The organism is Streptomyces sp. G-G2 (genome assembly GCF_030063135.1).
Taxonomy (GTDB): domain Bacteria; phylum Actinomycetota; class Actinomycetes; order Streptomycetales; family Streptomycetaceae; genus Streptomyces.
Window position 1 is genome coordinate 1,204 of the sequence record NZ_JASISO010000027.1, and the last position, 57,671, is coordinate 58,874.

Sequence of the window (57,671 nt, forward strand, 5' to 3'; positions counted from 1 at the left end):
GCCCGCCGCATGAGGAGGATGGGCAGTCCCAGCAGCAGCAGGGGCGTGACCCCCACCGGCGCCGGTACCCCGGACAAGGTGTCGTACCTGATCAGCTCGGTCCCGTGGGCGAGCAGCCACAGCCCGGCCGCCACGTGCAGGGCCCCGCCGGGGCCGCTGTCGGGGTACGGCGAACTGATCCACAGCACGATGACGAGGACGGCGACGCAGCCGAGCCCCAGTCCGGCGGCCACGGCGCCACTCAGCACACATGCGGCGGCGGCCGGGGAACGGCGCCGTCCGCCGGACCGCGGCGCTGTCGGCAACGACGTCCCGCGTTCGGTCACTTGGGTCACCCCGCCATGGTGCCAACGACACGCGCAATGGGCGGGTAACAGGCGAATGCCCGTGGTGTCGCTCAATATACGCTTATGTACTTTTTCGCCCAGGACTGCCAGGTCGCGGGGAGTGTGGCATGACACAAAGCATCGAGAAGACCTCGGAGCTGCGCCTTCCCTCCCCCAAGGAGCGCCGCAGACTGCGCGAGGCGGCCGATCTGACGCACGATGAGATCGCCACCTCGGTCGGCGTGACCCCGTCCACGGTCCGCTCCTGGGAGACCGGGCGCACGACACCCCGGGGTCGCAAGCGCGAGGCGTACGTCAAGCTCCTGACCGCTCCGGTCGCCAAGCCCCCCGCCGAGCCGCCGGTGACCGGCGCCGCGGGCGATCCGGTGCACAACTCCACCGCCCTCCGGGTCGCCGGGGCGGTACGCGCCTTCGCCAAGGCCGGACCGGTACGCGCGACCGCCTCGCCCCAGACCCGGCCCAAGCCCGCGACCAAGCGGGCCGCGAAGCCGCCCTCCGGAACACCCCGGCACGCGGCGCCCGCGCCGCCGGAGCCCCTCGCCGAGCAGGAACCGGCCCCGGCCCCGGCCCCCGAGCACAAGAACGACCACGCCCGGGACCACGGCCGAGAGCCGGAACAACGGCGGGACCAGGAACAGGAACAGCAGCGGGAGCGGGAGCGGGAGCCGCAACGAGCACCGGACCGGGAGGAGGCGCACGAGCCGGAGGTCGCCGAGCCGGGTCCCGCCCCACAGGCCCCGCCCCGCACCCCCACCGAGGCCTTCGACGCGCTCTACGCCTATGCCGCCCCCGCCCTCGTCCGGCAGACGTACCTGCTCACCGGCCGCCGCACCCTCGCGCGCGCTTCCGTCGAGCGGGCCTTCCGCCACGCCTGGGAGCACTGGCCGGAGGTCGCCACCGACCGAGATCCGGTCGGGTGGGTGCGCGCGGCGGCGTACGAGCGCGCGCTCTCGCCCTGGCAACAGCTGCGGCGCTCGCCCCGCGACTCCGGCAAACCCCCGGCCGACCCCGCCGACCGGATCCTGCTGGGCGCGATGCTCACGCTGCCCCCGGCCCACCGGCGTACCGTGCTGCTCTACGACGGGGTCGGGCTCGATCTCCCGGACACCGCCGCCGAGACCGAGGCGAGCACCCCGACGGCGGGGAACCGGCTGGTCAACGCGCATGCCGAGCTGGCGGACCGGTTGCCCGAGCTGGTCGACGTACCGCCCGAGAAGCAGTCGGCGCTGCTGCGCGAGCGGCTCGGCTCGCTGACGCCCGCCGTCTCCCTGGAGCCGCGCCCGGGCACGCTCGTCCGGCAGTCCGCCGACCACCGCGCCCGGTTCTGGACCCGCGCGGTGACCGGGCTGACGGTCGCGATCGCGGTGGCCACCGCCTATACGGTCGTCACGGCGCCCACCCGCTACGAGCCTCCGCACCCTCCCGGCGCCAGTGTCAGCGGGGTGCCCCCGCACGGCGGCCCGCCGCGGCTCACCGACGAGAGCAGGCAGCTGCACGACAAGCTGCGCTCGGAACCGGCCGCCGGACCCCACCGCCTGCACCCGAAGGTCGAGTAGGCACGGAAAACGGGCGTGGCCCGCGCCCCCGAGGGGGTGCGGGCCACGCCCGTACGCACGTCAGCCGTCAACGGCGTCCGTGCGACTGCGCCAGGGCAGAGATCAGGCGCCCGCGGCGCTCAGGATCTCGCGCGCCAGCTTCGCCGTCTCGGTCGGCGTCTTGCCGACCTTGACGCCGGCGGCCTCGAGGGCCTCCTTCTTCGCCTGGGCGGTGCCCGAGGAACCGGAGACGATGGCACCGGCGTGGCCCATGGTCTTGCCCTCGGGGGCGGTGAAGCCCGCGACGTAACCGACGACCGGCTTGGTGACGTTCTTCGCGATGAAGTCCGCCGCACGCTCCTCGGCGTCGCCGCCGATCTCACCGATCATGACGATCAGGTCGGTGTCCGGGTCGGCCTCGAAGGCCGCCAGGGCGTCGATGTGCGTGGTGCCGATGACCGGGTCGCCACCGATGCCGACGGCGGACGAGAAGCCGAGGTCGCGCAGCTCGTACATCATCTGGTAGGTCAGCGTGCCGGACTTGGACACGAGACCGATGCGACCGGGCTTGGTGATGTCGCCCGGGATGATGCCCGCGTTGGACTGGCCCGGGGTGATCAGACCGGGGCAGTTCGGACCGATGATCCGGGTCTTGTTGCCCTTGGACGACGCGTACGACCAGAAGGCGGCGGAGTCGTGCACCGCGATGCCCTCGGTGATGACGACGGCCAGCGGGATCTCGGCGTCGATCGCCTCGACCACGGCGGCCTTGGCGAAGGCCGGGGGCACGAAGAGGACGGAGACGTTGGCGCCCGTCTTCTCCATCGCCTCGGCGACGGAGCCGAAGACCGGGATCTCGGTGCCGTCGAAGTCCACGCTGGTGCCCGCCTTGCGCGGGTTCACGCCACCGACGATGTTGCTGCCGTCAGCCAGCATCAGCTTGGTGTGCTTCATGCCCGTGGCACCGGTCATGCCCTGGACAATGACCTTGCTGTCCTTGTTGAGGAAGATAGCCATGTGAGTCTGTGACCTCTGCCCTTACTTCGCAGCCGCGAGCTCGGCGGCCTTGTCGGCCGCGCCGTCCATGGTGTCCACGCGCTGGACCAGCGGGTGGTTGGCGTCCGAGAGGATCTTGCGACCCAGCTCGGCGTTGTTGCCGTCGAGGCGGACGACCAGCGGCTTGGTGACCGCCTCGCCCTTGCTCTCCAGCAGGGCCAGGGCCTGGACGATGCCGTTGGCGACCTCGTCGCAGGCGGTGATGCCACCGAAGACGTTGACGAAGACGGACTTGACGTCCGGGTCGCCGAGGATGATCTCGAGGCCGTTCGCCATCACCTCGGCGGACGCGCCGCCGCCGATGTCGAGGAAGTTGGCGGGCTTGACGCCGCCATGGTTCTCACCGGCGTACGCGACCACGTCGAGGGTGCTCATGACGAGACCCGCGCCGTTGCCGATGATGCCGACCTCGCCGTCGAGCTTGACGTAGTTGAGGTTCTTGGCCTTGGCGGCCGCCTCGAGCGGGTTCGCGGCAGCGTGGTCCACGAACTCCTCGTGGCCCGGCTGACGGAACTCGGCGTTCTCGTCGAGCGAGACCTTGCCGTCGAGCGCGATGACGCGGCCGTCGGCCACCTTCGCCAGCGGGTTGACCTCGACGAGGAGCGCGTCCTCGGCGATGAAGGTCGCCCACAGGGTCACCAGGATCTCGGCGACCTGCTCGGCCACGGCCTCGGGGAACTTCGCCTGGGCGACGATCTCGCGGGCCTTCTCGATGGTGACGCCCTCATTGGCGTTGACCGGGACCTTCGCGAGGGCCTCGGGGGTCTTCTCCGCGACCTCCTCGATGTCCATGCCGCCCTGCACCGAGGCCATGGCCAGGAAGGTGCGGTTGGTCCGGTCGAGGAGGTACGAAACGTAGTACTCCTCGGCGATCTCGGGAGCGGTCTCGGCGATCATCACCTTGTGGACCGTGTGGCCCTTGATGTCCATGCCGAGGATGTCCGTCGCTCGGGCGACGGCCTCGTCCGGGGTCGCGGCCAGCTTGACGCCGCCGGCCTTGCCGCGGCCGCCGACCTTCACCTGTGCCTTGACGACAGACTTGCCGCCCATGCGCTCGGTCGCCTCGCGGGCTGCCTCAGGCGTGTCGATCACTTCACCGGCCAGCACCGGTACACCGTGCTTGGCGAAGAGGTCCCTCGCCTGGTACTCGAACAGGTCCACGCGCGTCCGTCCCTTGTCGTAAAGATTCGCAGTGATTCGCGTTGTCTGCTATCTGCGTGGGCGTGCCGCGGAGGGCAACGTGACGGCGCTGTCACAAGGGGAGCGCACACGGTGACCGTGGACGCGGCATGTCCGTCCCGCAGGTTATCCCCGTGGGCCGTAGGTCCCTAAATCGCAGATCACACCTGAGCGGTGATACCTGTCACAGATCGCCTCACCGTTGATCTGCATATTCGTGTGATCTGCCTCTTCCGAGGCGTACGGGACCGGCTCCAGGCACCCCCACCCGCGCTCCCGTGTCCCTACCCGGCCGCGGGGACCGGCAGCGGCTTCTTCTCGATCGCGGCCGCCATCACCTCCGGGAAAAGGTCGGGGGTGCAGGCGAACGCCGGGGCGCCGAGGGCCGCGAGCGCCGCCGCGTGTTCGCGGTCGTAGGCGGGCGCCCCTTCGTCGGAAAGTGCGAGCAGGGTGACGAACTGGACGCCCGCCGCCTTCATCGCCGAGACGCGGCGCAGCATCTCGTTGCGGATGCCGCCCTCGTAGAGGTCGCTGATCAGGACGACGACGGTGTCGGCCGGACGGGTGATCTTCGACTGGCAGTAGGCGAGGGCGCGGTTGATGTCCGTGCCGCCGCCGAGCTGGGTGCCGAAGAGGACGTCCACCGGGTCGTCGAGCTGGTCGGTCAGGTCCACGACGGCGGTGTCGAAGACGACGAGCCGGGTGGCGATCGAGCGCATCGAGGCGAGGACCGCGCCGAAGACGGAGGCGTAGACGACGGAGGCCGCCATCGAACCCGACTGGTCGACGCAGAGGATCACCTCCTTCTTCACGGACCGCGCCGCCCGGCCGTAGCCGATCAGCCGTTCGGGGACGACCGTGCGGTATTCGGGCAGGTAGTTCTTGAGGTTGGCCCGAAGGGTGCGGTCCCAGTCGATGTCCCGGTGCCGGGGGCGGCTGATCCGGGCCGACCGGTCGAGCGCGCCGCTCAGGGTGGCGCGGGTGCGGCCGGAGAGCTTCTTCTCCAGCTGCTCGACCACCGTGCGGACCACGGCCCGGGCGGTCTCCCGGGTGGTGTCGGGCATCGCCTTGTTGAGCGAGAGCAGGGTGCCGACAAGGTGCACGTCGGGTTCGACGGCCTCCAGCATCTCCGGCTCCAGGAGCAGGGCGGCCAGTCCGAGCCGCTCGATGGCGTCGCGCTGCATGACCTGGACGACCGGTGCGGGGAAGTACGTACGGATGTCGCCGAGCCAGCGGGCCACCGCTGGGGCGGAGGCGCCGAGTCCGGCGGACCGCGGCCCCGACCGGCTGCGGGCCTTGGCGCTCCCGGCGCCGTTCCCGGCGTCGGCGTAGAGCGCGACGAGGGTCCCGTCCATCGCCGCGTCCCGGCCGGTCAGCGCGTGGCCGGTGCCGTCGGCCTCGCCTCCGCCGAGCACCAGGCGCCACCGCCGCAGCCGCTCCCCCGCCGCGTCCGACGCGCGTTCCACCGCCGTGTCCGCCGTGTCCGCCGTGTCCGCCGTGTCCGCCGTGTCCATCAGGCCACCCCCGCCGCGTCGTTGTCCCCGCCACCGGCACCCGCCAGCAGCATCCGGACGAGCGCCACCACCGCGTCCGCCCGCTCCGTGTCCAGTTCCGGGCCGAAGCCCTCGGGCGCGGTCCCGCCCGTGCCCGCGCGGCCGCCCGGAGCACCGGGTCCGCGCCGCACCAGCTCGCCCAGGGTCCGCTTCACGCCCTGTTCGTACGCGCCGAACGTCCGCCGCAGCAGGGGCAGTACGTCGATGAACGCGCCCTCCGGCACCCCGGTCAGCCAGGTGTCGATCAGGCCGAGCAGTCGCTCGTCGTGGACCAGCAGCGTGCCACCGCCGGAGGCGCCGCCCGCGAAGCCCTCGATCCACCCCGCCGCGTCGGCCGGACCGGCCGCCGGGGACAGCGCGAGGCCCATCAGCCGGGCGCTCTCCCCGGCCGCCAGAGCCCCCTCGTCGAGCAGCAGCCGGACCGCCCGGCCGCGGATCAGGCCCGGCACGGTGTCCCGGCCCGCCAGCGCCCGCAGCACCCCCGACCAGCGTCCGCGCAGCCCCCCGTCGGTGCCGGGGTCGGCGTCGGGCCCGGTGCGGGTGCCCCCGTCGGCGTCGGTGCCGGTGTCGGGGTCGGCTAGCAGGGCGACAGCGCCGTGCACCGCGTCCACGTGCCCGCGCAGTTCCGCGGCGGCGTCCGCGGCGAGCCCGGTGGCGCAGGCGGGCGGGAGCGCCACGCAGATCCGCTCGGCGAGCCCGGCGGCGACCGTGCCCAGCGCGGCCGTGTCCGTGCCCCGTACGTCGCCGTAGCGCAGGGAGCGGGCCAGGGCGGGCAGCGCCCGGGCGAGCCGGGCGACATCGGTGTCCAGCGCGGCCCGGTCGGCGAGCGCCCGCAGCACGGCGGGCAGCGCCCGCGACAGCCCGGCCAGCAGGCACCGCTCGGCCAGGGCGGTCACCTCCCCCAGCTCCCCGGCGGCGGCCGCGTCGGCCTCGGCCTTGGCGGTGGCCGCGGCGAGCACGGTGGTGCCCCAGATCCCGGCCTCGGCGACCCGCACCGACAGCTCCGGTTCCCAGCGCAGGCGCCAGCTCTCCCGGAAGGTGCCGGTGCTGCCCCGGGAGGCGGTGGGCGTGCCCCAGCCGATGCCCAGCAGCCGCAGCCGGTGCAGGAGCAGGCTCTTGGCCGCGTCGGTGTCCTTGCGCAGGTCCAGCTCCAGCTCGCGGTCCTGTGCCTCGGCCTTGAGCCGCAGGGAGCGCTGGAGCCGGGTCAGGTCACGCTGGAGGGGCACGACGGGCGCCGCGTCCGGGACTTCACCGAGTACGTCGCCCACGACGAGGCGGTCCTGGATGAGCGCGAGCGGTATGTCGGAGCCCTCGCACATCACCGCCTTGGCCGCTTCGAGGGTCTCGCCGAGGCCGGGCAGCGGGCGGCCGCGCATCGCGGCGAGGGTCTCGGCGAGCCGGACCGCCTCGATGACGTGGGCCGAGGACACCTGCCGGTCCGCCGCGCGGAGCAGCCCGGCGACCTTGGTGAGCCAGCGCTCCACGGGCCGGTCGCGGGCCTCGAAGAGGTGGCCGTACCAGCCGGGCGAGGTGATGCCCGCGCCGTACCCCCCGGCCCGGGCGAGCCTGCGGTGGGTCCAGGGCACCCAGGTGGTCTCCACCTTGACCTTGGGCAGGCCGGTCAGCAGCGCCTTGTCGGCGGCCGCCGTGGTCCTCGCGCGCAGTGCGGGCACGTGCCAGGCCCCGCACACCACCGCGTAGTCCTCGCCGAACTCCCGGCGGGCGGCCCGCATCCGCTGACGCATGCAGGCCTCGCGCACCGGGTCGTGGGGGTGGCCGCCGTCGCCGTAGACCTCGCGCAGGGCGGTCATCGCCTCGGCGAGCGCCTCGAACGCGGCCAGCGGGTCGGTCCGGCCGTCGCTGCCCCGGTGCTCGACCACGTCCTCCCACCAGCGCTCGGGGTCCTCGTACCCGGCGGTCTCGGCGAGCACCCCGAGCGGATCGAGCCGGACGGCCCCCGCCGCGTGGCCGGCCCGCGCGTCGTCGTTGTCGTCGCTGCCCGGCGCGGCGGCGAGGGAGTGGGCGGCCGGGAGGTCGATGAAGCGGACCGGGACCTCCCGGCGCTGCGCCCAGCGCAGGGCGACCCACTCCGGGGAGAAGGCGGCCAGCGGCCAGAACGCGGCCCGCCCGGGATCGTCGGCGGCGTGCGCCAGCAGCGCCACCGGCGGCCGCATCCCGGGGTCGGCGGCCAGCGGCAGCAGCGCGTCCCCCTCGGGCGGCCCCTCGATCAGTACGGCCCGCGGCTGCGCGGCGTCGAGGGCGGCCCGTACCGCCCTGGCCGAGCCGGGCCCGTGGTGCCGTACGCCCAGCAGCAGCGGCCCCCCGGCGCCCGGGCTCATGCCGTCACCTCACGGCAGGCGCGGTAGAAGTCCTTCCAGCCGTCGCGCTCACGGACCACGGCCTCCAGGTACTCCTGCCAGACCACGGTGTCGGCGGCCGGGTCCCGGACGACCGCGCCGAGGATGCCCGCCGCCACGTCCGAGGGGCGCAGGACGCCGTCCCCGAAGTGGGTGGCGAGGGCGAGGCCGTTGGTGACCACGGAGATCGCCTCGGCGGTGGACAGGGTGCCGCTCGGCACCTTCACCTTCGTGCGCCCGTCGTCGGTGATGCCGCCGCGCAGCTCGCGGAAGACGGTGACGACGCGGCGGATCTCCGCCAGGCCCTCGGGCGCGGCGGGCAGGTCCAGGGCGCGGCCCATCTGGTCGACGCGGCGGGCGACGATGTCCACCTCGTCGTCGGCGGTCGCGGGCAGCGGCAGGACGACGGTGTTGAAGCGGCGGCGCAGGGCGCTGGAGAGTTCGTTGACGCCGCGGTCGCGGTCGTTGGCGGTGGCGATGAGGTTGAAGCCGCGCACGGCCTGCGCCTCGTCGCCCAGCTCGGGTATGGGCAGGGTCTTCTCGGACAGCACCGTGATCAGGGAGTCCTGGACGTCCGCGGGGATCCGGGTCAGTTCCTCGACGCGGGCGGTCATGCCCTGGGTCATGGCCCGCATGACGGGGCTGGGGACGAGGGCTTCGCGGCTGGGGCCGTGGGCGAGCAGCCGGGCGTAGTTCCAGCCGTAGCGCATGGCTTCTTCCGGGGTGCCCGCCGTGCCCTGGACGAGCAGGGTGGAGTCGCCGCTGACGGCGGCGGCGAGGTGTTCGGACACCCAGGTCTTCGCGGTGCCCGGGACGCCGAGCAGGAGCAGGGCGCGGTCGGTGGCCAGGGTGGTGACGGCGACCTCGACGATGCGGCGGGGGCCCACGTACTTGGGCGTGATGACGGTGCCGTCGGGGAGTTCACCGCCGAGCAGGTAGGTGGCGACGGCCCACGGCGAGAGCTTCCAACGGACCGGGCGGGGCCGGTCGTCGGCCGCCGCGAGGGCTTTCAGTTCGTGCGCGAAGGCGTCTTCGGCGTGCGGGCGCAGCACCTCGGTACCGGCGCCGTTCTCGGGCGTGGTCATGGTCCCCCTCCAATGCTCGGCAGCCGTTCCCGACTGCTGTGACCACGGTGCACCACGCCACTGACAACGACCCTTGTTCGAGATGTTGTTGCAGGTCAGAGCGATTGTCAGTGGGGGTCTCTACGGTGGGACACATGACTGAGCAGGGGGTCCGCTGGACGGCGGAACAGGTACTGGCTCTGGCTCCTGACGTCGCGTCACGAAAGGCGGGGGCCACGCTGGGTGGGGCAGGTCCATGGTCGAATACCGGAGGTTCCGCTTCCGGTTCAGTGTGGGGGTGGTGCAAGGGAAGTGGCGGTACGCCGTACCGGACGGTCGTGGACCTGAAGGGCCCGGCGTACACGTGCACCTGCCCGAGCCGGAAGTTCCCGTGCAAGCACGCGCTGGGGCTGTTGCTGCTCTGGTCGGCGGAGGGCTTCGGACCGCCGGCGCAGGCTCCGCGATGGGCGGCGGCATGGCTGGCCCGGCGGGCCGACCCGGCCGACCGGCCCGCCGCCACGGCGGGTCCGGGAGCGCCCGCCGACCCGGCGGCCGCACGGCGGCGCGCAGAGCGCCGGGCGGCCCGGATCGGCGCGGGAGTCACCGAACTGGAGCAGCGGCTGGCCGATCTGCTGCGCGGCGGACTGGCTGGTCAGGAGCACGCCGGATATTCCCTGTGGGAGGAGACGGCGGCCCGTATGGTCGACGCACAAGCACCCGGACTGGCCGCACGGGTACGGGAGTTGGGGACCATCCCGGCTTCCGGTACGGGCTGGCCGGGACGGCTGCTGGAGGAGTGCGCGCTGCTCCATCTGCTGGACCGGGCGTGGCTCGGGGTGGGGGGCCTGCCCGAGCCGCTGGCCGCGACGGTACGGGCCCGGGTGGGCGTGTCGGGGGCCGCGGAGGGGGACGCGGTCCGGGACCGGTGGCTGGTCCTGGCCCAGTACGACACCGTCTCGCCGGACGGCCGGCTCACCACGCGCCGGATCTGGCTGCGCGGGGTGGCGACCGGGCGGGCCGCGCTGGTCCTGGACTTCGGTCCGCCCGGGCGGCCGCCGGGGCTCGCGCTGCCGGTAGGCCTCGCCCTGGACGCGCAGGCCCGGTTCCGGCCGGGATCGGCGGGGCTCCGGGCGGATTTCGGGGAGCGGTTCGCCGCGCCCGAGCCCTGGCCGCGGACCCCGGAGGCGATATCGACGGGGGCGGCGCTCGACGCGTACGGAGCGGCGCTGCGCGATGACCCCTGGCTGGACTCCTGGCCGGTGGTCCTCGGCCCGGTGATCCCGGTACCAGGGGAACGGGGATGGCAGCTCGCGGACGTGGAGGGGACGTCCGCGCTGCCGGTGACGGTGGCCGCGGGGCGGTCCCGGTCGGGGCTGTGGCAGTTGGCAGCCCTGTCCGGGGGCGGCCCGGTGACGGTGTTCGGCGAGTGCGGACACCGCGGGTTCACCCCACTGACGGCCTGGGCCGAGGGCTCTTCGGAGCCCCTCGCCCTGGGCTGAGCACAGCGGGACCGACGGCGCGGGGGCGCCGCCGGAAGCACGAACGAGCAAGCCGGGGGGCTGCTGTGAACGACAACCACGCCAGCTGAGGACACACCGAAGCCATACGACAACACACCGACAACACACCGACGACACACGGACGATGACGTGAAGAGCTGCTCCGGTCCCGCGGAGGGGGCGGGACCGGAGCGCACGACCCGGACGTACCGATCAGCCGGAAAAACCGACGAGGGAGGGGCACATGAACGGGGACGGGGACACGGACGGCCGGAAGGGGGACCGGGCGGCGGACGGCCCGGACTGCGGGGTCACGGACTGGGAGGAGCTGGTCGGCGCCGCGCTGCTCGGCACCGATCGGCGGCGGGGCGGCGGGGCGACCGGCTCGCCCGGGGCGCTGCTGGACGCGGCGGCGGTGGCGGCGGTCCGCCGCCGCGCGGGGCTCCGCCCGGCCGAGGCGGGCCCACGGCCCCGGCCCGCGGCGCCGGATCCGCGGCCCGCTCCGCCGGATCCCGCGCGGCGGCGGCGCGCACAGCTGCTGGCGGGCCGGTCCGCCGCGGGGAGCGGCGGCAGGCGCGGGGCGGCCCCGGATCTGACGGAGCTGCTGCCGCAGTGGCTGGCCGCGGCCGTGCGGCACGGGTACCGCGCGCCCGCCGCGCTGGTGCCCGCGCTGCTGGCCGCGGCCCGGGCCCGTACGGACCTGCGTCCGCAGGCACTGGCCCTCGCCGGGGGGCGGGGACGGTGGCTGGCCGGGCTCAATCCGGAGTGGCGCTTCGCGCTGCGGGGCGGAGCGGGGGGCGGCGAACTGCCCGCCCCCGACGACCGGTCGGCGGTGGAACGGCTGTGGCAGGAAGGGCTGTTCGCGGAGCGGGTGGCGCTGCTGGGCGCCGTCCGGGCGCACGAGGCGGCGGCCGCACCGCTGCTGCTGTCGACGACCTGGGCCACGGAACGGGCCGAGGACCGGCTGATGTTCCTCGATTCCCTACGGGTGAGCCTCTCGGACGGTGACGAGCCGTTCCTGGAACAGGCCCTCGGCGACCGCAGCCGCAATGTCCGGGCGACGGCTGCCGAACTGCTCTCCGCGCTGCCCGGATCGGCGCTGGCCGCCCGGATGGCCGAGCGGGCGCTGGCCTGCGTGGGCCCGGAGGGTGTGAACCCGCCGGTGGAGTGCGACGAGGGGATGCGGCGGGACGGGGTGGTCGAGCGGCCGCCCGCCGGGCGCGGGGAGCGGGCCTGGTGGCTGGGCCAGCTGGTGGAGGCGGCTCCGCTGTCCTGCTGGCGGGAGCGGTTCGGCGGCCGGGATCCGGCCGGGATCCTGGCCGTACCGGTGGCCGAGGGGTGGGCCGAGGAGCTGCACGCGGCCTGGTGCCGTGCGGCGGTCCGCCAGCGGAACCCGGGGTGGGCGAAGGCCCTGCTCGGGTCGGCGTCCGCGTCGCCCGCCGCGGGGCCCGCCACGGCCTCGCTCGCGGAACGGGCGAAGCTGCTGGAGACCATGCCGCAGGCCCAACAGGCGCTCTGGGTGGCCCAGTTCGTCCGGGCGCACGGATTGTCCGAGGCATTCCAGCTGCTCGGGGTGTGCATGGTGCCGTGGGCGGGCGAGCTGGGTGAGGCGGTGGTGGACGCGCTGGCCACGGCCCGGGACACGGGCGGTTACCCGTGGAGCTTCAGCGGGGTGATGGGCCTGGCGGAACGCTGCCTGGATCCGGCGGCGGCCGACCGGCTGGAGTCCTTGCTGGCGTCGGATCCGGACCCGGAGATATCCGCCGAGGCCGGGATGGCCACGCCGGGGGCCGAGGCGTACTGGGCCGAGGCCTTCCTGCGGCTGGTGTCCACGCTGCGGCTGCGCGCGGCGATGCTCGCGGAGCTGGCCCCGGCGGCCTGACCCGCGGCGGTGCGGCGGGCCGGGCCGCCCGGGGCAGCGGCATCGGCGGGGGCGAAAGGAGCGGGGGACGGGGGACGGGGGAAAGGAAAGGGGTCAGCTCTGGCGCACGTTCGCGCGGACCCATTCCACGATGGCGGTGGTGGTCGCGCCCGGGGTGAAGATCTCGGCCACGCCCTTCTCCTTGAGCGGGGCGATGTCGTCCTCCGGGATGATCCCGCCGCCGAAGACCTTGATGTCCGCCGCCTCGCGCTCCCGCAGGAGCTCCAGGACACGCGCGAACAGCGTGTTGTGGGCGCCGGAGAGGATCGAGAGACCGATCGCGTCGGCGTCCTCCTGGATCGCGGTGTCGACGATCTGCTCCGGGGTCTGGTGGAGCCCGGTGTAGATGACCTCCATGCCCGCGTCCCGCAGAGCCCGCGCGATCACCTTGGCACCCCGGTCATGGCCGTCGAGGCCCGGCTTGGCCACCACCACACGGATCGGACCGGTCACACCCATCGCACTGCCTCCCGAGTGAACGAACGTTAAGTACAGCATCGCGCACCGCGCCGTTTCGCGGTCAACCAGGAGGGGGAAATCACACGTGGGACAGCATTGATTCACTCGGGACACCAGCACAGTCGGTCGCAAGGGGAGCCGCAACGAGTCGCCTCGTCACCGCGCCGTCAGCCGCACGGCACGGTGGCGAGGCACGTTGACCACGCCGCGGGCACGGGGAGTCGCCGCGGGCAGCGGGAGCCGCACCCCCCGCACCGACAGCCGCACCCGGAAGCCGCCAGGGGGAGGCCGTCGATGGGGCTGCCATTCGTCTTCACATCCATACCCGCGTCGGGCGCCGCGCTGCGCGCCGCCGCGCTCGAACTCATCGTCCTCGCCGGGCACCTGGTCCTCTACCCGACCGGGATCCTGCCGGAGCGACCGGCCCGGGCGGCCGCCGCGGCTCCCGGGGCGCGTCCGCCGGTGCTGCTGCTGCACGGCTTCACCGACAACCGGTCCGTGTTCGTGCTGCTGCGCCGCGCCCTGGGCGGGGGCGGCCGGCGCCGGGTGGAGACCTACAACTACTCGCCCTTCACCCTCGATCTGCCGACGGCCGCGCACCGGCTCGCCGACCACGTCGAGGAGATGTGCGCGCGCACCGGAGCGCGGCGGGTGGACATGGTCGGGCACAGCCTCGGCGGGCTGGTCGCCCGCTACTACGTCCAGCGCCTAGGCGGCGACGCGCGGGTGCGCACCCTCGTCACTCTCGGTACACCTCACGCGGGCACCCGGGCAGCCCCCTGCGGGGATCTGCACCCGCTGGTCCGCCAGATCCGTCCCGGCTCCGCCGTGATGGAAGAGCTGGCCGCGCCCGCGCCCGGCTGCCGGACCCGGTTCGTGGCCTTCTGGAGCGAGTTCGACGCGCTGATGGCTCCGGTGGAGGCGGCCCGAATCGACCATCCCGACCTGCGCGCGGAGAACGTACAGGTCACAGGCATCGGCCACCTCGCGCTGCCGAAGCACCCGACGGTCATCGCCGCGGTCCACCGCGCCCTCGACGGTCCGGCGCGCGCCGTCGCCTCCGCCCCCGGAACCGCCTCCGTCGCCTGAACCGACGACGACCGCCGATCGAACGCATTTCGAACCCAGGGCCAAGGCTGCGCCTATGCGCGACCGAAAGACGGCTGAATGCCCGGTTCCGGAAACTCGGGCACCCCTGGAAGATTGTCGTTGCCTGTAACCGACGGGTACAGTCACGCCACTGCTCTCCTCCGGGGTCCTCGCACCCCCCGGCCACCCAGGCTCCCACCGCCGAGGCGAAAGAGAAGTTGGTGAACGACAGCCCCACGTCGGGCCAGTATCCGGAAAACGGTTACGACGGCCTTTCCACCACCACCTTCGCCGGGGACGTTTCCTACGCTCCCTTCGAAACGCAGGGCCAGGGGTACGCCTACGGCGCCTACGCCTCCTCGTACGAGACCGGCGCCTACGACTCCAGCGCCTGGAACACCCCCGCGCAGGACGGTTATCTGACCGGCATCCCCGCCCAGGCGGCCGCCGAGGACACCACCGGCCAGTGGGATTCGAGTGCCTGGAACACCGGCACCGCCCCGTACCAGCCCGCCGCCTTCGGCCACGACACCGGCAGCCCGAGCGGCCAGTGGGCGATGCCCGGCTACGGCACCGCGGGGACCGAGAGCGGCGCCTACGACGCCACCGCCTGGAACAGCGTGGCCCAGGAGGAACTGCCGCAGCAGTTCCAGCCCGAGGCCGCCCACCAGGACGGCTACGCGCACGAGGCCACCGCCACGTACGAGACGGTCACCGCGGGCGGCTACGACACCTCCGCCTACGAGGCGCCGTACGACACCACCACGTACGACACCACCGCATACGAGAACACCACGTACGAGAACGCCACCTACGACACCACCGCGTACGACAACGCCGGGTACGAAGCTCCGCACGAGCCCGCGACCGACCCGGACGGCACCGGCTCCAGCTCCGGGCCCGCCGAGTTCGACTCCGAGCCGGCCGAGTTCGACGCCGGCTCCGGCCCGGCCGGCTCCGGCCCGGCCACCGCCGTGTTCGAGGCCATCCAGGACATGCCCACCCAGACCATGACCACCACGCCGCCGGTACCGCGCTCCGCGCGCCGGGCCGCGCCCGCCAAGGGCGGCACGGGCGGAGCGGGTTCCACCGGTTCCGCCGGTTCCGCGAGTGCCGGGGGCGCCAGCCGCCGCCGGTCCCCGGCGAAGCGCTCCGCGCTGCTGACCGTCGCCGTGCCCTCGGTCTGCGTCATAGGAGTGGCGGGGGTGGCCGCCGCCGCGGTGGGCGGGCTCCCCTCGGGCGAGAAGCGCGGCGAGGACACCACGACGATGGCCGCGCCCGACCCGGCGTCGGTCAAGCCGGTCGCCGCCAACAGCAAGCTCGACACCCAGCTCGCCGCGCTCAGCGCCGACGCGGGCGACTTCGCGGACCGCGCCAGCCGCACTCAGGAACGCATCGACCTGAAGGAACGCCAGGCACTGGACAAGAAGAAGCGCGAGGAGGAGACGGCGGCCAAGGAAGCGGCCCGCCCCAAGTTCTCGCTGCCGGTCGAACAGCACGGGCTCAGCGCCGGGTTCGGCCAGGCGGGCGGCATGTGGATGTCCGTGCACACCGGCATCGACTTCCCGGTCTCCTACGGCACCCCGGTCATGGCCGCCACCGACGGCGTCATCCGCACGCAGTGGAACAGCGCCTACGGCAACATGGCCATGGTGGTCTCACCCGACGGCACCGAGACCTGGTACTGCCACCTGAGCAGCACCAAGATCCGGTCCGGCAAGGTCAAGGCCGGTGACGTCATCGCGTACTCCGGCAACTCGGGCAACTCCACCGGCCCGCACCTCCACTTCGAGGTGCGCCCGGACAGCGGGTCCCCGATAGACCCGCAGGCATGGCTGCGCAGCCACGGCCTCAACCCGAACTAGTGCTGCCCCGCGGAAGTTCGTGGGGGAAGGTATCGAGGTAGAGGCCACAGGCACGGCCCAGTGCCTCCTCGGGTGAGCCGCTGGGCAGGAAGTCGTCTTCGTAGCCGTCGCGGCGGGCGAGGTAGATCGCCGCACGCCCCCTGGCTCGGTGCCTCGGCTGTATGGGCCGTCAACGGCTGGCAGGTGGTACCCGGCCTGCTCCCAGACTTCTCCTGGCTGCTCCAGGCACTGCGCAAGGACCGCACCCCATAGTCGGCCCGGACACCTGCCCTCACACACAGGCTCCCGCACGGCCGTCCGACACGTCTCCACCAGGTCGTCACCGCCGCGAACCCGATCGTCCGCACATAGCTGATTCGGACGAGGTCGCATGCCCTCTCCACGAACTTCCGCGGAGCTGCACCAGGACGTCTTCGTACGGGCGGCGGCTCCGGGCCGCCGCCCCGCCGCCCCGCCCGTCCCGTCGCCCCGCCGGCCCGCCTTCCTACAGTTTCTGCACGGGCGCGTAGCGCAGCAGCAGCCGCTTCGGCTTGTCGTCCCCGAAGTCGATGGTGGCCTGCGCGTCCGCGCCGATCCCCTTGACCTCCATCACCGTGCCCAGCCCGAACTGGTCGTGCGTGACCCGGTCCCCCACCAGCAGGGTGACGACGGGCTTGTCCGTGGTCCGGCGCGTCGCGAAGCCCGAGGCCCCCGCCTTGGACCGCGCGGACGACAGGAACGACTCGGGCGACGTACCGAACGAGGACGAGGTCCCGCCGCCGCCCGAACGGGAACCGGACGAGCTGCGCATCGGTCCAGCGGGCTTCTGCGCTCCCGTCCTCTTCCACTGGAGGTACTGCTCCGGGATCTCCTCGAGGAACCGCGACGGCGGGTTGTACGAGGGGGTGCCCCAGGCACTGCGCATCGAGGAGCGGGTGAGGTACAGCCGCTCGCGCGCGCGGGTGATCCCGACGTACGCGAGGCGCCGCTCCTCCTCCAGCTCCTTGGTCTGGCCGAGCGCCCGCATGTGCGGGAAGACCCCGTCCTCCATGCCGGTCACGAAGACCACCGGGAACTCAAGGCCCTTGGCGGTGTGCAGGGTCATCAGGGTGACGACGCCCGTGCCCTCGGTGTCCTCGTCGGGGATCTGGTCGGAGTCGGCGACCAGCGCGACCTGCTCCAGGAACTCGGCCAGCGTGCCGGGTCCCACGACCGGCGCCGCGGCGAGCCCGGCGTCCGGATCGGCGTCGGCCCCCGCGTACGGGACGGCCTCCACCTCGGCGGCCGACGCGGCCCCCGCGGCCGGGGCGGTTTCCACGGCGGGCGCCGCGTCGGCCCCCGCCGCCCGCGCCTGCTCGAACTCCAGCGCCACGGCGGCGAGTTCCTGAAGGTTCTCGATCCGCGTCTCGTCCTGCGGATCGGTCGAGGCCTGGAGTTCGGCGAGGTACCCCGTACGCTCCAGGACCGCTTCCAGCACCACCGCCGGACCCGCGCCCGAGTCGACGATCGTGCGCAGCTCCTCCATCAGCACGTTGAACCGCTTCACCGCGTTGGTCGAGCGCGCGGCCATGCCGTACGCCTCGTCCACCCGCTTGAGCGCCTGCGGGAAGGTGATCTTCTCGCGCAGCGACAGCGCGTCGATCATCGCCTCGGCGCGGTCGCCGATGCCGCGCTTGGGCACGTTCAGGATCCGGCGCAGCGGGACGGCGTCCTCGGGGTTCGACAGCACCCGCAGGTACGCGAGGACGTCGCGGACCTCCTTGCGCTCGTAGAAGCGCACGCCGCCGACGACCTTGTAGGGCAGGCCGACCCGGATGAAGATCTCTTCGAACACGCGGGACTGGGCGTTGGTCCGGTAGAAGACGGCGACGTCGCCCGCCTTCGCGTTGCCCGCGTCCGTCAGCCGGTCGATCTCGTCGGCGACGAACTGCGCCTCGTCGTGCTCGGTGTCCGCGACGTAGCCGGTGATCCCGGCGCCCGATCCGGCCTCGGTCCACAGGTTCTTCGCGCGGCGGTTCTCATTGCGCTCGATGACCGCGTTGGCGGCGGAGAGGATCGTCTGGGTGGAGCGGTAGTTCTGCTCCAGCAGGATCGTCTTCGCGTTCGGGTAGTCCTCTTCGAACTGGAGGATGTTGCGGATGGTCGCGCCGCGGAAGGCGTAGATCGACTGGTCCGCGTCACCCACCACGCACAGCTCGGCGGGCGCCAGGTCCGGGTAGCCGGGGCCGACCAGCTCGCGCACCAGGGTGTACTGCGCGTGGTTGGTGTCCTGGTACTCGTCCACCAGGACGTGGCGGAAACGGCGCCGGTAGTGCTCGGCGACGTCCGGGAACGCCTGGAGCAGGTGCACCGTGGTCATGATGATGTCGTCGAAGTCGAGGGCGTTGGCCTCGCGCAGCCGCGCCTGGTACATCGCGTACGCCTGGGCGACGGTCTTCTCGAAACCGTCGACCGCCTGTACGGCGAACTCGTCGGCGTCGATCAGCTCGTTCTTCAGGTTGGAGACCTTGGCGCTGAAGGACTTGGGCGGGAACCGCTTCGGGTCCAGGTCCAGGTCCCGGCAGACCAGCGCCATCAGGCGCTTGGAGTCCGCCGCGTCGTAGATCGAGAAGGAGGAGGTGAAGCCGAGCAGCTTGGACTCGCGGCGCAGGATGCGCACGCACGCGCTGTGGAAGGTCATCACCCACATCGCGTTCGCGCGGGGGCCGACCAGGTCCCCGACGCGCTCCTTCATCTCACCGGCGGCCTTGTTGGTGAAGGTGATCGCCAGGATCTGGCCGGGGTGCACCCCGCGGGCGCCCAGCAGGTGGCCGATGCGGTGGGTCAGCACCCGGGTCTTGCCGGAGCCCGCGCCCGCCACGATCAGCAGCGGGGAGTCCGCGTGCACGACGGCCGCGCGCTGCTGCTCGTTGAGGCCGACCAGGAGCGCCTCCGGGTCGATGACCGGGCGCGGGGAACCGCCCCGGTAGTACGCGTCCTGGTGCACGGGCGCGTCGAATCGGCCCCCGAAGAGGTCGTCGGCACCCGCTTCCGGGGCGTGGTCCTCGGGCGGCGGCGGAGGCTCCTCGTGAGAGGGGGTGAGGTCCGCCAGGAAACTGTCGTCAAAGAGGCTGCTCATCGCCTTCCGAGTCTAGGGCCCGGGACCGACAGCCGGTCCCGGGCCCGGTAAATCGGTCCCGTACCCGCCGGACGCACCCTGCACATCGGTCCCGCGCCCGCCGGGCGCACCGCCGACGGACCCCCTCCCCCGTCCGCCCCGGGACCCTTCCGACCCCCGGCCGAACCCGGTCGAGGGCGGTCGAAAACGGGCCGGAACCACCCCGTACGCTCGAACCCATGTCCGTACTCATCAACATCTTCCTCGGCCTGCACATCATCGGGATCGCCTCCCTCCTCGGCGGCTTCCTGACCCAGATGAAGGCGATGAGCGCGGGCACCGCCCGCTTCGTGCCCGCGATGCTGCACGGCGCGCTGACCATGCTGCTCACCGGCGTGGCCCTGGTCGGGTTCCGCCAGATCGACGGCGGCAGCGTCGACAACATCAAGATCGGCGTCAAGCTCGCGGTCCTGTTCGTGATCCTCGCGCTCGTCTACGTCAAGCGCGACGAGGAGCGGATCGACAAGGGCCTGTTCGGTGCGGTCGGCGCCCTGACCATCACCAATATCTTTATCGCCGTTCTCTGGCACTGACCGGTCCGACAAGGACAGCTCCGGGCAGATCCGGGCAGTTGTGGTCATTCCGTCATCGGGCCGTTACTTCCAGGTTTAGCGTCCTCCCCCAAGACCCGCACGACGGATCAGCAGGGAAGGACGTGAGGCCCTCGTGGCCAGTCATCGAAAGCCCAGGCAGCGCCCGCTCCTCTCCGGCGGCACCCTTCGTACCGCCGCCACCCTCGCCCTCGCGGGCGCTGCCACGGCCACCGCCTTCGAGGGCACCTCGCAGGCCGACCCCCAGCTCACCCCGGCGCAGGTCAAGGCCCAGGTGGACCAGCTGTACCAGGAGGCCGAGACCGCCACGGAGAAGTACAACGGGGCGAAGGAGCGGGCCGACGCGGCCCAGAAGTCGCTGGCCGGCCTGCGCGAGGAGGCGGCCCGCAAGGCCGACCGCCTCAACACCGCCCGCAGCGCGCTCGGTTCGCTCGCCGCCTCGCAGTACCGCAGCGGGAGCCTGGGCACGGCCGTCCAGCTGGCCCTCGCCGACGATCCGCAGGACTACCTCGACCGGGCCTCGTTCATCGCCCGCGCCGGGGACCGCAACGCCGCCGAGGTGGCCTCCGTACGCCGCCAGCTCGACGAGGTCGGGCAGCTGCGCGACAAGGCCTCCGGCACGCTCGCCGAGCTGCGTGCCCGGGAGAGCGAGCTCGCCGGCCAGAAGACCCTCATCGAGGGCAAGCTCGACACGGCCAAGCAGCTGCTCGCCAAGCTCACGGCCGAGGAGCGCGCGCGGTACGAGGCCCAGGGCGCCGGACCGGTCGGCGCGGCGCCGGGCTCCGGTCCGGCCGTCGCTCCCCCGCCGCCCGCCGACGGCTCCCGCGCGGCCAGGGCGGTGGCCTTCGCGCACGGCGCGCTCGGCAAGCCCTACGTCTGGGGCGCCACCGGCCCCAACGCCTTCGACTGCTCGGGGCTGACCCAGGCGGCCTGGGGCGCGGCCGGGGTCACCCTCCCGCGCACCACCTACACCCAGATCAACGCGGGCCACCGGGTCGCCCGCGACCAGCTCGCCCCCGGTGACCTGGTGTTCTTCTACTCCGGAGTGAGTCATGTCGGGCTCTACGTCGGCAACGGCCAGATGATCCACGCGCCGCACCCCGGCGCCCCGGTCCGGATCGCGCCGATCGACTCGATGCCCTGGGCGGGCGCCTCCCGCCCGGCCTGAAGGGACGGCCGACCGGGTCAGACCAGGCGGCGCGCCGTCGCCCAGCGGGTCAGCTCGTGCCGGTTGGAGAGCTGGAGCTTCCTGAGCACCGCCGAGACGTGCGACTCGACCGTCTTGACCGAGATGAAGAGCTGCTTGGCGATCTCCTTGTACGCGTAACCGCGCGCGATCAGCCGCAGCACCTCGCGCTCGCGCTGGGTGAGCCGGTCGAGGTCCTCGTCGACCGGCGGCGCGTCGGTGGAGGCGAAGGCGTCGAGGACGAAGCCCGCCAGCCGCGGCGAGAACACCGCGTCCCCGTCCTGCACCCGGAAGACCGAATCGACCAGGTCGGTGCCGGTGATGGTCTTGGTGACGTAGCCGCGGGCACCGCCGCGGATGACCCCGATGACGTCCTCGGCCGCGTCCGACACGGACAGCGCCAGGAACCGCACCGGGTTCTCGGGCGCCGTCATCAGCGGGGCGCAGCGGCGCAGTACCTCGACACCGCCGCCACCGGGGAGGTGGACGTCGAGGAGGACCACCTCGGGCCGGGTCGCGGTGATGACGGTGACGGCCTGGTCGACGTCGGCGGCCTCGCCGACGACCTCGACGCCGGTCCGGGCGGTCTCGCCGATCTCGGCCTGCACGCCGGTGCGGAACATCCGGTGGTCGTCGACGAGCACCACCTTCACCCGTCGGGTCTCGCCACTGGTGTTCACGTTGTCCTCGGTCATGCCGGCTTCGCCGCCCTCTCCATCTCCAGTTCGACTTCCGTGCCGCCGTCGGGCGCGGACCGCAGCCGCGCGGTCCCGCCGTTGCGCTGCATCCGGCCGATGATCGATTCTCGTACGCCCATGCGGTCGTCCGGTACCGCGTCGATGTCGAAGCCGGGCCCCCGGTCCCGTACGGACACGAACACCGTCTGTCCCTCGACCTCCGCGTAGACCTGGACGGGTCCGCCCTCGCCACCGTACTTGGCGGCGTTGACCATCGCCTCGCGCGCGGCCTGGACCTGCGCGGCGAGCTTCTCGTCGAGCGGGCAGTCGCCGACGACCACGACCTCGATGGGGACGCCGTGGTGGTCCTCGACGTCGGCGGCGGTCTTCTTGACGGCCTCGGCGAGGGTGTCCGGTTCCTCGGCCTCGTCCTTGCCGGTGCCCTCGGGCTTGTAGAGCCAGTTGCGCAGTTCCCGTTCCTGGGCGCGGGCCAGGCGGCGGACCTCGCCGACGTCCTCGGCGTTGCGCTGGATCAAGGTGAGGGTGTGCAGCACCGAGTCGTGGACGTGGGCGGCGACTTCGGCGCGCTCCTGGGCGCGGATGCGCATCAGGCGTTCCTCGGAGAGGTCCTGGCTCATCCGGATCAGCCAGGGACCCGCGAGCAGCGCGATCCCCACGAGGACGGCGAGGGCGGCGGTGAGTACGTTGCCCAGTTGGGCGGCGGATCCCCGTACGACGATGAAGACGGTGAGGCCCACGCCGACCAGGAGGACTCCGGCGAGCGCCCGGGCGAGCTGGAGCAGCCGGGCGTTGCGCCCGGCGGCGGAGGTCCAGTTCGCGCGGCGGGCGTTGTCGGCCTGGCGCCACACCAGCACCACACCGGCGGCGACGAGCAGGGTGGGCCAGATGTAGCGGTCGGCCTGGCGGTCACCGGCCTGGAGCTTCGAGATGAAGATCCCGGCGCCGATGAACAGGGCGATCAGCGAGGTGACCTGCCCCCGGTCGGGTTTGCGCAGCCGCCTGCTGCCGTCGGCGAGGGTCTCGAAGAAGGAGCGGTGGCCGGTGCTGCCGCCGATGCCGAGCGGTACGAAGACCCAGAACGCGGCGTAGAGCAGGACTCCGAGGCCGTCGCCGAACAGGAACGTGCCGAGGAAGGCGAGCCGGACCCAGAGCACGGGCAGCCCGAGGTGCCCGGCGAGACCGCGCGCCACCCCGCCGAGCATCCGGCCGTCGGCGCTGCGGTAGAGCCTGCGCTGCGGGGCGTCGGGGTTCTCGGCCGGGGGCGGGACGTGCGGCGGGCGGGGGACGGCTGCTACGGGCATGCCACCGATGGTCACACGCGCGGGGGGTCCGGGACATCAGGGCAGCCCCCCACTTGCTTCGGGGGGATATCAGGGTTGTGCCAGGGTCGGCCCCGGTGCCGCGCGGCCGGACCGCCCGGCACCATGGACCCATGACCGAAGCGCACGACTCCCCTCCGCCGCCGGCGCCGGATCCCGCCGACCGGCCGCCGCTGCGCCGCAGCAGGCGCGACAAGGTCCTCGCGGGCGTGTGCGGGGGACTCGGCCGGTACTTCGACCTGGACCCGGTGGTGTTCCGGGTGGTGCTCGGTGTCCTGGCGGTCACCGGCGGCGTCGGCCTGATCTTCTACGGCTTCGCGTGGCTGCTGCTGCCCCAGGAGGGCGGCGAGGACAGCGAGGTGAAGAAGCTGCTGACCGGCCGGGTCGAGGGCGCCACCCTGGCGGCGGTGTTCGCCGCGCTGGTGGGCTGCGCGCTGTTCCTGACCATGGCGGACAACGGGGTGATGGGGGTCTTCTCGGTCCTGGTGATCCTGGCACTGGCCGGGGCCTCGTACTGGTCCCAGCGGCGCCGGCACACCAACGTCCCGGAGGCGGAGGCGGCCGCCCCGCAGGGCTCGGCGCAGCGCCCGGCGCACCGGCCCGCGCCGCCGGAGACCCAGGCACCGCCGACGCCCGGCGCCCCGTCCTGGTGGCGGGATCCGCTGGTGAAGGACGGTACGACCGGGCCGGTGGGGTCCACCGGCTACCTGTGGGGGCCGGACGACGCGGTGGGCGCGGACGGCGCGGACCGGGCGGCCGCTCCGGCGCGCGCCGCCGCCCCGGCCGCCCCGCGCGGCGGGATCGGCGGGCGGGTGTTCGTCCTGGCGATGGCGGCCGCGATCGCGGGCGCCGCCGCCGAATGGCACTCCGTCCCGCTGGGGCACGCCCTGCAGACCGGGTTCGCGGCCGCGCTGGCCGTGTTCGGTCTGGGCCTCGCCTTCAGTTCGGTCAAGGGCCGGACCGGTTTCGGCACGGTCCTGCTGGGCCTGGTGACGGCGGTGCTGCTGGCCGGGGCCGCGGCGCTGCCGCGGGAGATCAGCACCGACTGGCGCCAGGTGGAGTGGCGTCCGGCCGCGGTGGCCGACGTACGGCCGGCGTACACGGCGGGCACCGGGCTGGCCACGCTGGACCTGAGCCGTCTGGACGTGCCCAAGGGCACCACCCTGGCGGTGACGGCCTCGCTGGACGCGGGACGGCTGAAGGTGGTCGTGCCCCGCGAGGTCACCGCGAAGACGACCGTCACGGTCGACTGGGCGAACATTCGGGTCCCCGGGGACGACAACCCGGAGCGCATCGAGCACGCCAGGACCAAGACGGCGACGCTGGCACCCGCCCCCGGTACCGAGGCGGGCGGGACGATCGAGCTGCACCTGGAGACGGGTGTGGGACAGGTGGAGGTGACCCGTGCGGCGTCATGAGTTCCAGCCGGGACGGCTGCTGGCGGGCGTGGCCCTGCTGGCCGGGGGCGTGCTGTACCTGCTCGACGCGAGCGGCGAGCGGGACGTGCCCTGGTTCCTGATCTTCCCGCTGGCCTTCGGCGGGCTCGCGCTCGCGGCGCTGGTCGGGGTGACGACCTACGCGGTGCGGCGGGACCGGCGCGACCGGATCAGACCGTCCAGCGACAGGTAGGGCGCCCCGGCGAGGATCAGCGGCAGCCAGGCCATCAGGTAGACCAGGTCGTTGCCGTAGTAGTAGGGGGTGACCGCCCAGGACACGGTCAGCCACAGGCTGAGCGAGATCAGGGCGCCCCCGGCGGCCGCGAGCCGGGTCAGCAGCCCCGCCAGGACGGCCAGGCCCACCAGCAGTTCACCGATGGCGAGCAGGACCGCGAAGCCGACGGGCGCCTTGAGCGCGAGGTCCACCAGGGCGGGGACCGCGGAGGTGTCGCGCACCCCGCGCATCAGGTCGCCGATGGAGCCGTCGCCGGAGGCCGACAGGAACGCGGAGTCGGTCAGCTTGTCCAGGCCCGCGTAGACGAAGGTCACTCCGAGGAAGATCCGCAGCGGGAGCAGCGCGTGGGCCGCGCCCGCGGCCCGGAGGGTGGACAGGCGGTCGGCGCGTTCGGTGCCTTCAGGGGGTTGGCTCACGCCTCATTGTTTACCCCGCGCGCGCCCGGCGTGCCAGAGGAGCGGGCGTCTCCCGTGCGTTTCATTCCGCCACGTCGATGCTGCACCGGTTGGACTCCACCCCGGCGGCCGTGACCACTTGGATGTCGACCCGGCCCGGCTCCACCTCCGCCGGGACGGGCACGGTCAGCACCGTATCGGAGGGGGTGGTGAACCCGCCCGCGACCGGCACCAGCGGCACGTGCACGTGCACCGTCCCGATCCGCACCACGAGCCGCGCCAGCATCTCGGGCGTCTGTGCCCCGGGCGGTACGAAGCCCACGCCCCGGATCTCGATGTCGTCCCCGGGACGTACCGAGGCGTCGATGTCCCCCGGTTCCCGGGTCCGTACGACCGACAGCACCAGCGGACGGCTGCCTTCCGCGTACTTCGCGGCCAGGTACACCGCGGCCGACAGCGCGACCAGCAGCGCGAGCGCCCACGGCAGCCGCGGCATCCGGTCGGGGAACCGGGCCAGGGTGACCGCCGCGAAGGCCAGCACCACCGTGGAGACCAGCGCGTACTGCGCGTCCGGCAGGCTCCCGCGCCCCGCGTCGTCGGTCAGCAGGTCCGCCCCGCGCGGCCGGTCGGCGGGCAGCTTCTGGAGCCGCTGGCCCATGATGCGTACGGAGACCACGCGCCGCACCAGCACGGAGACCCCGGCGGTCAGCGCCACCACCGCCAGCAGCGGCAGCGCCCGCCACAGCCCTAGCCCGGCGTAGAGCGCGGCCCGCTCCGGCCCGGGCGTGGAGGCGGCCAGCCGCAGCGTGGGCAGCAGCGCCGCGAACGCGGTCAGCACCAGCCACGCGCCCGCCACCGTCTTGGAGGTGGAGAGCCGGTTGTCCTCGCCGACCAGCGGGGCCAGCAGCCCGCCCCGCACGGGCTGGGCCCGGGCCGCCACCGTCAGCAGTCCGGCGAGCACCACCGCGGCCAGCAGCCCGGCGGTGCGCGCGGTGCTCCAGCCGTTGCCGACGGCGGTGCCGACCTGGACCAGCAGCAGCACTCCGGCGGCGATCCACACGCCCAGCACGGCGCGGCGCGAGAGCAGGTACAGCCAGGAGTGCCCGGCCTCCCGGCCGCGCGCGGCCACCGTCCGGGCGGACAGGGTGAGTTCGTCGGAGACCCACTGGCGGGAGGCTCCGGCCGAGCGGGCGACGGCGGCGGGCAGGCCCATGCCCGCGGCGAGCCCGTCGCGCTGCTCCAGGAACGCCTCGACCGCGCGCCGGTGGCCCTCGCGGGCCCCGTGCGGGCAGTCGTCACAGGTACAGCCGCCGCCGTGGGTACTTCTGTGGATCTCTTGGACAGCCACGTGCGTGCCGCCTCTCTGACTACCTTCGTCCAACTACCGGGCAATGCCAGCGAATTGTGCACCACTGCGGCAGTGCTCCGGATTGCGCACGATGTCAGAGCAGGTGATTAACCGTTCATGATGTTGACGCCACCCGCTGTCTCCTGCTGCCACAGCGGCTGACAGTTGACCCACGCCGCCAGGTCCGTGCCGAACTGCTGCCTGGTCAGGGCCGCATTGTGGTGGTCGATGAGCACCGGCTTCCCGGCCGCCCGCGCGATCAGCTGCACCTGGGCCGCCCGTTCGGCCGCGATGAACCACCACACCGCCGCGTCCACCGAGCTCCCGACCGTCAGCAGCCCCTGGTTGCGCAGGACGAGCGCCTTGTACGGGCCCAGCGCCCGCCCGATCCTGTCCGGGTCCCCGCCGCCGCCCGCGTACTCGTCGAGCAGCGCGTGGTCCTCGTAGAAGGCGCAGGCCTCGTGGGTGACCGGGGCCAGCAGCTCGCCGAGGGCGGCCAGCGCCCTGCCGTACGGGGCCTGCGCGCGGACCACGGCCACCACCTCGGGCCGGGCCCGGTGCACCGCCGCGTGCACGGCGAAGGCCAGCTGGTTGACCCGCCGCTCCCCCTGGACCACCCGCCCCCCGGCATCGACCAGCAGCAGGTCCTCGGGTCCGAGCCCGGCGAAGGCCCGGCCGAAGGGGTTCACCCAGCAGCAGTCCTCGAACTCCGGGTCGCGGGCGGTGACGTGCCCGCCCACCCCGTCCTCGTACCCGAGCCGCCCCAGCAGCCGCAGCGCCGCCGCGAGGCGTTCCTTGCGGTGCGCGCGCTCCTGCTCGGGAGTGCCGAAGACCGGCGGCATCTCGAAGCCCAGCCGCTCCACGGGCACGGGTGCGGGTGCGTCTCGCTCGGCCATGGCCCCTCCTTCAAGGTCGCGGCGCAAGGTACCGGGGGCCGGGCCAAGAGACCAGAGGAACGGCGGAGCCCTCAGCACGCACCCGGCGGGTCGCGCCGCAGCTCGGCCCAGACCGTCTTGCCGACACCCTGCTCGGCCACGCCCCAGGCGGCGGCGAGCGCGGCCACCATCGCCATGCCGTAGCCCGACTCGGCCCCGCGGCGCGGCGGCCGCACCTGCGGCCACAGGTCGGCGCGCGCGTCCGTCACCTCGATCCGCAGCAGGCTGGGGATGATCACGAGGCGCAGCTCGATGTCCCGCCCGGGGGCCGCCCCGTGCCGCACCGCGTTGGCGGCCAGCTCACCCACCACCGATCCGGCGTCGTCGGACAGGGCGGAGCTGTGTACGACGCCCCACTCGTCGAGCTGTACGAGCGCCAGGTGCCGGGCGAGCCGGGCGCCGCGCTCCGTGGGGCTGAACCGTTGGGCGTACGCCTTCGCGAGAAGATCTCCGGGCACGACCGTTCCTCTCCGTAGCGGATCCACTACCAAGCGATATGAGCGTGGCCTAGGCTTTACATCCCTTCAACTAGCCAGTTTCGAAGGAAGAGTTAGGTGACGTCATGGTCAACCGCAAGGAACTGAACCCCGAGAGCGGGCCGCGAGCGGCTTACGGGGCACGTCTGCGCAATCTGCGAGAAGGTCGCGGGTGGAGCCAAGAAGACCTGGCTGCCCGGATCGAGTACTCCAGCCAGCACATTTCCGCGGTTGAAACTGGGCGCAAACCGCCAACTCTGCGGTTCTCACGACAGGCTGACGGGGCCCTCGGTACCGGAGGCTCCACTGAGACCTTCGAACGCCAGTGGCGCGAGATCCGGCACGGCGCGCTACTGGAGGGCTTCCCCGAGTACGTCGGCTGCGAAGGCCGTGCAGTCGAGATCCGGCTGTACGAAGTCGGAGTCATTCCCGGCCTGCTCCAAACGCCCGAGTACGCGGGGACCCTCGCGGCGAGCGACATCAGGCGAGGCGTAGTCACGGCCGATCAGGCACAGGAACGTACCTCGGTCGTGGCGGAGCGACAGGCAGCCCTCGCCCGAACGCCTCCGCCACTCGTGTGGGCGGTACTGGACGAAAGCTGTCTTCGCCGAACCGTCGGGGAACCTGACGTGTGGGACGCGCAGTTGGCTCGGCTGATGGAGTTCGCCGAACTGCCGAACACCGTGCTCCAGATCGCCGAGTTCACCATGGGGGCCCGGCGCCCCCTGAGCCTGCCGCTGTACATCCTGACGATGGCGGACCGCTCGCTCATGTCGTATGCGGAGTCTGCCCAGCGGGGCCATCTGGAACGGGACGGCAAGTCCGTCGTGCCCATCCTGTCGGCCTACCATCAGCTACAGGCCGAAGCGCTGCACCAGGCCGCATCCGTGGCCATGATCAGTCAGTTACGAAAGGGCACCCCGTGACGACCGAGACCGAAACCCTGCACTGGTTCACGTCCTCGTACAGCGAAAACGGGGGCGCCTGCGTGTCGGTCGCCACCGACCTCGCCGCATCGCACGGCACGGTCCCCGTCCGGGACAGCAAGCGCCCCGACGGCCCCGTCATCGCATTCTCGCGCAACGCCTTCACGGGACTGCTCGACCTGGCCCGCGGGGCGGACGTCTAGAAACGGCGGAGCCGCCGTCCCCCTCGGAGGGGGGACGGCGGCTCCGGTCGTCCGGGCGGGAGGGACTACTCCCACTCGATGGTGCCCGGGGGCTTGCTCGTGCAGTCCAGGACCACGCGGTTCACGTCCGGCACCTCGTTGGTGATGCGGGTGGAGATCTTGGCCAGCACCTCGTACGGCATGCGCGTCCAGTCCGCGGTCATCGCGTCCTCGGAGGAGACGGGGCGCAGCACGATCGGGTGACCGTAGGTGCGGCCGTCGCCCTGGACGCCGACGCTGCGGACGTCCGCGAGCAGGACGACCGGGCACTGCCAGATCGCCCGGTCCAGGCCCGCGGCGGTCAGCTCGTGGCGCGCGATGGCGTCGGCCTCGCGGAGCAGGTCCAGACGCTCCTTGGTGACCTCACCCACGATGCGGATGCCGAGGCCGGGGCCGGGGAAGGGCTGGCGCTGGACGATCTCGTCCGGCAGGCCCAGCTCCTGGCCCACCATGCGGACCTCGTCCTTGAACAACTGGCGCAGCGGCTCGACGAGTTCGAACTCGATGTCGTCGGGGAGCCCGCCCACGTTGTGGTGGGACTTGATGTTGGCCGTGCCGCTGCCGCCGCCGGACTCGACGACGTCCGGGTACAGGGTGCCCTGGACCAGGAAGGCCACGTCGGCCCCGCCCTCGGCGATGATCTCGGCCTGGGCCTGCTCGAAGACGCGGATGAACTCGCGGCCGATGATCTTCCGCTTGGTCTCCGGGTCGGAGACTCCGGCCAGCGCGCCCAGGAAGCGCTCCTGCGCGTCGACGACCTTCAGCTGGACGCCGGTCGCGGCGACGAAGTCCTTCTCGACCTGCTCGGTCTCGCCCTTGCGCATCAGGCCGTGGTCGACGTAGACGCAGGTGAGCTGGGAGCCGATGGCCTTCTGGACGAGGGCCGCGGCGACCGCCGAGTCCACGCCGCCGGAGAGGCCGCAGATGGCGCGCTTGTCGCCGACCTGCTCGCGGATGGCCGCGATCTGCTCCTCGACGATGTTGCCGGTGGTCCAGGCGGGGGCGAGGCCCGCACCGCGGTAGAGGAAGTGCTCCAGGATCTGCTGGCCGTGCGTGGAGTGCATGACCTCGGGGTGGTACTGGACCCCGTACAGCTTCTTCTCGTCGTTCTCGAAGGCCGCGACCGGGACGACGTGGGTCGACGCGGTGACGGTGAAGCCCTCGGGGGCGGCGGAGCAGGCGTCGCCGTGGGACATCCACACCGACTGGTTGTCGGGGGTGCCCTCGAAGAGGGTGGAGCCGGGCTTGGAGACGGCCAGTTCGGTACGGCCGTACTCGCGGGCGCCGGTGTTGTCGACGGTGCCGCCGAGGGTGGTGGCCATCAGCTGGAAGCCGTAGCACATGCCGAAGACCGGGACCCCGGCCTCGAACAGGGCGCGGGAGTCGTCCAGGCGAGGGGCGCCCTCCTCGTACACGGAGGACGGACCGCCGGAGAGGATGATCGCCTTGGGGTTCTTGGCCAGCATCTCTGCCACGGGCATCGTGCCGGGCACGATCTCGCTGTAGACCCTGGCCTCACGGACGCGGCGGGCGATGAGCTGGGCGTACTGGGCGCCGAAGTCGACGACGAGAACCGTGTCCGGGGCGCTGTCGTGGGCGGCGGAGGGTGCTTCTGGCACGGGGCAGGCCTTCCGGCGGAAGAGGTGGCTGTTTTGTCGATTCTAACGGTGGCGGGGTGGGCCCTTTCGTCTCACCATCCGAACCCGGTTGGCCGGGCGGGGTACGGAAGGTAATAATCCGTACCGTGCGCGAGCAGCTGAGCTTCCTCTTTACCTATGGCACCGGCCGGTCCGGTCGCCATGGGTCATCGTGATGCTCGCCTGAGCCACTGACTTCCCAGAGCGCCCCGGTCCGACAGGACCGGGGCGCTCCGGCGTTCTTCCGGACCTGCGGGCCCCCGACCACACCGGAGGAACCCGTGTCCGTCGCCACCACCCCCGTCCCCGTCCCCGCCACCTCCCCCGCCCAGCTGATCGCCGGTTCCCGGGAGCGGATCGACGCCCTCGACGACCGGATCATCGGTCTGATCCAGGAGCGGATGGCAGTCTCGGCCGTCATCCAGGACGCCCGGATCGCCTCGGGCGGGCGGCGGGTGCACCTCTCGCGCGAAATGGAGGTGCTCTCGCATTGGAGCAGTGCTCTCGGCAAGCCCGGAACCGCTTTGGCCATGACTCTGCTGGAGCTGTCCCGCGGCCGCGTGTGAACCCGCTTCCCGCGGCCCCCGACGTCCCGCGCGCGCCTGTTCGTCACTCGTCCGAGCCGTGACCGGCCCCCGGCCCGCCGCGTTGATGGCGGTGTCCGTGCCAGCCAGGCGCGGGCCCGCACGAACCACGCGTGGCTCCGCCGGAGCGATGGAGACGCCCGCCCCGTGGAGCGGGCGTCGTGGGACCTCGCTCCTACGCGTGACCGGACGGCAGGGGACAGCAGCCCGGTCACCCATAAAAAACGGCCGGTCCAGGGGACGCCCCGGACCGGCCGTTCTTTCATGTCCCCGCGTTCCCGCGTTCCCGCGTCCCCGCGTCCCCGCGTCCCCCGGTTTCCCCCCGGGGTTCGCTCACGGGTACGCCGTTACGCGCGCCCGGTGCGGCGCCGGAACGCCACGTACAGCGCGCCACCGGCCGCCAGCAGCACGACCGCGCCCAGCGCCATCGTCCCGGCGGAGCTGCCGGTGGAGGCGAGGCCGCCGTTGGGGCCGTGGTTCGGGGTGGTGGCGGGCGGGGTCGCGGAGCCCGAGGCCGGGGTGGACGGGCCCGGCGAGGCGGAGCCGGAGGCCGAGGGCGACGGGCTGCCGGTCGGCCCGGGGGTCGGGCCGGTCCCGCCGCCCTTGGCGTTCAGGACGACCTCGGCCGTGTTGTTGTCCGTCTTCGGGTCGAAGCGGTGCGGCGTGACCCCCTGCGGGGTCTCCGCGCCGACGCCGACCGAGCCCTTGGCCCCCTCGATCACCTGGTCCACCCTCAGTTCGAAGGTGTAGCGGACCTGGTCGTTCTCCAGCACCGCCGACGCGCTCGCGCAGAAGTAGCGGGGCGCGCCGAGCTGCTGGGCGGCGGTGCGCTCCGTGCCGTCCGCGTTCACGGCCCGGCAGGCGTCGGGCTTCTTGGTGACGGTGGTCCCGGCCGGGACGCGGATGTCCGTACGGGCCACGGGCGCGCCGTCGCCGGGGCGGCCGGTCCAGGCCGGTCCCTGGCTGCGGAAGCCGAGGTCGGCGGTGACCGTCTGGCCCGCCTTGCCCTGGAGGGTGGCGCCGGTGGCGGCGAAGTCCGCGGTGTTGGCGGTGCGGAAGGCGAACTCGCGCCGGTTGTCGCCCGGTTCGAGGTCGGTGGCCTTCTTGGCGACGGTGCGCTTCTTGACGGCCAGCTTCTTGCCGGTGGAGCCGGGGGCGCCGCTGCTCCCGGCGGTCCCGGCGGTCCCGGCTGCGGGTGCGGACAGGGCGCTGCCCGTGTCCGGGCGGCTGCCGGTCTCGTAGATCCCGTAGCCGAGCTGGTCCTCGTAGGCCCGTGCGGTGGCGCGCAGGGTCAGCGGGTCGGCCAGCTCGTACTGCTCGCCGGGGCCGAAGTCGCCCTCGAAGGTGCAGCGGGTGACGGCCGTGACGCCGCCGCCGCGGGTGGTGCAGTTGTCGTACGCCTCCAGGAACTCCATGCCGCGGGTGGCGGCCAGTTCGAGGACCACGCCGTGGGCGGCGCGGTTCCCGGTGTTGGCGAAGGCGAGCGGAACGGGCTGCTTCTGCCCGGTCACCAGGTCGGCCGTGAGCGGGAGCTTCTCCATCACCAGGTCGGGACCGCCGACGGTCACCTCGGTGGTGACGGGTGTGATGGTGGCGCCCTTGACCGAGCCGGTCACGGTGAGGGCGCCGTGGGCGCCGTCCGCGCCGCCCCTGGCGGCGCCGAGGAGCAACTGGAAGCCGGGGCGGGCCCCGGCGGTGCCGGTGACCTCGCAGATCAAGGTGGTGACGGTCCGCGCGCACGCCGGGTTGGCGGACGGGGCTTCCCGGACGTCCGCGACCCCGGTCAGCCTGCCGAGGTCGACCGCGAAGGTGAACGTGCCCTGGAAGCCGTCCGCCGCGGCCGGGGAGTCCAGGGAGAAGGCGAGGAGCGATTCCTTCGCCACGCCCGTCGGCGTCCCCGGGTGGAGCCGGAGGCCGATCTCGGACGGACCGGTGAGCGGAAAGACGGGTTCCGCGGCGGCGGCGGGGGTGGTCAGCCCCAGAGCCACCAGACCGGCCGCGGCCAGCAGGGAGATGCGCTTTCTCATGACCATCGAGACCGCCGAACGCAGACGGCAGTTGCCTGGTTCCCCATGTGACAGGCATCACTGGCAACCATCCGGAGCGGTCACGTGTCACTTGTGTACGGAGTCTGCTCTCGGAGGGGGAGAGCAGACTCCGTTGCCGTGTCCCGGCGCGCTCAGCTGTCCCGGTTCCTCGGCGGGACCGGGGGCATCGCGACGAAGGGCAGCCGCAGGGCCGCGAAGGCCTCCTTGGGGACCGCCGGACGGACCGGTTCCACCGCCGCGAGGCGCTCGTACGCCGCGCCCTGGTCCGGACGCGGGTCCCGCTCCCCCTTGTTGGGCCAGAACGACATGGCCCGCTCGGCCTGGGCGGTGATCGTCAGCGACGGGTTCACGCCGAGGTTCGCGGAGACCGCCGAACCGTCCACCACCGAGATGCCCGGGTGCCCGTACAGCCGGTGGTACGGGTCCACCACTCCCTCCTCGGGGGTGGCGCCGATGGGGCAGCCGCCCAGGAAGTGCGCGGTCAGCGGGGTGCCCATCAGCTCGCCCACATTGCTGCCGGGGAAGCCGTTGATCTCCTCGGCGAGCAGGGTGGCCGCCTGCGTGGCCTCGGCGATCTGCACCGGATTGGGCGCGCCGTGGCCCTGGCGGGCGGTCAGCAGGCCCTTCCCGATCCCGCCCGGTTTGCGGTAGGTGGTCAGCGAGTTGTCCAGCGACTGCATGACCAGGCCGATGATGGTCCGCTCCGACCAGCGGCGGTTGGAGAGGGAACGGGCGAACTGCACCGGGTGCCTGGCGGTGCGGGCGAACCAGGCGCGGACCCGGTGCTTGCCGTAGGGGACCTGGAGGATGGTCATGAACCCCATGGCGTTGGAGCCCTTGCCGTAGCGGACCGGCTCGATGTGGGTGTCGGCGTTGGGGTGCACCGAGGAGGTGATGGCCACGCCCCGGGTGAAGTCGGCGCGCGCGTCCGGGCCGTGGCGCCTGCGGTAGCGGCGCTCGTCGGTCTGCGCGCCGACCAGGCCCTCGGAGTTGGTGCGGGTCAGGTCGCCGAGCCGGTCGGAGAGGCGGGGCAGCTCGCCGCGGTCCTTCATGGTGTGCAGCAGGGTCTGCGTGCCGTACGTACCGGCGGCGACCACGACGTGGCGGGCGCGCAGCACCTTGGCCGGGGCCTTGCGGCGGCCGTCGGTGGGGACGGTACGGACCCGGTAGCCGCCGTCGGGGTGGTCGGCGAGGGCGGTGACCGTGGTCATGGGGTGGATGACGGCGCCCGCGCGCTCGGCAAGGTGCAGGTAGTTCTCGTTCAGGGTGTTCTTGGCGCCGTGGCGGCAGCCCGTCATGCACTCCCCGCATTCGGTGCACGCCGTGCGGGCGGGGCCCGCGCCGCCGAAGTAGGGGTCGGGGACCTCCTCGCCGGGGCGCACCGCGCGCTGGCCCTCCGCGTCCTCGCCGTCGCCGAAGAAGACGCCGACGGGGGCCATGTGGAAGGAGTCCGCGACGCCCATCTTCTCGGCGGCGGCCTTGAGGTGCACGTCGGAGGGGGTGGTGGTCGGGTTGAGCCGGACGCCCAGCATCCGCTTGGCCTGCTCGTAGTACGGGGCCAGTTCGTCCTGCCAGTCGGTGACGGCCGCCCACTGCCGGTCCTCGAAGAAGGCGGTGGGCGGTACGTACAGCGTGTTGGCGTAGTTGAGGGACCCGCCGCCCACTCCGGCGCCCGCGAGCACCATCACGTTGCCGAGCAGGTGGATGCGCTGGATCCCGTACAGCCCGAGGGCCGGTGCCCACAGGTAGTTGCGCAGGTCCCAGCTGTTCTTGGGCAGGCTCTCGCGGGTGAAGCGGCGTCCTGCCTCCAGGACGCCGACCCGGTAGCCCTTCTCGGTGAGCCGCAGTGCCGAGACCGACCCTCCGAAGCCCGATCCGATGACGATCACGTCGTAGTCGTATGCCTGGTCGTACGACACTGCTGTGCCTCCTAGGGCGTACTGGCGTACTAGCGCAAGCGGAGAGCCTTCATGACCTTGAGGCTGCGGGTCATGAACGCGGCGTACTTCTCGTCGTCCATGCCCAGCGAGGGCGCCATCGGCAGCAGCCGCTGGTGGGCGACGGTCTGGGCCTCGGTGTACTTGAGGATGCCCTCGGAGCCGTGCCTGCGGCCGAGGCCCGAGTCCTTCATGCCGCCCATGGGGGCCTGGGCGCTGCCGTAGGCGGGGGCGTAGCCCTCGTTGATGTTGACGGTGCCGGTGCGCAGCCGGGCGGCGACCGCGCGGCCGCGGCGGGCGTCCTTGGTCCAGACGCTGGCGTTGAGCCCGTACGAGGTGGCGTTCGCCTGCGCGACGGCGGTGTCCTCGTCGCTGAAGCGGTAGAGGGAGACGACCGGACCGAAGGTCTCCTCGGCGCACACCGCCATCGGCGCCTCGACGCCGTCGAGGATGGTGGGCTCGTAGAACAGCGGGCCGATGTCGGGGCGGGCGGTGCCGCCCGCGACCAGGGTGGCCCCCTTGGCGACGGCCTCGTCGACGTGCCGCCGTACGGTCTCCAGCTGGCGTTCGCCGACCAGCGAGCCCATGTCCGCGCCGTAGGCGAGGGAGTTGCCGAGGCGCATGGCCCTGGTGCGGGCGGCGAAGCGCTCGACGAAGGCGTCGGCGACCGACTCGTGGACGTAGAGCCGCTCGATGGAGATGCACAGCTGGCCCGCGGAGGAGAAGCAGGCGCGGACGGCACCCGCGGCGGCCTTCTCCACGTCGGCGTCGTGCAGGACCAGCATGGCGTTCTTGCCGCCGAGTTCGAGGGAGACCCCGACCAGTCGGGCGGCGGCGCCCTGGGCGACTTCGCGGCCGGTGCGGGTGGAGCCGGTGAAGGAGACGTAGTCGGCATGGCGGACCACCTCGGGGCCGACGACCGGGCCCTCGCCGAGGACGATCTGGAAGACCTCGGCGGGCAGGCCCGCCTCGATGAGCAGGTCACGGGCCCACAGGGCGGTCAGCGCGGTCTCGGTGTCCGGCTTCATCACGACGGCGTTGCCGGAGACGAAGGCGGGCAGCGCGTCGCCGACGGAGAGTTCGAGCGGGTAGTTCCAGGGGGCGATCTGGCCGACGACCCCGCGCGGCTGGCGCAGTTCGACCACCTTGGTCAGGGTCGGCATGGCCCCGGTGTGGCCCTTGGGGCGCAGGTAGACGGGGGCCTTGCGGCCGTAGTGGCGGGCCGCGATGGCGACGGCCTGCACCTCCTCGTGGGCGTGCAGCCGGGCCTTGCCGGTCTCCAGCTGGATGAGGTCGAGGACCTCGGCCTGCCGGTCGAGGACCAGGTCGTGGAAGCGCAGCAGGACGGCGGCACGGCGGCGTACGGGCACGGCGGCCCAGGCGGCCTGGGCGGCGCGGGCCCGCGCGAAGGCCTCGGCGACGTCCTCGGGGGTGGCCTCGGGCAGCTCGGCCAGCCGGTCCCCGGTGAAGGGGGTGTGGTTGGCGGTGCGGCCGGAGCCGAGCACGCCCCGGGTGAGCCGGGCCACCAGGTCCGGGGTCACGACGTCGGCGGCGGTCCGGGCGCCCGCCGGGGCGGGGGCCACCGGGTTGGTCGTGGCGCGGAGGGTGGCTGCGGGGGCCTGCGAGTCCGTCATGGCGGTGAGCGTATTGCGCCGCGAGGGCTTTGGGTACCCGTGGGTAACCGGATTTTGCCATTTCGCCAGTGATCGCTGGCAGGATCCGCGCGATTGGCGCGATCAGCGCGACCCGCGGGAGCCCGGCGCCCGGCCGGCCGGCCCCGGCCGGGGGCGGGCTCCCGGCCGGTCGGCCCGTACCGCGGCAGGCTCGCGGGGGCGGCCCGTACCGGCGGTCAGCCTCCTTCGGGCGCGGGCTCCCAGCCGCTGACCAGCGTGTCGAACTGCTGGCGGGTCTTCGCCCAGTCCGACAGCGGCCCCGACATGTAGACGGCGTACTCGGTGCCGCTCGGAGCGATGTACATCTGCTCGATGGCCCGGCGCGGCCCGGCGTGCACGCCCTTCTCGGTCCAGGTGAAGTCCCACAGGGCCGCGCGGGTGCTGTCCCGGAAGGTGTTCTGGTTCAGCTTCTGCCGCTTGTAGTCGGTCCGCAGGCTCAGCTGCTTCTCCAGGTCGAGCAGGTGCATGTACGGATTGTCGTAGTCCGGTTTGGTGTCGGAGGCGATCCGGACGAAGTGCTTGCCGTTGTCCGGGGTGTAGTCGATCTGGTTCCCGTCCAGCTGGCGCGTCCAGCCCTTCGGCACCATCAGGGTGAAGCCCGCCGGGTCCTTCACCCGCTGCCAGCCTTCCGGGACCGTGGCCTCGACGGGCTTGACGGGCTCGTCGGCCTTGGCGTCGCCGCTCTGCCCGCCGGAGCCGCTCGCCGTACGGTCCCCGCCCTGGGCCGTGCCCTGGTGCGCCTCCGTGTACTTGAGGATCCCGAAGGCCCCGGCCCCGCCCAGCAGGGCGGCCACCACGGCCACCACCGCCGCGCGCCGGATCCGGCCGGTGGGACGGTCGGCCGTACGGGGCGCGGGGTGCGGCGGCGCGGGCGCGGTCGGGGCCTCCGTCCCGAACACCGCGGTCGCGGCGGCGGGCACGGGCGCCCCGGCGGGCCGCTCGGGCTCGGCGGCGGACGGGAGGGCGGGCCGCCCCGACGGCGCGGGGGTGGCCAGCTCCTCCGGAGTCAGGGCGCGGGTGGGAACGTAGGCGTGCGCCGACTTCGGCTCGCGCCCCTCCATCGCCTCCACCAGCATCCGCTCGGTCTCGGCCGCCGAGGGCCGCTGCGCCGGATCCTTGCGCAGCAGCGCCGTGATGACCGCGCCCAGCGCGCCCGCCTGACGCAGCGCGGGCGGTTCGTCGTTGACGACGGCCTGCAGGCTGGAGATCGGCGAGGTGCGGCGGAACGGCGAGCGCGCCTCGACCGCCGTGTAGAGGGTGGCGCCCAGCGACCACAGGTCGGAGGCCGGGTCGGGGGCCCCACCCGTGACCCGTTCGGGGGCCAGGTAGTCGATGGAGCCCACGAGTTCACCGGTCCGGGTGATCGAGGAGTCCCCCTCGATCGCCGCGATCCCGAAGTCGGTGAGCAGCACCCGCCCGTCCTTGGCGAGCAGGACGTTGCCCGGCTTGACGTCCCGGTGCAGTACGCCGACCGCGTGCGCGGCCCGCAGCGCGCCCAGCACGTGCAGCCCGATCCGGGCCGCCTCGCGGGGCTCGATCCGCCCGGCCGCCTTCGCCGCCTCGGCGAGGGAGGGCCCGTCGATGTACTCCATGACGATCCACGGCCGGTCGTCGTGCTCGAAGACGTCGTGGACGGTGACGACCGCCGGGTGCGCGATCCGGGCGGCGGCCCGGGCCTCCTTCTGGGTCCGGGCGTGCAGGACGGCCCGGTCGGCCTCGGCGACGTACAGACCCGCCGTCAGTTCCTTGACGGCGACCGTTCTGTGCAGCAAGTCGTCGTGCGCGCGCCACACCCTGCCCATGCCGCCGCGGCCGATCGCCTCGGAGAGCCGGTACCGGCCCACGAGTACCGTGCCCGCGCCTGTCCTGTGTTCCACTCAACCCCGCCGCTCTCAGCCTTCGGGCCAGATTACGGAGCGCGCGGCCACTGCCGGAACCGCGCGGGGCCCGTAAGACAGCACTGTGACGCAATCGCCGTACTGACCGCCTGTCAGCAGGCCCTCAGGAACCCGGCCGGTAACTCCCCGTGGCCTTCTCGAAAACCTCGGTCACCTTGTCCTGGGCGTCCTGCGGGCCGAGGACCATCACCACGTGGTAGCGGCCGCCGAGGGCCACGGCCCGGTTGCGCACGTACACGGAACGGCCGCCCCCGTCGGTCCAGGTGTACTGGCCCTCCGCCATCAGCTGTTGACCCACCTTGGTCTGCTTGACCCCCGTCGAGGTCGCCCACGTCGAGGTACGGAAGGGCTCCAGCTCGCGCTCCTTGTCGCGCTGGTAGCTCAGCGGGTCCGGATTGCCCTCCACGGCGTCGCGGCCCGGGGTGAGGACGAGCACGAAGTCGCCATTGGTGTACCGGACCTGGCCCATGTCGTTGACGCCGTGGCGCTCCCACCCGTTGGGCACGAAGACCTGGAAGCCCTCGGGGTCCTGCTGGGCCGTGTACCCGGCGGGGGCGTTCGCCGCGGGGGGCTGCGTCGAGGGAGTGCCGTTCTGGGGCGCGGGCTTGGACTGGGGCGTGCCGGTGGGGGTGTTGGCGCCGCCGCCGCCCGGCTGAGCGGTCCCGGCGCCCGCGGAGGGCCTGGGGCTGCCCTGCGCCTCGGCGCCGGGGCCGTCCGTGCCCGCCTTCGGCATGAAGAAGAGCGCGTACGCGACCCCGCCCGCCAGGGCCACCAGGACCAGCAGCAGCAGGTTGCGGCCCAGCGAACGGCCGCCGCGGGCGCGGGGGGCGTGCTGGGTGCCGCGGTGGCGGCCGTGCGAGAGGTCGCCCCGGCGGCGTACGACGGGCAGCCGCGCCGGGTCGGGTGCGGGCAGCGGGAACGCGAAGCCGCCGTCCGGCTCGGGCGCCGACCGTACGAGCGAGCGCAGCCAGCCGCGCAGCTCCTCGAAGTCGGGGCGCTCGGTGGGGTCCTGACGCAGCAGCGACTCGACGACCGGGCGCAGTGGGCCGCACTCCTCCGCGAAGGCGGGGGGTTCGGCGCAGATCATCTCGACGAGTTCGGCGGCGCTGTCCTCGGGGTAGGGGGCGTGGCCCTGGACGGCCCGGTAGAGCAGCGCGCCGAGGGCCCAGAGGTCGGTGGCGGGGCCGATGGGCGCGGCGAGCTGCCAGTTCGCGTGCACGGGGCCCGCCTGTTCGGGGGCCCAGCGCTCGGTGACGGCCCCGACCACGGCCATGCGCGTGAGCCGTGCCCGCTCGGCGTCGAGCGGAGTGAGCGCCTCCCGCCCGGTCCATCCCGGCCCGGCCCCGTCCCCCGGCCCCGTCCCGGTACGGGCTCCCGGCCCCGGGCCGGTACCGGTACCCGGCGCCCGTCCTGAACCGGTCCCCGGGCCGTGTCCCGTGCCGGTCCCGGGCCCCGGGGCCCGTCCTGTGCCGGTGCCCGGCGCGGACCCTGGATCCGTACCTGACCCGGTTACGGGACCCGGCCCGGCGGGTACCTCCGCCTCGCGGAACCCCTGCGGCAGCGCAAGCCGCCTCCCGGACCCGACACCCCGCTCCCCGTCCTGCCAGCCGACCCCGTCCTGTGCCCGAGCGGCAGCGCCGGGGGCGTTGTTCGCGCCGGGGGTGGAGGCAGTGCCGGGGTCGGGGGCGTGGCCCGTGTCGGGGCCGGGGGCGAAGCGCTCATCGGAGTCGGGAGCGGGGGCGGAGCCGTCACCCCACTCCGCACCGGGGGCCCGGGTCCAGTCGGCGTCGGAGCCCGGTACCGGGCCAGTGGGCGTGCCGGGGTCCGGGGCCCGGGGCGGGGAGCCGGGCACGTCGTGCTGGGCGGCGTACGGAGCCGCGCCGGGAGGCGAGACCCAGTCAGCGCCGGACGCCGGGACCGCGCCGGGGGCCGGGCCCGACGGTTCACCGGGACCCGGAACCGCGGCCGGACCGACGGCCGAACCAAGCACCTGGGCCCAGTCGGCACTGAGTACCGGGAGCGGGTCGGCGCCGACATCGGACGCCGGCCCCGAAGGCGCACCGGAGCCCGGGGCCGGACCCGCGGCCCGGGCCGCGTCGGAGCCCGAAGCCGGAGCCCAGCCGGCGCCGAACGCCGCGGCCGGGCCGGAACCCGCACCAGGACCCGGGACCGGACCGGCGGCCTGGGCCGCGTCGGGACCCGGAGCCGGGGCCGGGCCGGAGCCCACGCCGGGGGCCGGGGCCGAAGGCTCACCGGGACCAGGAGGCATACCGGGCGCTGCGACCGACGGCGGCGGCGGCGGGGAGAGGGCCTCGGACGGGCGGGGGGTGGCGCCGTGCCATGCCGGGGTGGACGGGGTGGGGCCTCCGTAGGGGTACGAGTAGCCCTGGGGCAGGTTCGCCCCCTCGGGCGGCGCGGCACCGCCCCGCCGCTCCTCGCTCATCCGCGCGGCAGCCTGCGCCCCCGCCCGGTACGCCGCGATGGCCCCGGCCCGCGCGGCGGCCTTGAGGTCCGGCCGCTCGGTCGGCGGCTCCGGGGTGATGTGATCGGTGTACGTCGGCCCGTTGCGCGGGGTCGGCAGCGGCAGCGGCAGCGGCAGCGGCACCGTGTCGTACCCGGGCGCCACCAGCGGCGCGTACTCCGGCCCGTCACCCTGACGCCCGTAACCCGAGCCGGAAGCGGACCCGGCCCCCGGCCCGTACCCCGGATCGCCAGAACCACGCCCGTACCCCGGATCGCCCGGCACCGCCACGGCCCCCGGGCCCGGCCCGGGGTCCCGCTCCGCGTCCCGGTCCCGCTCCGCGTCCGGGTCGCGCTCCGCGTCCGGGTCGCGCTCCGCGTCCGGCGGGTCCGAGGCGAAGCGGCCGAGGCCCGGGTCGCTTCGGCCGCCCTCGTCGCCGTACGGGTCGTCACCGGGGTCGCGCTGGGCGTCGTAGGCCGTCGGCCCCAGGTCGGGGCCGGCGAACTCGGAGTTTCCGTACGCCGGTTCGGCGGGCCCCGGGCCGAGCGACGGCCGCGGCCTCGGCGCCGGGACGCCGCGCGCCCACGCCGCGTCCTGCCGCGCGCCCACGCCACCGGGGTCCGGGCCGACCGGACCGGGCGGGTCCGCCACCGGCACCGGGTCGTACCCGCACAGCGCCTCTTCCGCCGCCCCGGCCGCCAGGCCGGTCAGCATGACGCGCCCGTCGTCGCAGATCAGCACCGTCCGCACGGTGATGTTCCGGTGCGTCCAACCGTGCGCGTGCAGCACCGCGAGGGCCGCGAGCACGTCCGCGGCCACTTCCGCCGCCCGGTACGGGCTCAGCGGTTCGTCCGCGATCAGCGACGCCAGCGACCGGGCGGGCACCAGTTCGCTCACGATCCACAGCGAGTTGCCCTCGGCGAACACGTCGAAGACCTGGTCCAGCCGCGGATGGTCCGGCACCCGCGCCGCCGCCTGCGCCGCGGCGATCGCTCGCCGCACCGCGGGCAGTTCGGAGACGGGCCGCCGACCGGCCGCGGGCGCCCGGTGGCCGTCGAGCATCTCCGCGTCGACGATCTCCGGCAACGGCACCTGCCGGACCAGTACTTCCTGCCCGCTGCGCGTGTCGAAGGCCCGCGTCTCGACGAGTTCGTACTCGTCCGGCGCGCCCGCCGGCGGCAGCGGCAGGCGGTACCGCTCGGCCAGGATCCGGCCCGCGTACTCCTCCATGTCGCCTCCCCCGAGCGCGTTGGTGAGCGGGTGCCCGGTCTGCGCGGTGTGCGCCCCCGTGGCCCCGCTGACACGATACGTCGCCCGGGGCGCCCGCGTCCCGGGCCTGCCGAGGCCCGTGACGTCAGCGCGACACCGGCTCGGCCGTCACCGGCTCAGCCGACGGGCTGGAACGTGTCGAATGCCGTGTTCCGCAGCTGCGTGCACTCCGCGCCGTCCCACTGGTCCGCCGCGCAGCTGATCATGATCGCGTAACCGTGCTTGGCATCCATCTTGAACCCGCGGTTGAGCACGCGGACCCTCATGCCGTTCTGGGTGCGCTCGAACTCCCAGTCCGCGACGGTCGGATACCCGCGATAGTCCACGGCACGCAGTCCGAGCTGCTTGTAGTCCTTGCTGCTGCCCCCCACCGCCGGGGCGAGCTGGGACCAGGCGAGGCGGGCGTCGTCCGTGGGGCTCTTGTTGAAGTCGACCTGGATGCGGGGGAAGCCGCCGTCGCGGCTGTATATCCCGCCGGAGGACACGCCCGCGGTGTCGGTCTGGTGGAAGCCCTGGGGCATCGCCATGGAGAAGTGGAACTGGTTGTTCGTCACCGTGGCGAACCCGGCCGGCACGCCGTTGCCCGTGCCCTGACCCTGGCTCTGGCCCGTGCCCTGGCTCTGACCCTGCGCCTGTCCCGGCGTCTGTCCCTGGCCCTGGCCCTGGCTCTGGCCCTGCGCCTCGCCCTGGGGCTGGCCCGGGCTCGGCTGTCCGGCGCTGCCGCCGTCGGGGCTGGGCGTTCCGCTGCCGGCACTCGTACCGGCAGCGGTCTTCGGGCTGGCCGACGTACCGGTACCGCCCCCGGCGCCGCCCTTGCCGGCCTTCTTGTCGCCGGAGTCGTCGCCGCTGAAGGCGTAGACGACGAGGGAGCCGATGACGGCCAGTACGACGACCAGCCCGGCTATCGCCAGGGCGATCGTGCGGCGGGACATGACATCGGTGAGCGGGGCCGCGACCGGGGCGGAGCGCGGCGTACGGGCCGGGGTGGCCGGGGCCTGCGCCGCCGACGCGGCGACCGCGGCCGAGGCTGCCGCCGCCTTCTGCTCGGCGGCCGCCTCGGCGGCGGCCTTGCGCGCCGACTTCAGCGCGGCGCGGGCGCGTTCGCGCCGCTCGCGGTCGCGTTCCTTCTTCTCGGCCCTCTCCGCCTTCTCGGCGGTCTTCTCAGCGGCCTTCTCGGCGGTCTTCTCGTCCACCGCCCGCTGGGCGTCCGCCAGGGATATCTGGCGGGTCTCCTCCACGGCCGGGATGAGCGGCTCGGGCGGGGCCTCGGGCGCGTCGAGGACGGCGTTCAGCAGGGCGCGGGCACCGGCGTCGTCGAGCCGGTGGGCCGGGTCCTTGGCGAGCAGGCCGTAGATGACCTCGGTGAGCGGGCCCGCGTTCTTCGGCGGATCGACCGGCTCGGTCATGACGGCGGTGAGCGTGGCGAGCGCGGACCCCTTGTCGTACGGGGGTACGCCCTCCACGGACGCGTAGATCAGACCGCCGAGCGACCACATGTCGGCGGGCGGGCCCGGCTTGTAGCCACGGGCGCGCTCGGGCGAGATGTAGGAGGGCGCGCCGACGAGCATGCCGGTGGAGGTGACGGAGGGGTCGCCCTCGACCTGGGCGATGCCGAAGTCGGTGAGGACGACCCGGCCGCTCTCGGAGATGAGCACGTTCGACGGCTTCACATCGCGGTGCAGGATGCCTTCGCCGTGGGCGGCCTTGAGTACGTCCAGCACGGCGAGGCCGACCTCGGCGGCGCGCCGGGGCGTCAGCGGGCCGCGCTCGCGGATGAATTCGGCGAGGGAGAGCCCCTCGATCAGCTCCATCACGATCCAGGGGCGGTCGTCCTCGTCGACCACGTCGTACACGGTGACGGCGCCCGCGCTGCGGATCCGGGCGATGGCCTTGGCCTCGCGCAGGGTGCGGGTGACGAGGCGGCGCTTCTCGTCCTCGTCCACGCCGTGGCCGAACCGGAGTTCCTTGACGGCGACGGTGCGGCCGAGGGTGACGTCCTTGGCGCGCCATACGGTGCCCATGCCGCCCTTGCCGAGCACGCGGCCGAGCCGGTAGCGCCGCGCGAGCAGCCGCCCTTCGTCCTCGCCGGAGCCCGCGCCGGAGCCGGACCCCGGGCCGGCCTTCCGTCCGGCGGCATCGGCCACCCCGGCCCCGCCGCCCTTGCGCCCGGCGGAGTCGGCCGTAGCGCCTGCGCCGGCACCCTTCGGCCCCGGGAGGGCCTCCGGCTCGGGAAGGTCCTTCGTCACGGCGTCCGCCCGGGGACCCGCCCCGGCGTCGCGCACGATCCCGGGTACCTCGGTCGCGTCGGCGTCGTCCGCCGGCTGCTCGTCCGCACCGGTCTCGCCCGGAAGGGCATCCTCCGGCTCCGCCGGTACGGCATCCTCCGGCTCCGCCGGAGCGGCCACCGCGTCCTGCTGCTCCGCCGGTTCCTCGTCCGCGGCGGCTCCGCCGGTCACGGCAGGCTCCGCCCCCGACGTGTCGTCAGCGGGCGCGACCGAGTCCGACACCGGGTCAGCGGCCTTGCCACCCGTGCCCGCACCCCCCGGCTCCGCCGGACCCGACTCCGATGAAGCGGAATCCGACGGGGAGAGCGGAGCCGGTATGTCGGCTGCCGTTCCCACAGGGGACTCCGGCTTGCGCTTGTGCTCCGGCTTCGACATGCGTCCCCTCTGCGATCGTGCCGCCTTCTCCGGCCGGCCCGTCATCCCGCTGGGCCCGACGTAACCCGCCCCGGCCGAAACCTCATTGTTCCTCACTCCGCAACGGACGGGTGTCCCGGGTCTACGGTTCCCCGGCCCGCGGCGTGGCTTCGGCACGGCTTCCACACCGCTTCGGCACGACTTCGGCACGTCAGAGCGGAACGATGTCCGGCGCCCCCAGCCTGGCCGCGTCCGCCGTCTGGTCGTCCGGCTGGCGCTGCGACTCCCGTTCCGCCTGGACCCGCTTCTCGTAGTGCGCCACTTCCTTCTCGGTCTGCGCCTCGTCCCAGCCCAGCACCGGCGCCATCAGCTCCGCGCACTCCCGCGCGGACCTCGTCCCCCGGTCGAAGGTCTCGATCGAGATCCGGGTCCGCCGGGTCAGTACGTCGTCCAGGTGCCGCGCCCCCTCGTGCGAGGCGGCGTACACGATCTCGGCCCGCAGGTAGTCGTCCGCCCCGGTCACCGGTTCCCCCAGGGCCGGGTCCGCCGCGATCAGGTCGAGCAGTTCCTCCGTCAGCGAGCCGTACCGGTTCAACAGGTGCTCCACCCGCACCACATGAAGACCCGTCCGGGCGGCGATCCGGACCCGCCCGTTCCACAGCGCCCGGTACCCCTCGGCGCCGACCAGCGGCACGTCCTCGGTGACGCATTCCGCGACCCGCTGGTCCAGCCCGTGCACCGCCTCGTCGACCGCGTCCTTGGCCATGACCCGGTACGTCGTGTACTTGCCGCCCGCCACCACGACCAGCCCCGGCACCGGGTGGGCCACCGTGTGCTCGCGCGAGAGCTTGCTCGTGGCGTCCGACTCCCCGGCCAGCAGCGGCCGCAGGCCCGCGTACACGCCCTGGACGTCGTCGCGGGTCAGTGGCACCGCCAGGACCGAGTTCACGTGTTCGAGCAGGTAGTCGATGTCCGCGCTGGACGCCGCCGGGTGCGCCTTGTCGAGGTCCCAGTCGGTGTCGGTGGTCCCCACGATCCAGTGCCGCCCCCACGGGATGACGAAGAGGACGGACTTCTCCGTGCGCAGGATCAGCCCGGTCGCCGAGTGGATCCGGTCCTTCGGCACCACCAGGTGGATGCCCTTGGAGGCGCGGACGTGGAACTGCCCGCGCTCGCCGATCAGCGCCTGCGTGTCGTCCGTCCACACCCCGGTGGCGTTCACGATCTGCTTCGCGCGGATCTCGTACTCCCCGCCGCCCTCGACGTCCTGGACGCGCGCGCCGACCACTCGTTCGCCCTCGCGCAGGAAGCCGACGACCCGGGCCCGGTTGGCGCACTGCGCCCCGTACGCCGCGGCCGTGCGCACCAAGGTGGCCACATAGCGCGCGTCGTCCATCTGGGCGTCGTAGTACTGGAGGGCTCCGACCAGGGCGTCCTTGCGCAGCGCGGGTGCGATCCGCAGGGCTCGCTTGCGCGAGAGGTGCCGGTGCAGCGGCAGGCCCCGGCCGTGGCCGCTGGAGAGCGACATCGCGTCGTACAGGGCGACGCCCGAGCCCGCGTACAGCCGCTCCCAGCCCTTGTGCTGGAGCGGGTACAGGAACGGCACGGGCTTGACCAAGTGCGGCGCGAGGCGTTCCAGCAGCAGTCCACGCTCCTTGAGGGCCTCCCGGACGAGCGCGAAGTCGAGCATCTCCAGGTACCTGAGTCCGCCGTGGATCAGCTTGCTGGAGCGGCTGGAGGTGCCCGAGGCCCAGTCCCGGGCCTCGACCAGGCCGGTCGAGAGGCCCCTGGTGGCCGCGTCGAGCGCGGTCCCGGCCCCCACCACGCCCGCGCCCACCACGAGTACGTCGAGTTCTCGTTCGGCCATCCGGGCGAGCGCCTCCGCACGCTGCGCGGGTCCCAGTGTCGCTGTCCTCACGGCTGCCTCCCGTTGATGCGGGTGATCCCGCTCATATCCCCCTTGGTCATGATTCTGACCGGACACCCCGACATCGGCCACCGCCTGTGGACAACACAGCGGTGACTGCCACCCCACAATGCCGCAGATCGGTCATATATACGCCTAGTCTGACATAGCGCCAGCTCCCCCTGTCCACAGGACGTGCGCGTTCAGCCCCCTCACGTCAGGGGAGGAAGGACGGCAACCCCATGCCCGCTGACCTCGCCGTCATCGGACTCGGCCACCTCGGCCTCCCACTCGCCCAGGCCGCCGTTTCCGCCGGTATCGAGACCGTCGGATACGACAGCGGACCCACCACCGACTCCACTCTCACCGCCGCGGAGATCCGCCGCATGTCGGCGGCGGGCTTCCGCGTCACCACCAACCCCGCCGAACTCGGACGGGTCCGTACCGCCGTCATCTGCGCGCCCACCCGGCTCGGCGCCGACCGCGCGCTCGACCTGTCCGCCGTCGGCGAGGCGGGCCGCGCCCTGGCCGCCCGGCTGCGCCCGCACACCACCGTCATCCTCGAATCCGCCGCCCATCCGGGGGTCACCGAGGAATACTTGCGCCCCATCCTCGAAGGCGGCTCGGGTCTGCGCGCAGGGCGCGACTTCCACTTGGCCTACTCCCCCAGCCGCCACGATCCCGGCAACCGGACGCACGGCATCGCCAACACCCCCAAGGTGATCGGCGGCCTCACCCCGGCCTGCACCGAGTCGGCGGCCGCCTTCTACGCGCGCCTCACCGAGAAGGTGGTCCGCGCGCGCGGCCTGCGCGAGGCGGAGACGGTCCAGCTCCTGGAGACCAACTACCGGCACGTCAACATCGCCCTCATGAACGAGATGGCGGTGCTCTGCCACGACCTCGGCGTGGACCTGTGGGACGTGATCCGCTGCGCGGAGACCAAGCCGTACGGGTACCAGGCCTTCCGCCCCGGTCCCGGCGTCGGCGGCCACGGCATCCCGCTGGACCCCAACTACCTCCCACACACCACCCGCACTCCCGGTCACCCCCTGCGCATGGTCGGCCTGGCGCAGGAGATCAACGACCGGATGCCGCAGTACGTCATCCAGCGCAGCGCCACCCTCCTCAACGAGCACGGCAAATCCGCGCGCGGGGCGCGGGTGCTGCTCCTCGGGGTGACCTACAAGCCGGACCTGGCCGACCAGGAGGGCTCCCCGGCCCGCGAGATCGCCAGCAGACTGGTCGACCTGGGGGCCCTGATCAGCTACCACGACCCGTACATCGCGGGGTGGCGGGTACGCGAGCAGCCCGTACCGCGGGCCGAATCTTTGTACGAGGCCGCGGCGGACGCCGATCTGACGATCCTGCTCCAGCACCACCGCACCTACGACCTCCAGGGCCTGGCGGTCAAGGCACAGTTGCTGCTGGACACCAGGGGCGCGAGCCCGGCGGGGGCCGCGCACCGGCTCTGAACCACCGGGAATCCCCTCCGCGGCTGTCGGTGGCGGCTGCGAGCCTGCGGCGAACTTATTTCGCACTTACGTCCCCATGGCCATTCGTGGGGCACCCGTGCGCCCGTATCCCTGGGGGGGATCTCTTCATGAGCCAGCAGTTCCAGCCGCCCGCGCCCCACTCCGTCACCCCGGCCCCCGGCTACCCGGCCCCGGCCGCCCCGAAGGGCAATGTCGTCCTCGGCGTCGTCGCGGCCGTGGTCGCCGCCCTGGTCGCGGCCGGCGTCTACGGCTGGATCATCGGCGCCACCGAGCACGAGATCGGCTACGCGGCGGTCGGCGTCGGCATCCTCGTCGGCTTCGCGGCGGGCAAGCTCGGTGGCCGCAACCCGGTCCTCCCGGTCGTGGCAGCCGTCCTGTCCCTCGGCTCCGTCTACGCCGGGGGGCTCGTCGGCGAGGCCGTCATGGGCTCGAAGCAGCTCCCGCTCAGCGCGACCGAGCTGCTCACCCAGCACCTCGACGTGGTGCAGGAGGCCTGGAAGGCCGACGCGGACTTCATCTCGATCGTCTTCTTCGCGATCGGCGCGGTCGTCGCCTTCCAGACGGCCCGCAAGGCCGCCGCCTGACCCGCACCACCCGCCGCGCGAAGGGCCTGGCCCGACCCGGCGCCCGCGCGAACGCCGCAGGGCCGGCACCCCGGGTGGGGTACCGGCCCTGCGCGCGTACGACCGTAGGCCGGGCGGGTCGGTCAGCGGCGGTGCTGCGAGTCCGCGACCGTGACCTCGACGCGCTGGAATTCCTTCAGCTCGCTGTAGCCGGTGGTGGCCATCGAACGGCGCAGGGCGCCGAAGATGTTCATCGAACCGTCCGGGGAGTGCGAGGGGCCGGTGAGGATCTCCTCGGTGGTGCCCACCGTGCCGAGGTCGACCTTCTTGCCGCGCGGCACGTCCTCGTGGACGGCCTCCATGCCCCAGTGGTGGCCCTTGCCGGGCGCGTCCGTGGCACGGGCCAGCGGGGAGCCCATCATGACCGCGTCGGCGCCGCAGGCGACGGCCTTGGGGATGTCGCCGGACCAGCCCACGCCACCGTCGGCGATGACGTGCACGTAACGGCCGCCGGACTCGTCCATGTAGTCGCGGCGGGCCGCGGCCACGTCGGCGACGGCGGTCGCCATCGGGACCTGGATGCCCAGCACGTTGCGCGTGGTGTGCGCGGCGCCGCCGCCGAAGCCCACCAGCACGCCCGCCGCGCCGGTGCGCATCAGGTGCAGGGCCGCGGTGTAGGTGGCGCAGCCGCCGACGATGACCGGGACGTCCAGCTCGTAGATGAACTGCTTGAGGTTCAGCGGCTCGGCGGCGCCCGAGACGTGCTCGGCGGAGACCGTGGTGCCGCGGATCACGAAGATGTCGACGCCCGCGTCGACGACCGCCTTGGAGAACTCGGCGGTGCGCTGCGGGGAGAGCGCGGCGGCGGTGACCACACCGGAGTCGCGCACCTCCTTGATGCGCCGCTTGATCAGCTCGGCCTGGATCGGCGCCTCGTAGATCTCCTGGAGGCGGCGGGTGGCCGCCTCGGTGTCCAGCGCGGCGATCTCGTCGAGCAGCGGCTGCGGGTCCTCGTACCGGGTCCACAGGCCTTCGAGGTTCAGTACACCCAGACCGCCCAGCTCGCCGATGCGGATCGCGGTCTGCGGGGAGACCACCGAGTCCATGGGGGCGGCCAGGAACGGCAGCTCGAAGCGGTAGGCGTCGATCTGCCAGGCGATCGAGACCTCCTTCGGGTCTCGGGTACGGCGGCTGGGGACGATGGCGATGTCATCGAACGCGTACGCCCTGCGGCCGCGCTTGCCGCGCCCGATCTCGATCTCAGTCACGTGTGGTGGCCTTTCCTCTGGGTCTGCCCGTCCAGTATCCCCGACCCGCGGGGGACCGCGTTTCGGTGACCGCTGTACGGACGGCTGTACGGGCGCACGACGAAGGGGGCGGATCCGGAAATGCCCGGACCCGCCCCCTCGCGACGTGTCAGCCCTTGCGGCTGTAGTTCGGCGCCTCGACGGTCATCTGGATGTCGTGCGGGTGGCTCTCCTTGAGCCCGGCCGAGGTGATCCGGACGAACCGGCCCCGGTCCTGGAGCTCGGGAACCGTACGGCCGCCGACGTAGAACATCGACTGGCGCAGGCCGCCGACCAGCTGGTGGACGACGGCGGAGAGCGGACCGCGGTAGGGCACCTGGCCCTCGATGCCCTCGGGGATCAGCTTGTCGTCGCCGCCGACGCCTTCCTGGAAGTAGCGGTCCTTGGAGAAGGACTTGCGGTCGCCGCGGGACTGCATCGCGCCGAGCGAGCCCATGCCCCGGTAGGACTTGAACTGCTTGCCGTTGATGAAGAGCAGCTCGCCCGGGGACTCCTCGCAGCCCGCGAGCAGCGAGCCGAGCATCACCGTGTCGGCGCCCGCGACCAGGGCCTTGGCGATGTCGCCGGAGTACTGGAGGCCGCCGTCGCCGATGACGGGGACGCCCGCGGCCTTGGCGGCCAGCGCGGCCTCGTAGATCGCGGTGACCTGGGGGACGCCGATGCCCGCGACCACGCGGGTGGTGCAGATGGAGCCGGGGCCCACGCCGACCTTGATGCCGTCGCAGCCCGCGTCGATGAGCGCCTGGGCGCCGTCACGGGTGGCGATGTTGCCGCCGATGACGTCGACCGAGGAGTTCGACTTGATCTTGGAGACCATGTCGCCGACGAGGCGGGAGTGGCCGTGGGCGGTGTCGACGACGATGAAGTCGGCGCCCGCCTCGATCAGGGCCTGGGCCCTCTCGTAGGCGTCGCCCGCGACGCCTACGGCCGCGCCGACCAGCAGGCGCCCGTCCTTGTCCTTGGCGGCGTTCGGGTACTTCTCGGCCTTGACGAAGTCCTTGACCGTGATGAGGCCCTTGAGGATGCCCGCGTCGTCGACCAGCGGAAGCTTCTCGATCTTGTGGCGGCGCAGCAATTCCATGGCGTCCACGCCGGTGATGCCGACCTTGCCGGTCACCAGCGGCATCGGGGTCATGACCTCGCGCACCTGGCGGGCGCGGTCCGACTCGAAGGCCATGTCGCGGTTGGTGACGATGCCGAGCAGCTTGCCCGCCGGGTCGGTGACCGGGACACCGCTGATGCGGAACTTCGCGCACAGCTCGTCGGCCTCGCGCAGCGTCGCGTCCGGGTGCACCGTGATCGGGTCGGTGACCATGCCGGACTCGGAGCGCTTGACCAGGTCGACCTGGTTGGCCTGGTCGGCGATGGAGAGGTTGCGGTGCAGTACGCCGACGCCGCCCTGACGGGCCATGGCGATGGCCATGCGGGCCTCGGTGACCTTGTCCATCGCGGCGGACAGCAGCGGGACGTTGACCCGCACGTTCCGCGAGATCAGGGAGGAGGTGTCGATCTGGTCAGGCGCCATGTCCGACACGCCCGGCAGGAGCAGCACATCGTCGTAAGTGAGCCCCAGCGTGGCGAATTTGTCGGGCACTCCGTCGGCGTTGACAGTCATGACACCTTCCCAGATGGTCTTGCTCAGCGCGGATGTCCATGCTAACGGGATCCCAGAGCGTCTGATTCCACGACCAAGATCGACCGGAAGATTCGTGGTTTCCTACGGACTTTCCCCGAGCTTAGGGCCGCGCGCCGCGGGGGGTCTACGGGGGCGGCGGGCGTACGCGCCCCACCCGCCCCGTGCGAGCACCCCGAGCGCGGGCCCGCGGCCCGCCGGCGGGCCCGCGCTCGGCCCGGCGAGGGGCCGTGCGGCCCGCCCGGCCTACTGCTCGGCGAGGGCGCGCAGCCTGCTGAGCGCGCGGTGCTGGGCGACGCGGACCGCGCCCGGGGACATCCCGAGCATCTGGCCGGTCTCCTCCGCCGTCAGCCCGACGGCCACCCGCAGCACCAGCAGTTCCCGCTGGTTCTCCGGCAGATTGGCCAGCAGCTTCTTGGCCCAGGCCGCGTCGCTGCTGAGCAGCGCCCGCTCCTCGGGACCGAGCGAGTCGTCGGGCCGCTCCGGCATCTCGTCGGACGGAACGGCGGTGCTGCCCGGGTGCCGCATGGCGGCCCGCTGGAGGTCGGCGACCTTGTGCGCGGCGATCGCGAAGACGAACGCCTCGAAGGGGCGGCCGGTGTCGCGGTAGCGGGGCAGGGCCATCAGGACGGCGACGCAGACCTCCTGCGCCAGGTCCTCGACGAAGTGCCGGGCGTCACCGGGCAGCCGGGACAGCCGGGTGCGGCAGTAGCGCAGTGCGAGCGGGTGCACGAAGGCGAGCAGGTCGTGCGTGGCCTGTCCGTCGCCCTCGACGGCACGGCGTACGAGCGCGCTGACGGCCCCGGCGCTGCCGCCCTGGGCGGTGCCGGTCGGGCCATTGGCCGTGGTGGACCCCTCGGCCTCGTCGTCGCGCATCAATCCATGGTGCCTTGGCGCCGGAGCATTCGCGGCACCGTGGCCCGTGTTGTGCATCGAAGCGTTATGAGCGGGTGCGCCTGAAGTCATCGCCCGCGCCCTCCCCTCCCGCTCGGCAGAATGGTCCCGGGCCACGGCTTCGCGCCGGGGCCACACCCTCAAGGATGCGGCATCGCGCCCGAAGCGACACGTCCCACGGATTGTGCCTCGCGAATCCCGCGCGCGCACCGGCTGCGACACGACCGGTCGTACGGCTCCCGATCAGCGCAGGAACAAGCCTGCGCCCGGCCCGTGAGGGGCCGGGCGGAACGGCGTACTGAATCCGGCGTACCGGATCTGGCACAGCGGATCCGGCGGACCGGATCCAGCGGACCGGATCTAGCGGACCAGGCCCCAGCGGAAGCCGAGTGCCACGGCGTGCGCCCGGTCCGAGGCGCCGAGCTTCTTGAACAGCCTGCGGGCGTGGGTCTTGACCGTGTCCTCGGAGAGGAAGAGCTCGCGCCCGATCTCCGCGTTCGACCGGCCGTGGCTCATGCCCTCGAGGACCTGGATCTCGCGCGCGGTGAGCGTGGGCGCGGCGCCCATCTCGGCCGAGCGCAGCCGCCGGGGGGCGAGCCGCCAGGTCGGGTCGGCGAGTGCCTGGGTGACCGTGGCCCGCAGTTCGGCGCGCGAGGCGTCCTTGTGCAGATAGCCCCGGGCACCGGCGGCGACCGCGAGGGCCACGCCGTCCAGGTCCTCGGCGACCGTCAGCATGATGATGCGAGCGCCCGGGTCGGCCGAGAGCAGTCGCCGGACGGTCTCGACACCGCCGAGCCCTGGCATCCGTACATCCATCAGAATCAGATCGGAGCGGTCGGCACCCCAGCGGCGGAGGACTTCCTCGCCGTTGGCAGCCGTCGTCACACGCTCGACGCCGGGCACGGTGGCAACCGCGCGACGGAGCGCCTCTCGGGCAAGCGGGGAGTCGTCGCAGACGAGGACGGATGTCATGACCGCCCTCCGCAGCTGCTGATGCGCGTCACCTTGAGCCTCCAGGCTGGTACGTATCGTCACCGTTGCGGTCGATGCCCCCGGACACCTGTCCGAGAACTTCTTGGTTCAACCGCCTTCGCACTCTCAACGACGGTCACTCGAAAGAGTTACGGGTCGGACGGACACCTTCGGCACTCTACGTGAGGAACCGAACACGGCGTAGACGCCACGCGTCGCGCGTCCGCCATCTGGAGCTATGCCCTATTTGGCGGCTTTCCTTCCGTTTGCCATGTGTCTGACGCTAGATTCCCAATGAGTCATATTTACATCTACTACGACAGTAGATGTGGAGACATGGACCATATCCGCCTCAGTACCGGCACCAAGAGGACTACCCATGGCAGATTTCTCCCGCCTCCCCGGACCGAACGCCGACCTCTGGGACTGGCAGCTGCTCGCTGCCTGCCGGGGGGTCGACAGCTCCCTCTTCTTCCACCCGGAAGGCGAGCGGGGCGCGGCCAGGAGCGCGCGCGAGACCTCGGCTAAAGAGGTCTGCATGCGATGCCCGGTGCGTTCGGAATGCGCAGCGCACGCACTCGCCGTCCGCGAGCCCTACGGAGTGTGGGGCGGCCTCACCGAGGACGAACGCGAAGAACTGATGGGCCGGGCCCGGCACCGCCTCATCCCCGCGACCAGCGTGACGGGGCCCGTAGCGACCGGGCCCACCGTGACCCACTGATCCATCCGGTCGGAGGAAACGCCCGAAGGAACGTTTCCTCGCATCGTCGGAACCACCCGTTCGAACCACCCCGCGAGGCCGCCCGTCGGAACCACCCCGCCGGAGCCGCCCGCCCGGCCGTACCGCCGTACGGCCGTCAGCGGGCGGCGGCACGCTCCAACTGGTCCAGGGTCGCCGCCACGGCGGGGACCCTGGCCAGGTCCGCCAGCGTCAGCGCCACGATCTCGCGCTCGACCTCGGGCTCCAGCGCCAGCGCGGCCACGCCCTTGGCCCGTACGGACTCCACGGCGAGCTCGGGCAGTACGGCCACGCCCAGGCCCGCACCCACCAGGCCGACCACGGCCGGGTAGTCGTCGGTGGCGAAATCGATCCGCGGGGTGAAGCCCGCGGCCTCGCACACGTCCACCAGATGGCGGCGGCAGCGCGGGCAGCCCGCGATCCAGGGCTCGTCGGCCAGCTCGGCCATGCCCACCCGGGCCGCGCCCGCGAGCCGGTGCCCCTCGGGAACCAGGCCCACCAGACGGTCGGTCAGCAGCGGGCGCACCACCAGGTCGTCCCATTCGGACGGGCCGCCCTCCGGCGCGGAACCGGCGTACCGGAACGCCAGCGCCACATCGCAGTCGCCCTCGCGCAGCATCTCCACCGAGCGCGGCGGTTCGGCCTCCACCAGCGAGATCCGGGTGCCCGGGTGCTCGGCGCGCATCGCGGCGAGCGCGGTCGGCACCAGGGTGGAGCTGCCGCTGGGGAAGGAGACGAGCCGGACCCGGCCCGCGCGCAGCCCGGCGATGGCCGCGACCTCCTCCTCGGCGGCGGTCAGCCCGGCGAGGATGCCCGCGGCGTGGCGGACCAGCGCCTCCCCGGCCTGGGTCAGCCGCGTCTCGCGGCCCGCCCGGATGAGCAGCGGGGTCCCGGCGGACTGCTCCAGCGCCTTCATCTGCTGGGAGACGGCGGGCTGGGTACAGCCCAGTTCGCGGGCGGCGGCGGAGAAGGAACCCGCGCCGGCCACGGCGCGCAGGACTCGGAGATGACGTGCCTCGATCACCCTCCGAGCATAAGGCTTGCTTTGGACTTGGCGCCATTGCCCCATGGACGGCTTTGAGGGCGCTCGGCTAGCGTGCACTCCATGGAGCTGATTTCCCTGAACCTGGGCCGCGCGACGGTCGTCGACTACACCGACGCGGAAGGCGGGCTCACGGGAAGCGACAAGAAGCCGGTGGCCGGCCCCGTGCGCGTCTTCGCCCCCGGCCCCCGGGGCGCGGGTGCCAGCGGGGTCGAGGGTGACGCCGTCTGCGACCTGCGCCATCACGGCGGGGACCACCAGGCGGTCTACGCGTACGCGCGCGAGGACCTGGACTGGTGGGAGCTGGAACTGGGCCGGGCGCTCCCCGCGGGGGTCTTCGGCGAGAACTTCACCACGACGGGGATCGACGTCACCGGGGCACTGCTGGGCGAGCGGTGGCGGGTCGGCCCCGACCTGGTCCTCGAAGTGGCCTCGGCCCGCATACCGTGCCGGACCTTCCAGGGTTTCCTGGAGGAGGCGAGCTGGGTCAAGCGGTTCACCCAGGAGGTCAGGCCGGGCGCATACCTGCGGGTGCTCCAGGAGGGCGAGGTCTCCCCGGGCGACCGGATCGAGGTCCTCCACCGGCCGGAGCACGAGGTGTCGGTCGGCTTCTGGTTCCGCGCGTTCACCAGTGAGCGGGCGCTGCTGCCGCGCACACTGGCCGCGGCGGACGTGATGGACCCGCGCTCGCACGAGAAGGCCCGCGACTACGCGGCGAAGTACGGGGACGGCGGCGGCGGGGTGTGAGGGCGGCGTGAGGGCGCCAGCTCCTACGGCTAGGTTGCCCGTATGACGACTGCGTTGATCACAGGATCCACGGCGGGCATCGGCGCCGCCTTCGCCCGCAAGCTCGCCGCCCAGGGGCACAACCTGGTGCTGGTGGCCCGCGACACCAAGCGGCTGGGCGAGCAGGCCACCGAGCTGCACGACCGGCACGGCATCGAGGCCGAAGTGCTGAGCGCCGACCTCTCCACCGAAGAGGGCATCAGCGCGGTCGAGCAGCGTCTGGCCGACCGCAAGCACCCCGTGGACCTGCTGGTGAACAACGCGGGATTCGGCAACAAGGGCCGCTACCTGGAAGTCTCCATGGCCGACGAGCTGACGATGATCAAGGTGCACATCGAGGCCGTGCTGCGCCTGACCTCCGCCGCGACCGAGTCGATGCGCTCGCGCGGACGCGGCGGTGTGGTCAACGTGGCCTCGGTGGCGGCCTTCCTGCCGCGCGGGACGTACGGGGCGAGCAAGGCCTGGGTCGTGCAGTTCACCCAGGGCGCGGCGAAGGACCTGGCGGACTCCGGGGTCCGGCTGATGGCCCTGTGCCCGGGCTTCGTCCGTACGGAGTTCCACGAGCGGGCCGGGATGGGCACGGACAACATCCCCAACTGGATGTGGCTGGACGCCGACAAGCTGGTCGCCGAGGCACTGGCCGACCTGGCGCGCGGGCGGACGGTGTCGATCCCCGACCCCCGCTACAAGGCGCTGATGAGCGTGGTGAAGCTGGCGCCGCGCGGGCTGCTGGGCGGGATGTCCTCCCGTACGGGCCGCAAGTACGGCCCGCAGTAGAACGGCCTTCCGGCGGGCCGCCGGGGGCCCGCAGCGGGCCCGCCCGCGGCGGCCCTTCGCCGCAGGGTCATTTGTCGCGAACCTCCCTAGACTGGATGGGTTGGGGGTCCCATCCCTCCAGGGAGAACGCCATGACATTCGTACAGATGATCGACTACGAGACCCAGCGGTTCGATGAGATGAACGCGCTCATCGACCGCTGGGCCGAAGAGACCACGGCCACGCGTACGGCCACGCACAGCATGATCGGCAGGGACCGCGAGTCCCGGAACCACTTCGTCGACCTCGTCGAGTTCCCCTCGTACGAGGAGGCCATGAAGAACTCCACGCTGCCGGAGACGGACCGGATGTTCCAGCAGATGGTGGCCCTCTGCGACGGGATGCCCCGCTTCACCAACCTCGACGTCGTCCGCGACGAGCACCTCAACAAGGTGCTCGTGAACCGGATGTACGAGGAGGTGGCGGAGCAGGGGAAGTTCGAGGTCGTCGACGAGTGCGTCGCCGCCGACTACGTGGACCACGACATGATGCGCGCCGCGGGCGAGGGCGACGGCCGCGAGGGCGTGCGCAAGACCATGGGCATGTGGCGCGACGCCTTCGACTTCA

General features: G+C 73.0%; 45 protein-coding genes (1 of these 45 running past the window's edge). 18 read left to right on the top strand and 27 right to left on the bottom strand.

From position 1 onward, the window contains the following. A partial coding sequence (locus QMF80_RS21515; protein WP_283455773.1) for a cell division protein PerM occupies positions 1 to 335 on the bottom strand: 335 nt, incomplete at its 3' end. Between the two features lie 119 nt (positions 336 to 454). Between QMF80_RS21515 and QMF80_RS21520 the strand changes: the two genes are divergently transcribed. Then, positions 455 to 1,903, top strand: a complete 1,449-nt coding sequence (locus QMF80_RS21520) for a helix-turn-helix domain-containing protein (protein WP_283455774.1) — start codon at positions 455 to 457, stop codon at positions 1,901 to 1,903. Positions 1,904 to 2,005: 102 nt separating this feature from the next. Here QMF80_RS21520 and sucD read toward each other — a convergent pair whose 3' ends face one another. The 5 genes from sucD to QMF80_RS21545 all read right to left on the bottom strand — a co-directional run bounded on the left by sucD (position 2,006) and on the right by QMF80_RS21545 (position 9,112). Continuing rightward, the gene (gene sucD / locus QMF80_RS21525) at positions 2,006 to 2,899 is read right to left on the bottom strand and encodes a succinate--CoA ligase subunit alpha (protein WP_283455776.1); all 894 of its coding nucleotides are present in this window, start codon (positions 2,897 to 2,899) and stop codon (positions 2,006 to 2,008) included. 21 nt (positions 2,900 to 2,920) lie between these two features. Then, positions 2,921 to 4,099: an ADP-forming succinate--CoA ligase subunit beta gene (sucC, locus tag QMF80_RS21530; protein ID WP_283455778.1), complete on the bottom strand. Its 1,179-nt coding sequence runs from the start codon at positions 4,097 to 4,099 to the stop codon at positions 2,921 to 2,923. A gap of 302 nt (positions 4,100 to 4,401) precedes the next feature. Further along, a complete protein-coding gene (locus QMF80_RS21535) occupies positions 4,402 to 5,631 on the bottom strand; it encodes a VWA domain-containing protein (RefSeq protein ID WP_283455780.1) in 1,230 nt (409 codons plus the stop codon). Further along, entirely contained in the window at positions 5,631 to 8,009 is a 2,379-nt protein-coding gene (locus QMF80_RS21540) for a DUF5682 family protein (protein ID WP_283455782.1), read from the bottom strand. The genes QMF80_RS21535 and QMF80_RS21540 overlap by 1 nt, the downstream gene beginning before the upstream one ends. Continuing rightward, positions 8,006 to 9,112 (bottom strand): ATP-binding protein, encoded by a 1,107-nt coding sequence (locus QMF80_RS21545; RefSeq protein ID WP_283455784.1) that lies wholly within the window; start codon positions 9,110 to 9,112, stop codon positions 8,006 to 8,008. The genes QMF80_RS21540 and QMF80_RS21545 overlap by 4 nt, the downstream gene beginning before the upstream one ends. Before the next feature lie 134 nt (positions 9,113 to 9,246). Between QMF80_RS21545 and QMF80_RS21550 the strand changes: the two genes are divergently transcribed. Together QMF80_RS21550 and QMF80_RS21555 are read left to right on the top strand one after the other, a co-directional pair. After that, complete coding sequence (locus QMF80_RS21550) at positions 9,247 to 10,590, top strand: SWIM zinc finger family protein (protein ID WP_283455786.1); 1,344 nt, start codon at positions 9,247 to 9,249, stop codon at positions 10,588 to 10,590. Positions 10,591 to 10,834: 244 nt separating this feature from the next. Further along, entirely contained in the window at positions 10,835 to 12,472 is a 1,638-nt protein-coding gene (locus QMF80_RS21555; RefSeq protein ID WP_283455788.1) for a DUF5691 domain-containing protein, read from the top strand. 93 nt (positions 12,473 to 12,565) lie between these two features. Here QMF80_RS21555 and icmB read toward each other — a convergent pair whose 3' ends face one another. Then, complete coding sequence (icmB, locus tag QMF80_RS21560; RefSeq protein WP_283455790.1) at positions 12,566 to 12,970, bottom strand: coenzyme B12-dependent isobutyryl CoA mutase small subunit; 405 nt, start codon at positions 12,968 to 12,970, stop codon at positions 12,566 to 12,568. Positions 12,971 to 13,264: 294 nt separating this feature from the next. On the opposite strand from icmB, the gene QMF80_RS21565 reads away from it, so the two are divergent. Continuing rightward, entirely contained in the window at positions 13,265 to 14,059 is a 795-nt protein-coding gene (locus QMF80_RS21565; RefSeq protein ID WP_283455792.1) for an esterase/lipase family protein, read from the top strand. A 221-nt stretch (positions 14,060 to 14,280) separates the two neighbouring features. After that, positions 14,281 to 15,924, top strand: coding sequence for a M23 family metallopeptidase (locus QMF80_RS21570; RefSeq protein WP_283455794.1), 1,644 nt, complete (start codon positions 14,281 to 14,283; stop codon positions 15,922 to 15,924). A gap of 484 nt (positions 15,925 to 16,408) precedes the next feature. Here QMF80_RS21570 and QMF80_RS21575 read toward each other — a convergent pair whose 3' ends face one another. Continuing rightward, positions 16,409 to 19,021 (bottom strand): ATP-dependent DNA helicase, encoded by a 2,613-nt coding sequence (locus tag QMF80_RS21575; RefSeq protein ID WP_283455796.1) that lies wholly within the window; start codon positions 19,019 to 19,021, stop codon positions 16,409 to 16,411. Positions 19,022 to 19,239: 218 nt separating this feature from the next. Between QMF80_RS21575 and QMF80_RS21580 the strand changes: the two genes are divergently transcribed. Together QMF80_RS21580 and QMF80_RS21585 are read left to right on the top strand one after the other, a co-directional pair. Continuing rightward, positions 19,240 to 19,593 carry a hypothetical protein gene (locus tag QMF80_RS21580; protein WP_283455797.1) on the top strand — a complete coding sequence of 118 codons (354 nt, stop codon included), beginning with the start codon at positions 19,240 to 19,242 and terminating at the stop codon, positions 19,591 to 19,593. A gap of 133 nt (positions 19,594 to 19,726) precedes the next feature. Next, positions 19,727 to 20,779: a C40 family peptidase gene (locus QMF80_RS21585; protein WP_283455799.1), complete on the top strand. Its 1,053-nt coding sequence runs from the start codon at positions 19,727 to 19,729 to the stop codon at positions 20,777 to 20,779. 17 nt (positions 20,780 to 20,796) lie between these two features. Here QMF80_RS21585 and QMF80_RS21590 read toward each other — a convergent pair whose 3' ends face one another. Beyond that, positions 20,797 to 21,492 (bottom strand): LuxR C-terminal-related transcriptional regulator, encoded by a 696-nt coding sequence (locus tag QMF80_RS21590; protein WP_283455801.1) that lies wholly within the window; start codon positions 21,490 to 21,492, stop codon positions 20,797 to 20,799. Next, positions 21,489 to 22,796: an ATP-binding protein gene (locus QMF80_RS21595; protein WP_283455803.1), complete on the bottom strand. Its 1,308-nt coding sequence runs from the start codon at positions 22,794 to 22,796 to the stop codon at positions 21,489 to 21,491. The genes QMF80_RS21590 and QMF80_RS21595 overlap by 4 nt, the downstream gene beginning before the upstream one ends. 131 nt (positions 22,797 to 22,927) lie before the next feature. On the opposite strand from QMF80_RS21595, the gene QMF80_RS21600 reads away from it, so the two are divergent. After that, positions 22,928 to 24,232 carry a PspC domain-containing protein gene (locus tag QMF80_RS21600; protein ID WP_283455804.1) on the top strand — a complete coding sequence of 435 codons (1,305 nt, stop codon included), beginning with the start codon at positions 22,928 to 22,930 and terminating at the stop codon, positions 24,230 to 24,232. After that, the gene (locus QMF80_RS21605) at positions 24,219 to 24,443 is read left to right on the top strand and encodes a hypothetical protein (protein ID WP_283455806.1); all 225 of its coding nucleotides are present in this window, start codon (positions 24,219 to 24,221) and stop codon (positions 24,441 to 24,443) included. Before QMF80_RS21600 ends, QMF80_RS21605 begins: the two co-directional genes overlap by 14 nt. Here QMF80_RS21605 and QMF80_RS21610 read toward each other — a convergent pair. From QMF80_RS21610 to QMF80_RS21625, 4 genes are all read right to left on the bottom strand, one after another. Continuing rightward, positions 24,389 to 24,862, bottom strand: a complete 474-nt coding sequence (locus tag QMF80_RS21610; RefSeq protein WP_283455941.1) for a DoxX family protein — start codon at positions 24,860 to 24,862, stop codon at positions 24,389 to 24,391. The two genes, QMF80_RS21605 and QMF80_RS21610, sit on opposite strands and share 55 nt — an antisense overlap. Before the next feature lie 100 nt (positions 24,863 to 24,962). Then, positions 24,963 to 26,228, bottom strand: coding sequence for a hypothetical protein (locus QMF80_RS21615; RefSeq protein WP_283455808.1), 1,266 nt, complete (start codon positions 26,226 to 26,228; stop codon positions 24,963 to 24,965). Between the two features lie 107 nt (positions 26,229 to 26,335). Next, positions 26,336 to 27,124, bottom strand: coding sequence for a class II aldolase/adducin family protein (locus QMF80_RS21620; RefSeq protein WP_283455809.1), 789 nt, complete (start codon positions 27,122 to 27,124; stop codon positions 26,336 to 26,338). Positions 27,125 to 27,195: 71 nt separating this feature from the next. After that, positions 27,196 to 27,621, bottom strand: a complete 426-nt coding sequence (locus QMF80_RS21625; RefSeq protein WP_283455811.1) for an ATP-binding protein — start codon at positions 27,619 to 27,621, stop codon at positions 27,196 to 27,198. A gap of 104 nt (positions 27,622 to 27,725) precedes the next feature. On the opposite strand from QMF80_RS21625, the gene QMF80_RS21630 reads away from it, so the two are divergent. Continuing rightward, positions 27,726 to 28,565, top strand: a complete 840-nt coding sequence (locus tag QMF80_RS21630) for a helix-turn-helix domain-containing protein (protein ID WP_283455814.1) — start codon at positions 27,726 to 27,728, stop codon at positions 28,563 to 28,565. Then, positions 28,562 to 28,768, top strand: coding sequence for a DUF397 domain-containing protein (locus QMF80_RS21635; protein ID WP_283455816.1), 207 nt, complete (start codon positions 28,562 to 28,564; stop codon positions 28,766 to 28,768). The genes QMF80_RS21630 and QMF80_RS21635 overlap by 4 nt, the downstream gene beginning before the upstream one ends. 65 nt (positions 28,769 to 28,833) lie before the next feature. Here QMF80_RS21635 and guaA read toward each other — a convergent pair whose 3' ends face one another. Next, on the bottom strand, positions 28,834 to 30,426 hold the full coding sequence (gene guaA / locus QMF80_RS21640) for a glutamine-hydrolyzing GMP synthase (protein WP_283455817.1): 1,593 nt from the start codon (positions 30,424 to 30,426) through the stop codon (positions 28,834 to 28,836). A gap of 299 nt (positions 30,427 to 30,725) precedes the next feature. On the opposite strand from guaA, the gene QMF80_RS21645 reads away from it, so the two are divergent. Further along, complete coding sequence (locus tag QMF80_RS21645) at positions 30,726 to 31,010, top strand: chorismate mutase (protein WP_283455819.1); 285 nt, start codon at positions 30,726 to 30,728, stop codon at positions 31,008 to 31,010. Positions 31,011 to 31,375: 365 nt separating this feature from the next. On the opposite strand, the gene QMF80_RS21650 is transcribed toward QMF80_RS21645, so the two are convergent. The 7 genes from QMF80_RS21650 to QMF80_RS21680 all read right to left on the bottom strand — a co-directional run bounded on the left by QMF80_RS21650 (position 31,376) and on the right by QMF80_RS21680 (position 46,871). Next, on the bottom strand, positions 31,376 to 33,055 hold the full coding sequence (locus tag QMF80_RS21650; protein WP_283455821.1) for a peptidase: 1,680 nt from the start codon (positions 33,053 to 33,055) through the stop codon (positions 31,376 to 31,378). Positions 33,056 to 33,207: 152 nt separating this feature from the next. Next, positions 33,208 to 34,995 (bottom strand): GMC oxidoreductase, encoded by a 1,788-nt coding sequence (locus QMF80_RS21655; protein ID WP_283455823.1) that lies wholly within the window; start codon positions 34,993 to 34,995, stop codon positions 33,208 to 33,210. Between the two features lie 29 nt (positions 34,996 to 35,024). After that, positions 35,025 to 36,647, bottom strand: a complete 1,623-nt coding sequence (locus tag QMF80_RS21660) for a succinic semialdehyde dehydrogenase (RefSeq protein ID WP_283455824.1) — start codon at positions 36,645 to 36,647, stop codon at positions 35,025 to 35,027. Positions 36,648 to 36,862: 215 nt separating this feature from the next. Next, complete coding sequence (locus QMF80_RS21665; RefSeq protein WP_283455826.1) at positions 36,863 to 38,563, bottom strand: serine/threonine-protein kinase; 1,701 nt, start codon at positions 38,561 to 38,563, stop codon at positions 36,863 to 36,865. 124 nt (positions 38,564 to 38,687) lie between these two features. Beyond that, positions 38,688 to 42,275, bottom strand: a complete 3,588-nt coding sequence (locus QMF80_RS21670) for a serine/threonine kinase C-terminal domain-containing protein (RefSeq protein WP_283455828.1) — start codon at positions 42,273 to 42,275, stop codon at positions 38,688 to 38,690. 155 nt (positions 42,276 to 42,430) lie between these two features. Beyond that, positions 42,431 to 44,770, bottom strand: coding sequence for a serine/threonine-protein kinase (locus tag QMF80_RS21675; RefSeq protein ID WP_349372227.1), 2,340 nt, complete (start codon positions 44,768 to 44,770; stop codon positions 42,431 to 42,433). A 394-nt stretch (positions 44,771 to 45,164) separates the two neighbouring features. Then, entirely contained in the window at positions 45,165 to 46,871 is a 1,707-nt protein-coding gene (locus tag QMF80_RS21680) for a glycerol-3-phosphate dehydrogenase/oxidase (RefSeq protein WP_283455830.1), read from the bottom strand. 230 nt (positions 46,872 to 47,101) lie between these two features. On the opposite strand from QMF80_RS21680, the gene QMF80_RS21685 reads away from it, so the two are divergent. Then, positions 47,102 to 48,331 (top strand): nucleotide sugar dehydrogenase, encoded by a 1,230-nt coding sequence (locus tag QMF80_RS21685; protein ID WP_283455832.1) that lies wholly within the window; start codon positions 47,102 to 47,104, stop codon positions 48,329 to 48,331. A gap of 128 nt (positions 48,332 to 48,459) precedes the next feature. Next, entirely contained in the window at positions 48,460 to 48,936 is a 477-nt protein-coding gene (locus QMF80_RS21690; protein ID WP_283455834.1) for a hypothetical protein, read from the top strand. A gap of 122 nt (positions 48,937 to 49,058) precedes the next feature. On the opposite strand, the gene QMF80_RS21695 is transcribed toward QMF80_RS21690, so the two are convergent. From QMF80_RS21695 to QMF80_RS21710, 4 genes are all read right to left on the bottom strand, one after another. After that, entirely contained in the window at positions 49,059 to 50,183 is a 1,125-nt protein-coding gene (locus QMF80_RS21695) for a GuaB3 family IMP dehydrogenase-related protein (RefSeq protein WP_283455836.1), read from the bottom strand. 148 nt (positions 50,184 to 50,331) lie between these two features. Beyond that, complete coding sequence (gene guaB, locus QMF80_RS21700) at positions 50,332 to 51,837, bottom strand: IMP dehydrogenase (protein WP_283455838.1); 1,506 nt, start codon at positions 51,835 to 51,837, stop codon at positions 50,332 to 50,334. A gap of 264 nt (positions 51,838 to 52,101) precedes the next feature. Continuing rightward, a complete protein-coding gene (locus QMF80_RS21705; protein WP_283455840.1) occupies positions 52,102 to 52,731 on the bottom strand; it encodes a sigma-70 family RNA polymerase sigma factor in 630 nt (209 codons plus the stop codon). 378 nt (positions 52,732 to 53,109) lie between these two features. Next, entirely contained in the window at positions 53,110 to 53,721 is a 612-nt protein-coding gene (locus QMF80_RS21710; RefSeq protein ID WP_003948568.1) for a response regulator transcription factor, read from the bottom strand. Positions 53,722 to 54,100: 379 nt separating this feature from the next. Here QMF80_RS21710 and QMF80_RS21715 point away from each other — a divergent pair, with 379 nt between their 5' ends. Then, the gene (locus tag QMF80_RS21715) at positions 54,101 to 54,442 is read left to right on the top strand and encodes a WhiB family transcriptional regulator (RefSeq protein WP_283455893.1); all 342 of its coding nucleotides are present in this window, start codon (positions 54,101 to 54,103) and stop codon (positions 54,440 to 54,442) included. Positions 54,443 to 54,578: 136 nt separating this feature from the next. Here QMF80_RS21715 and QMF80_RS21720 read toward each other — a convergent pair whose 3' ends face one another. Next, positions 54,579 to 55,484, bottom strand: coding sequence for a LysR family transcriptional regulator (locus QMF80_RS21720; RefSeq protein ID WP_283455894.1), 906 nt, complete (start codon positions 55,482 to 55,484; stop codon positions 54,579 to 54,581). Positions 55,485 to 55,565: 81 nt separating this feature from the next. Here QMF80_RS21720 and QMF80_RS21725 point away from each other — a divergent pair, with 81 nt between their 5' ends. From QMF80_RS21725 to QMF80_RS21735, 3 genes are all read left to right on the top strand, one after another. Next, complete coding sequence (locus tag QMF80_RS21725; RefSeq protein ID WP_283455895.1) at positions 55,566 to 56,249, top strand: MOSC domain-containing protein; 684 nt, start codon at positions 55,566 to 55,568, stop codon at positions 56,247 to 56,249. A gap of 42 nt (positions 56,250 to 56,291) precedes the next feature. Next, complete coding sequence (locus QMF80_RS21730; protein ID WP_283455896.1) at positions 56,292 to 57,065, top strand: SDR family NAD(P)-dependent oxidoreductase; 774 nt, start codon at positions 56,292 to 56,294, stop codon at positions 57,063 to 57,065. Between the two features lie 131 nt (positions 57,066 to 57,196). Then, on the top strand, positions 57,197 to 57,671 hold the 5' portion of the coding sequence (locus tag QMF80_RS21735) for an ester cyclase (protein WP_283455897.1). 215 nt of this gene lie beyond the right edge of the window; the window shows 475 of its 690 coding nt (coding positions 1-475); the start codon lies at positions 57,197 to 57,199; its stop codon lies off the right edge, out of view.

Coding starts and splice junctions, on each gene's coding strand:
- QMF80_RS21520 (WP_283455774.1), top strand. CDS start 455: ATGACACAAAGCATCGAGAAGACCTCGGAGCTGCGCCTTCCCTCCCCC.
- sucD (WP_283455776.1), bottom strand. CDS start 2,899: ATGGCTATCTTCCTCAACAAGGACAGCAAGGTCATTGTCCAGGGCATG.
- QMF80_RS21535 (WP_283455780.1), bottom strand. CDS start 5,631: ATGGACACGGCGGACACGGCGGACACGGCGGACACGGCGGACACGGCG.
- QMF80_RS21540 (WP_283455782.1), bottom strand. CDS start 8,009: ATGAGCCCGGGCGCCGGGGGGCCGCTGCTGCTGGGCGTACGGCACCAC.
- QMF80_RS21545 (WP_283455784.1), bottom strand. CDS start 9,112: ATGACCACGCCCGAGAACGGCGCCGGTACCGAGGTGCTGCGCCCGCAC.
- QMF80_RS21550 (WP_283455786.1), top strand. CDS start 9,247: ATGACTGAGCAGGGGGTCCGCTGGACGGCGGAACAGGTACTGGCTCTG.
- QMF80_RS21555 (WP_283455788.1), top strand. CDS start 10,835: ATGAACGGGGACGGGGACACGGACGGCCGGAAGGGGGACCGGGCGGCG.
- icmB (WP_283455790.1), bottom strand. CDS start 12,970: ATGGGTGTGACCGGTCCGATCCGTGTGGTGGTGGCCAAGCCGGGCCTC.
- QMF80_RS21565 (WP_283455792.1), top strand. CDS start 13,265: ATGGGGCTGCCATTCGTCTTCACATCCATACCCGCGTCGGGCGCCGCG.
- QMF80_RS21575 (WP_283455796.1), bottom strand. CDS start 19,021: ATGAGCAGCCTCTTTGACGACAGTTTCCTGGCGGACCTCACCCCCTCT.
- QMF80_RS21580 (WP_283455797.1), top strand. CDS start 19,240: ATGTCCGTACTCATCAACATCTTCCTCGGCCTGCACATCATCGGGATC.
- QMF80_RS21590 (WP_283455801.1), bottom strand. CDS start 21,492: ATGACCGAGGACAACGTGAACACCAGTGGCGAGACCCGACGGGTGAAG.
- QMF80_RS21595 (WP_283455803.1), bottom strand. CDS start 22,796: ATGCCCGTAGCAGCCGTCCCCCGCCCGCCGCACGTCCCGCCCCCGGCC.
- QMF80_RS21600 (WP_283455804.1), top strand. CDS start 22,928: ATGACCGAAGCGCACGACTCCCCTCCGCCGCCGGCGCCGGATCCCGCC.
- QMF80_RS21620 (WP_283455809.1), bottom strand. CDS start 27,124: ATGGCCGAGCGAGACGCACCCGCACCCGTGCCCGTGGAGCGGCTGGGC.
- QMF80_RS21630 (WP_283455814.1), top strand. CDS start 27,726: ATGGTCAACCGCAAGGAACTGAACCCCGAGAGCGGGCCGCGAGCGGCT.
- QMF80_RS21650 (WP_283455821.1), bottom strand. CDS start 33,055: ATGAGAAAGCGCATCTCCCTGCTGGCCGCGGCCGGTCTGGTGGCTCTG.
- QMF80_RS21660 (WP_283455824.1), bottom strand. CDS start 36,647: ATGACGGACTCGCAGGCCCCCGCAGCCACCCTCCGCGCCACGACCAAC.
- QMF80_RS21670 (WP_283455828.1), bottom strand. CDS start 42,275: ATGGAGGAGTACGCGGGCCGGATCCTGGCCGAGCGGTACCGCCTGCCG.
- QMF80_RS21685 (WP_283455832.1), top strand. CDS start 47,102: ATGCCCGCTGACCTCGCCGTCATCGGACTCGGCCACCTCGGCCTCCCA.
- QMF80_RS21690 (WP_283455834.1), top strand. CDS start 48,460: ATGAGCCAGCAGTTCCAGCCGCCCGCGCCCCACTCCGTCACCCCGGCC.
- guaB (WP_283455838.1), bottom strand. CDS start 51,837: ATGACTGTCAACGCCGACGGAGTGCCCGACAAATTCGCCACGCTGGGG.
- QMF80_RS21705 (WP_283455840.1), bottom strand. CDS start 52,731: ATGCGCGACGACGAGGCCGAGGGGTCCACCACGGCCAATGGCCCGACC.
- QMF80_RS21710 (WP_003948568.1), bottom strand. CDS start 53,721: ATGACATCCGTCCTCGTCTGCGACGACTCCCCGCTTGCCCGAGAGGCG.
- QMF80_RS21715 (WP_283455893.1), top strand. CDS start 54,101: ATGGCAGATTTCTCCCGCCTCCCCGGACCGAACGCCGACCTCTGGGAC.
- QMF80_RS21725 (WP_283455895.1), top strand. CDS start 55,566: ATGGAGCTGATTTCCCTGAACCTGGGCCGCGCGACGGTCGTCGACTAC.
- QMF80_RS21730 (WP_283455896.1), top strand. CDS start 56,292: ATGACGACTGCGTTGATCACAGGATCCACGGCGGGCATCGGCGCCGCC.